Consider the following 57,671-nt stretch of genomic DNA (forward strand, 5'->3'; position numbering starts at 1 on the left):
GGACAGCTTTTTTGCCACTATACCATAGGTATATTTAGGCTTTATTATAGGCTTTCATATATTGAAATGCGATTGATGGCACGTTTTAATGCTAGCTCAGCTCTTTGATAATCTACATTCTCTTTTTTATCTTGTAAGCGTGCTTCAGCACGTTGCTTAGCAGCTTTTGCACGAGCAATATCGATTGTCTTTGCTATTTCAGCAGTTTGAGCTAAAATCGTTACCTTATCAGGACGTACTTCTAAGAATCCACCGCTAATCGCAACATATTCTTTTTTCGATCCTTCATTCAGTCGAACAGCACCGATTTCCAAAGGAGCTACCATTGGAATATGACCAGGTAAAATACCAAGTTCTCCACTCTGAGCTTTTGTACTTACCATAACAACTTCATTATTATATACTGGGCCATCGGGAGTAACAATATTGACTTCTACCGTCTTCATTTCATACCCTCCTTGGTCCCTTTATTAAGCCATTGCTTTTGCTTTTTCAACAACTTCTTCAATTCTACCTACTAGACGGAATGCATCTTCTGGAAGTTCATCATATTTACCTTCTAGAATTTCTTTAAATCCTTTTACTGTTTCTTTAACAGGTACATAAGAACCTGGTTGACCAGTAAATTGTTCCGCTACGTGGAAGTTTTGAGATAAGAAGAATTGAATACGACGAGCACGAGCAACAATTAGCTTATCTTCTTCTGATAACTCATCCATACCTAACATCGCAATGATATCTTGAAGTTCTCTGTATCGTTGTAATGTTTGTTGTACGTTACGAGCTACTTCATAGTGTTCTTCTCCTACAACTTCTGGTGTTAATGCACGAGATGTCGATGCAAGAGGATCCACCGCTGGGTAAATACCCATTTCTGAAAGTTTACGCTCTAAGTTAGTAGTTGCATCTAAGTGAGCGAAAGTAGTTGCTGGAGCCGGATCCGTATAGTCATCGGCTGGAACGTAAATCGCTTGGATAGATGTAACTGATCCAACACTTGTTGAAGTAATACGCTCTTGAAGTTGACCCATTTCAGTTGCTAGAGTTGGTTGGTAACCAACGGCTGATGGCATACGTCCAAGTAACGCAGATACCTCAGAACCCGCTTGAGTAAAGCGGAAGATGTTATCAATGAAGAATAACACGTCTTGCCCTTGCTCATCACGGAAATATTCTGCCATTGTAAGACCACTTAATGCAACACGCATACGTGCTCCAGGTGGCTCATTCATTTGACCGAAAACCATGGCAGTTTTCTTAATTACGCCAGAATCACTCATTTCATGGAATAAGTCATTTCCTTCACGAGTACGTTCTCCAACACCCGCGAATACCGAAATACCACCATGTTCTTGTGCGATATTGTTAATTAATTCTTGAATAAGAACGGTTTTACCAACACCCGCACCACCGAATAGACCGATTTTTCCACCTTTAATATATGGAGCTAATAAGTCTACTACTTTAATACCTGTTTCTAAAATTTCAACTTGTGTAGAAAGTTGCTCAAATGTTGGAGCTTGTCTATGAATTGGATCTCTTCTTACATCTGCAGGAAGTGGATCGAACAAATCAATATTGTCACCTAATACGTTAAACACGCGTCCTAGTGTTACATCTCCTACTGGTACTGAAATAGGAGCACCAGTATCTACAACCTCAGCTCCACGAGTGATACCGTCAGTAGAAGCCATCGCAACAGTACGAACTGTATCATCACCTAAATGAAGGGCAACTTCTAGTGTTAAAGTATCGCCAGTAGCTGCATTTGTTACTACTAATGCGTTGTAAAGTTGAGGAAGTTTTCCACTTTCAAACTTTACATCAATAACCGGACCCGTTACTTGAGAAATGTGTCCTTTATTCATCGTTTTCCCTCCTATCATTACTTTTAAAACACGATCTATATTTTGAAATAAGTCGAAGGCCGAAGTCTCTTCTCTCATTCAATCATTATCTATTCTAATGCTGCTGCGCCACCAACAATTTCAGTAATTTCTTGTGTAATCGCAGCTTGTCTAGCACGGTTGTATACCAATGAAAGGCTTCCGATAATGTCATGTGCATTATCTGTCGCACTTCTCATCGCTGTCATACGTGCTGCATGCTCACTCGCTTTTCCATCTAAAATTGCACCATAGATTAAGCTTTCCGCATATTGAGGAAGTAACACTTCCAAAATCTCTTCAGCTGAAGGTTCGAATTCATAAGATACCAGTTTTGAAGAAGTAGCTATATCCGATAAAGGAAGTAGTTTCTTCTCTGTAACTTCTTGAGTAATCTTATTCACGAAGTGATTATAAGTCATATACAATTCATCGAATGTTCCATCAGCAAACATATTAACTGTTTGCTTCGTAATATTACTTAAATCATCAAAAGTAGGTTGATCAGAAACGCCTGTAATATCAAGAACTACATTCATATTACGAGCTTTAAAGAAATCTCTACCCATACGACCTATTGCAATAATTGCATATTCATCTTCAGATTTGTGGCGTTGCTTAATTGTTTGAAAGACTTGACGGATCACGCTACTGTTGTATGATCCAGCTAATCCACGGTCAGATGTAATAACAATATAACCTGTTTTTTTAACTGGACGTGAAACTAACATAGGGTGTTTTACCCCCGAAGCTCCTACAGCGATATTAGCGACTACCTCTTGAATCTTTTCCATATAAGGTACAAATGCTTTTGCATTTAACTCGGCGCGATTCAATTTAGAGACAGACACCATTTCCATAGCTTTAGTGATTTGACTCATCTTTTTGGTAGATGTAATACGAGACTGAATATCACGTAAAGATGCCATTCTTTCTCACCACCCTTTTCAAATTGTTAGATATTATGCAGAAACAACGAATGTTTTCTTGAATTCAGTAATGGCTGCTACCATTGCATCGTCTTTTGGCAAGTTACCAGTCGTACGAATTTCATCTAACAATTCAGTGTGGTTTGTATCTAACCAGCTTAAGAATTCTGCTTCGAAGCGACGAACGTCTGTTACTGGAATATCATCTAAATGACCTTTTGTTAAAGCATAAAGAATCATAACTTGCTTCTCAACTTTAAGCGGTTTATTTAAATCTTGTTTTAGTACTTCTACTGTACGAGCACCACGGTCAAGCTTAGCTTTAGTTGCTTTATCAAGATCTGAACCGAACTGAGCAAATGCTTCTAATTCACGGAAAGAAGCTAGATCAAGACGTAATGTACCTGCAACTTTTTTCATTGCTTTAATTTGTGCTGATCCACCTACACGTGATACAGAAAGACCTGCGTTAATCGCTGGACGTACACCTGAGAAGAACAAATCAGATTGTAAGAAAATTTGTCCGTCCGTAATTGAGATTACGTTTGTTGGAATGTAAGCTGAGATATCCCCTGCTTGCGTTTCAACGAATGGAAGTGCTGTAATAGAACCTCCACCTAGAGAATCATTCAATTTAGCTGCACGCTCTAAAAGACGTGAGTGCAAGTAGAATACATCCCCTGGGAATGCTTCACGGCCTGGAGGACGACGTAATAATAATGAAAGTTCACGATAAGCTGCTGCTTGTTTTGATAAATCATCGTATACGATTAACACGTGCTTACCATTAAACATAAATTCTTCACCCATAGCCACCCCAGCATATGGAGCTAAGAATAATAATGGAGCTGGTTGAGATGCAGAAGCTGTTACAACGATTGTGTAATCTAATGCACCATTTTTACGAAGTGTTTCAACAGTTGAACGAACTGTAGATTCTTTTTGACCGATTGCTACATAAATACAAATCATATCTTGGTCAGCTTGGTTCAAAATTGTATCGATTGCTACAGATGTTTTACCTGTTTGACGGTCACCGATGATTAACTCACGTTGACCACGTCCAATAGGTACTAGGGCATCAATCGCTTTAATACCTGTTTGTAACGGTTGATCAACTGATTTACGATCCATTACTCCTGTTGCTGGACTTTCAATAGGACGAGTTTTAGTAGTGTTAATAGGACCTAATCCATCAACTGGTTGACCTAATGGATTTACTACACGTCCGATTAATTCTTCACCTACAGGAACTTCCATGATGCGACCTGTACGTTTAACGTCACTACCTTCACGAATTTCTTTGAAAGGTCCAAGAATAACGATACCAACGTTATTTGACTCTAGGTTTTGTGCCATACCCATGACACCGTTAGAGAACTCAACAAGTTCTCCAGCCATTACATTATCAAGACCATGAACACGTGCGATACCGTCACCGACTGAGATAACTGTACCTACATCGCTTACTTCGATCTCTGACTGATAGTTTTCAATTTGCTTTTTTATCAGCGCACTGATTTCTTCAGCTTTAATGCCCATGAAATTCACCCCTATCTACGAATGTTGAGTTAATAGTTGTCGTTCTAGACGATTAAGCTTACCGCTAATACTACCATCAAAAATACGGTTTCCGATGCGTAGCTTCATTCCGCCAATTAAATCACGATCAACGATATTTTCTATTTTTAACGACTTTTTACCTACTTTTGCAGCAAAAACGGAGGATACTCCTGCACGTTCTTCCTCTGTAAGTGGTCTAATTGTATATACTTTTGCTTCAGCAACTGATTGCTCATCATTTACTAATTCAACAAAATCTGCAGCCATTTGAGTAATTTCATCGATTCGATGACGTTCTACCATAATCAACAAAGTGTTTTTCACATCTTGTGAAACTGTAGAAAAAGCCTCAAGTAAAAGCTGTTTCTTTTGTTCAGATGATACTTTCGGATGCTTCAAGAATGTAATAATGTCCGTATTTGATGTGAAAACATCATGGACTGTACGTACTTCTTCTGCCATTTGATCAAGAGTATTTTTTTCTTTAGCAATTTCTAAAAGAGCAATCGCATAACGCTTCGCTACAATTGTATTACTCATAGCTGATCTCCTGCCTCTTTAATATACTCATTGATTAATTTTTCTTGATCGGCTTCTGATAACTCTTTTTCAATAACTTTAGAAGCAATTAAAACAGATAGAGAAGCGACCTGCTCACGAAGAGCCGCAACAGCTTTTTCTTTTTCTGTTTCAATTTCACGTTTAGCACTTTCTTTCACACGCTCAGCTTCAGTACGAGCCGCAACAACGATTTCTTCGCGTTGTGCTTCGCCTTGTTTCTTAGCGTTTTCAATTAAAGCTTTTGCTTCTTCACGTGATTGTTTTAAAAGCTCACGTTGTTCTTCTACATATCTTTTTGCTTCAGCACGAGTTTTTTCAGCTTCTTCAATTTCATTTGCAACGTGTTCTTCACGTTGTTTCATGATATTGACAAGCGGACCCCATGCGAACTTTTTAAGCAATGCAAGCAACACAAGGAAACAAAGCATCTGGAATATAATATCACCAGCATTAAAATGAAGAGCACTTGCTCCAAGAACAAAACTATTTGTTAACACGTTTGGTTCACTCCTTTCAAAGAGTTATTCGAGTATGATATCGTCACATTCATTATTTTAAAATCATATTTCCTTACTTCATAACTTTATCTAAATACTAGTATGAACTGACACAATAAAGGAAAGGCGAAGGTCAATGGTAATGATCTTCGCCATTTATACCTTTAAAACAATTATCTACCGATAACCATGAACGCGATAACTGTTGCGATGATTGGAAGTACCTCAACCAAACCAACACCGATGAACATTACAGTTTGTAATGTACCACGTAGTTCAGGTTGACGAGCGATCCCTTCGATTGTACGTGAGATAAGTAAACCATTACCAATACCTGCACCTACTGCTCCTAATCCGATTGCGATTGCAGCTGCTATAAGACCCATGTTAAATATCCTCCTAAAAATTATTTATTGTTTTAATTTTTTCATAAATTTTATATTAATGGTCATCGCTCACTTTATGAGACAAGTAAACCATTGTTAACATTGTAAAGATAAACGCTTGGACTCCACCAACGAAAATGGAGAAACCTTGCCATGCAATCATTGGTATAACTGCAGCTACAGTACCAACACCTACCGGCACTGCTAAACCAACTAGTAAACCAAGTAAAACTTCACCAGCGTAAATGTTACCGTAAAGTCGTAGACCTAACGTTAACGTATTGGCAAATTCCTCAATAAGTTTGAGCGGTAGAAATAAACTAAAAGGTTGTAAATAACTTTTAGAATAGTTACCCATCCCTCTCATCTTAATTCCGTAGTAATGCGTTAAAGCTAATATCATTAATGATAGTGATAATGTAACAGCTGGATCTGCAGTTGGTGATTTCCACCAAAGTTCATGACCGACAACAACACTAAATGGAAGACCTAACATATTCGAAATAAATATGTACATAATTAAAGTCATACCAAGCATTAAGAAGCGACCGCCTGTTTTCCAATCCATTGCGCTATTAATAATTCCTTTAACAAAATCCAAGACCCATTCGATAAAATTTTGTTTACCTGTTGGTTTAATGGATAAATTTCTTGTTGCAATGAATGCAATTAAGAACGTAATAGCTGATGCAATTAGTATCATTAAACAATTGGCTAGATTAAAATATAAACCAGCAAATTCCATCATAGGAGCTTCGTGATTCAAGAGTATTCACCTCTCTTCCTCAAATAGTAGAGTTAGATTTATGGATAAAAAAAACTATAATCATGACAACATAAGCTGTCACTAATCCCAAAATGGTTCCGACTATACTGAAATACTCTGGGTATTCCACAGAAATAAGTGTAGCTAAGATTGCTGTAGCAAACCTAAACGCACTTCCCATAGTCCTTACTTTTTTCCCTTTGATCGCAGCTTTGCCTACAAGAACTGTTCTTCTTACTAATAACCATTGATTAAAGGTACTTAGACTTGTTCCTAATATAAGACCAGCAAAAATGGCTTGATAATCTGTAAAACCCCATCCTAATACATACAGTGCTATTAGATAAAGTGTGTATTTAAGCTGTCTTTTAAACAAGAACTGCAAATCTGGCATAAATTTTTTAATCTCCTTGAATTTTATCTTTCAGTACACGAATTATTCCGAAAAATCCAAGAACAACCCCTAAAAGAAGTCCTATAATTAAAAAGAGCGGCTCGGTTGATAGCTTGGAATCAATCCATTTACCTCCGAAAACGCCTATTAATAGAGAACCAACTAAATGAGAAACAACGACAGACGTTAGTGCCATTGCTTGGTATGGGATTTTTTTCACAAAATGCACCATCACAATATGGATATTTTTTGAAGAATTATGAAAGTTTTCTAACAAAAAACTAATTGGACGAAATTTTTTGAAAAAGCTTTCAATTTAAACCCTTAGTAATAATACAATAGGCTGTTTAGGTTGTCAATGAGAGTATAGTGGAAAATAACATAGGCTCATACATTTTACCCAGATGTTCACACTTTTATCAAAATTACCAAATTCTATTAATATTTATTCTAATTGGATTATTTTGCGAAACACTTCACTAACTTCTCCTTTCTTTAAATAGAGAACCATATGATATAAACCATTATTTGGAACACCCTTCTTCCTAATCTCTCTTTGAATATATCCACTTGGTGCTGGTTTTAAACGATCTAAACAGTCGATAAAACGAAAAGTTTCTAACTCATACAAAATGATCGATAATTCATCACCACCACCTGGTATGTACATCTCATACTGAAATGTCTCTTTTGTTCTCCCTTTGCTGAAATGAAAGCCCATAATTTTGGGATAGTCCGGTAAACCCTTTATAAATATATACGGAATATGGATTCCTTTGGTTCCTTCCTTTATATGGATAAAACCGTCATAAATTCCCTTTTTTATTTGGTGTGAACGAATAGATAGGTCTAAAGTCACATTTTTCTTTTCTCTAGGTTTTAATAAGAATGATGACGGCATCTTCCACAATAGACCCTTTTGATCTTTCGGAATAGCAAATGAATAATAACGTGTCTTACTACTTTTATTCTCTATTGTTAGTTGTTTGACACGCTTCTCTTCGCCAGCCTTATCTTCAAATACTCCAAAGGTAAGAGAACTTGGATATATAAACGTATCCGCTTTGATCGCTTCATTTATTTGTATTCTGCCTGCTCCTTGCTCAAACGTTTTATAGAAATCTCCTTTTTCATCCATTAATAGTTTGGCTGTCGACATCATCGCAGATTTTATTTCCATTGGTCCCCATTCTGGGTGAGCTTGCTTTATTAAAGCTGCTGAACCAGCCACATGGGGTGCTGCCATACTTGTACCTTGTAATGATAAATAACCTCCTGGTACTGTACTATCAATAAACATGCCAGGCGCAACAATATCTGGTTTTATTTCCCAGCTAACGGTCACTGGCCCCCTCGAGCTAAAGCTAGCTAATAGATCTTTCTTTTCCATATAAACTGTCTTAACAGAGACGTTCGACTTCTGTAAAGACAGTTCCCTTAAATATCGACCAGCTTTACCTGAAATCGTTACTGCTGGTATATCCACTTGTTCCATTAATCCTGTTATAAAATGGCCTTCCTTATTATTAAAAACAATTATCGCCTTCGCTCTCTCTTTCTTAGCTAATTTAATCATTTTTTCTATTGGAATCTTTCCTTTTTCAATTAAAACAACCTTGCCTTGTACATCCATTTTTTTATATTCAGATAGTGTCCTTACATATATTATTGTTTCAAAAGAACGGGATGACCATTTTTCTGCTCCAAAAACTTGTTTCAGCTCTATACTCTTTACTTGCTGTCCATAACCAACTTGAAGATATGGAATTTTAATAGGGGGAGATGATGCACCAACTGATATCGCTTTCGAAGATGTACCGGGTGATCCAACAGTCCATTCCTTTGGCCCTGAATTCCCCGTTGAAACCACCGCAACAACACCATGCTCTACAGCTTTATTTAGCGCAAGAGTAAGTGGCAAATCAGGACCGTTTATACTATTACCTAGCGATAAGTTAATAACATCCATTTGATCTTGAATCGCTTCTTCAATCGCTAACAAAACACTTTCACTATCCCCTCTTCCTCCTGCACCAAGAGCTCGATAGGCGTATATTTCCGCTTCAGGTGCAATACCTTGAATTCTACCATTTGCTGCAATTATCCCAGCGACATGTGTGCCGTGGTACGTGGCTAAATGTTTGTTTCCTCTTGTCTCCATTGGATCATTGTCATTGTCTATTAAATCCTTTCCTCCCCGATAAGATGCCTTTAAATCTGGATGATTATAATCAATCCCTGTATCGATAATCCCAATTTTCACTCCTTTTCCGGTTAATCTTTTATTATTCTTATCAAATAAACCTCTGATTTCTTTTCCACCGATAAAAGGAACACTTTCATCTAGTGTGTTTCTATAATTCGCCACTTCATGTATGTATGTATTACCTATTGCCGCTTGTAAAGCTTGAATATCTTTTCGAGTTCCTTCTATAGAAAAGCCATCTAACACATATTGAAATTTCTTTCTTATTTTTATTTCGGGATATCTTTTCAAATAGATATAAATGTTCCTTTGAGCAGAGTTAAATAATACAATTGCTTTTATTTGCTCTAAATCTTTCTGTTGGCTATCCAATGAAAGATATGATTTCTCTGCTGATACATCTAAGGAATAGCTCCAAACTAGAAGCATGGATAATAGTATGAATCTTTTCGTGCTCATCACCTCCTTTTAAACATATCTTTACTCTTAAAAAGGGATATATGCATTTAATACACAAAAAAGGCAGCGAAAATTGTAATGGATAATTACATTTTCGCTGCCTTGGATATACAATAGATTAGTAAATCTTATTTAGATAGATACCTCACAAGGTTTAAAGTAAACCTTGTTACATCATCTTCCTATCTAGAATAAGTAAAACTATCATTTTTTAATCAATGGATTATATGGTTCTGGTGCATGCTCTATTTCTTTAAAATAGAAACGAATTGCTTCAGCGATTCGTTTAGAAGCATTTCCATCACCGTACGGATTTGCCGCTTTAGCCATCGCTTCATATGCTTGTTCATTTGTTAATAATTCTTTTGCCAAACTATAGATTGTTTCTTCTTCTGTACCAGCCAATTTCAATGTACCAGCTTCGATACCTTCTGGACGTTCAGTTGTATCTCTCAATACTAGTACTGGTACTCCAAGAGAAGGAGCTTCTTCTTGTACGCCGCCTGAATCCGTTAGAATTAAATGAGCTCTTGCTGCAAAATTGTGGAAGTCATGAACATCTAAAGGCTCAATTAATTGGATTCGAGGATCATTACCTAGTACCTCGTCTGCAATTTCACGAACGACAGGATTTAAATGAACAGGATAAATCACTTGTACATCATCGTGCTCTTCCACAATACGTTTAACTGCCTTAAACATATTTCTCATCGGTTGACCTAGGTTTTCACGACGATGTGCTGTTAAAAGAATTAAGCGATCATTGCCTAACTTTTCTAAAACAGGATGCGTATACTCTTTTGAAACAGTCGTTGATAAAGCATCAATGGCTGTATTCCCAGTAATGAAAATCGTTTCTTTATCTTTGTTTTCATTTAAAAGATTTTCAGCTGACTTAGGAGTAGGAGAGAAATGGATATCTGCCATTACCCCTGTTAACTGACGATTCATTTCTTCTGGATATGGTGAGTATTTATTCCATGTTCTTAAACCAGCTTCTACATGTCCTACAACGATTTTGTTATAAAATGCCGCAAGTGCCGCAATAAATGTAGTCGTCGTATCTCCATGTACAAGAACGATATCTGGCTTCACTTCTTTCATTACTTTGTCCAATCCTTCAAGACCACGTGTGGTTACATCAATCAAGGTTTGTCTGTCTTTCATGATATTCAAGTCATGGTCAGGTTGGATTGAAAATATCTCTAGTACTTGATCCAGCATTTGTCGGTGCTGCGCAGTTACGGTTACAATCGACTCAAAATGCTGAGATTGATTTTGAAGCTCTAACACTAACGGAGCCATCTTGATAGCTTCGGGTCTTGTCCCAAAAATTGTCATTACCTTAATACGCTGGGTCATGCTATTCACCTATTCTATTTTGTTCCGAATAAACGGTCTCCTGCATCGCCTAATCCAGGAACAATATAGCCTTTTTCATTTAATTTTTCATCTAGAGCTGCAATATAAATATCTACATCTGGATGTGCTTCTTTAAGAGCTTCTACTCCTTCAGGAGCCGCAATTAAACACATAAATTTAATATTTTTTCCGCCACGCTTCTTCAAAGAGTGGATTGCTTCGATTGCAGAACCACCAGTTGCTAGCATTGGATCTACTACAATGAAATCTCTTTCTTCTACATCACTTGGCAATTTTACATAATATTCAACTGGTAGTAACGTTTTTGGATCTCTGTATAAACCGATATGCCCAACTTTAGCAGCTGGAATAAGCTTAAGAATACCATCTACCATACCGATACCCGCACGTAGAATAGGAACAATACCGATTTTTTTACCAGATAACACTTTAGATTTAGTCGTACATACAGGTGTATTAATTTCAGCTTCTTCTAAAGGCATATCACGTGTAATTTCAAATGCCATAAGAGTTGCAACCTCGTCTACAAGCTCACGAAAATCTTTCGTACCTGTTTTCTCATCACGAATATATGTTAGCTTGTGTTGAATTAATGGGTGATCGAATACATAAACTTTCGCCATGAAGGATCGCTCCTTTTCTATTTTAAAATATTTTTCCTTAAAAAACACACTTCTGTTCATTCTACATAAAAAAGAGACAATGAGCAATAAACTTCACCATACTGTTAGAAAAACTTTAAAATATCGAATTAAACAATCATGAATTTGCAATTAATGCTCATAACTATTATTTACAATTTACTATTCAAATCAAACCATTAGAATCAGAAAAGCTAAAATGCATAAAGAAAGAACAATAGCGGAGAATACCATGTTTTATCATGAAAAGATGCCAATATGGAATAGTCGTATTCAATAAAAAACTACTAAGTAGACCTCCTTTTTTTATAGGGTGTCGTACTTAGTAGTTAAACTTATATTAAAAAGTTGGATAAAGCTCGTACTTACTTGAAAGTGCTTCTACTCGTTTTGAAGCTTCTGTTAAAGAAGTTTGATCTTCTGGATTTTTCAAAGCTAAGCCGATAATACTAGCGATTTCATCCATATCTTCTTCTGTAAACCCTCTAGAAGTTACAGCGGCTGTACCGATACGGATTCCGCTAGTCACAAATGGGCTTTCTGGATCGAATGGAATTGTGTTTTTGTTAACTGTAATACCAACCTCATCAAGAACGTGCTCCGCTACTTTACCTGTAAGATTTACCGTACGAACATCTACTAATAATAAATGATTATCTGTTCCGTCAGATACAAGTTGGAAACCTTCTCTTTTTAGAGCCTCGGCAAGACGACTAGCGTTTTTAATGATGTTTTCAGCATATTGTTTAAATGAATCTTGTAAGACTTCTCCAAAAGCAACAGCCTTAGCAGCAATAACATGCATTAATGGGCCGCCTTGAATTCCAGGAAAAATCGATTTATCAATTTTTTTACCTAGTTCTTCTTTACATAGAATCATTCCACCACGTGGACCACGTAGTGTTTTGTGAGTGGTTGTTGTAACAACATCCGCGTATTCAACAGGATTTTGATGTAATCCAGCAGCCACTAACCCAGCTATATGTGCCATATCAACCATTAAGTATGCTCCAACTTCATCTGCAATTTCTCTAAATTTCTTGAAGTCGATCGCACGAGGATAGGCACTGGCACCTGCCACGATTAACTTTGGTTTATGTTGTTTAGCTTTCTCTAGCACATCTGCATAATCAATTCGATGTGTTACTTTATCTACACCATACTCAACAAAGTTATACAATACTCCACTAAAATTAACTGGACTTCCATGAGTTAGATGTCCACCGTGTGAAAGATTCATACCAAGAACTGTATCGCCAGGCTCTAGTAATGTAAAATATACCGCCATATTAGCTTGAGCACCTGAGTGAGGTTGAACGTTAACATACTCAGCACCAAAAATCTCTTTCGCGCGATCTCTTGCAAAATCCTCTACAACGTCAACATGTTCACAACCACCATAATAGCGACGACCTGGATAGCCTTCAGCGTATTTATTAGTTAATACAGAACCCTGTGCTTCCATTACTGCTTCACTCACAAAGTTTTCTGACGCGATAAGCTCAATTTTAGTTCTTTGACGCTTTAATTCTTTTTGAATTACTTCATACACTTGTGGATCTTGTTTGATTAGATTTTCCATTGCCATCCTCCTATTACTTTGACCATCCATCTAGCATTTTACTTTTACAACCCGATTTTTTTGAAAATTCAACTTTATTTTACCATGTTCGGTAAATTGTTGGTAGTATATAGTTTATTTGTTCAAAAATATATACTTTTTATATTAAATGACGAACAATGTATATATTAACTCCAATATCATTCGTTATAAGGTGTTGCTACAAAAGCATAATTACTCAAATAAAAGTAGGATTCCATTAATTTTAAATAAAACAAATATATATCCTGTAAAAAAAGAGTGTCTCAAAAGTTTGGCTTTTGCACGACACCCTTTTCTTACATACATTACTATATCATTTTTCCTTCAATTCATATACAGCTCTCACGCCACCAATTAGCTTAGGTCGTGAGACAGCCATCGTTACATGAGCTTTTCCAACTATATTGCTTTTCGGTCTAACAGGTACAGCAACATGTTTTATGTGCATACCAATAAAAGTATCACCTATATCAACGCCCGCATCTGCAACGATATGTTCAACAACAACTGGATTATTTAAATGTCGGTATGCATATGAAGCCAATGCTCCTCCAGCTGTTCTTACAGGTGTAACAGAAACTTCCTCGTAACGATATTCATTCATAGTAGTTGCTTCCATAACCAAAGCTCGATTTAAATGTTCACAACACTGAAAGGCAACGAATAACTTATGCTCTTGAATGAAATTCATTACGGTTTGATAAATTACTTCTGCCACTTGCATCGTACCAGAAGTTCCAATATGCTTACCTATTACTTCACTTGTGCTGCATCCAATAACTAATAACTTACATCGATGAAATTCCGAATGTGCTTTCAAATCAGTCAATACAGCGTGTAATTGTTGTCTAATTTCTTCTAAATCAATTGAAGACATTTGCTCTTCCGTCATATTTCCAACCTCCTACAAAGAAGGATCTGAATTCTCAATCGCCTTGATTTTATTAACTCGATTCTCGTGACGACCACCTTCAAAATCAGTCGTTAACCAAATTTTCGCAATATCTCTAGCAAGACCAGGACCGATCACACGCTCTCCTAGTGCTAACATATTAGAATCATTATGTTCTCTTGTAGCTCTAGCACTAAATGTGTCATGAACTAAGGCACAACGGATTCCTTTTACTTTGTTTGCTGCGATGCTCATACCTATTCCTGTACCGCATACAAGAATTCCTTTATCAAATTCTCCGTTTGCCACTTTTTGAGCTACTGGTAAAGCATAATCTGGATAGTCAACAGAACAACCATTTTCACAGCCAAAATCTTCATATTGAATACCCATTTCTTCCATTAATGCGATGATTTCTTTTCTAATATTAACTCCACCATGATCTGAAGCTATTGCAACTTTCATTTTGATCTTCTCCTTATTGTGTATTCATTCCTAAAGTACAATCACTTATTTCTTATTCTAATGTAATTATCTCAATAAAAAAAGATTGAATACATCTTCAAATAACTCTATCGTTCTAAAATAGAATTTTTCTAGACTAAAAAGAGAATGTTAGCAATGTTCATCTAACACCCTCTTTTTATCATTTACCAATGAAAACGAGTAATAGTTTGTTTTAGTTTATCTGCTTGACCTTGTAATTCTATCGTTAATTGTTCAACATGCTCAATTACTTTTGCTTGTTCTTGTGTAGCTGATGCAACTTCAGCTGCGCCAGCAGATGTTTCTTCTGCAATGGCAGCTACCTCTTGTGACTGCATAGAAGTATGCTCTATACTTTCCATTTGGCGATCAACTAAATTAGTAATATCTTTAACTTCTTCCGCCACTTTGTGAACTGTTACAGTCATCTCTTCAATAATGGCATTTGTAGCATTCCCTTTATCCGCTTCTTTATTCGCGATTAGAACCTGATCACTAATCTGTTTCACTACACCTTGAACATCCAATTGGATATTCTGAATCAATGTAGAGATACCTTGTACAGCTTTCCCACTTTCATCCGCGAGTAAACGAACTTCTTCCGCAACAACCGCAAAACCTTTTCCATGCTCCCCAGCTCTCGCAGCCTCTATCGAAGCATTCAATGCTAATAAATTCGTTTGAGCTGCGATATCCCCAACAAGTTGAATTATTTGTTCAACCTTCTTCGCATTTTCTTCTAATCGTTTAACAGCAGATAAAGAATCCTGATTCTCTTGAGCTAACCTTTGGATTCCTGATATAAGTGAATGAACAACATCTTTACTTTTTAAAAGATCTGATACCATCTCATCTGACGTTTCTGCAGAAGTACGTGCTTTATCTTGAACAACCTTCGCTATTGAAATGATTTCTTCCACAGATTCAGCTGTATTTTGGATAGATACAGCTGAATTATCTGCACCTAATGAAATCTCTGTTATAGTTCGACTTATGCTCTCAGCCTGCTCAGCTGCCGTCGTAGATGCCTCCGAAATGGTTAATACCTTTTCATTTGTTTGTTTAAAATTATTATCAATACTTTGAACCATATCTCGGAGATTAACTAACATATTGTTAAACGCGATACCTAGCGAACGAATTTCATCATCTGTTTTAGAAATTTCTAAGTCATCCTTTATATCACCTTGGGACGCTTGTATTGCCAACATTTCTAACTTTTGTAAAGGCTTGATAATAAATCCCGCAGCAATATAAGCAATAATCCCTGACCAAATAATCCCTAATGCTAGCGTGCCGATTGTAAATAATACTTCATTCAAGCTTTTAAAAAACATCGGATATAATATATAAATAAAAAAACCACTAGTAGAGTATGTAATAATAGCTACAATTGTTATAAATAAAGCCAATTTCTTCCTTAATCCAAACTTATACTTCTTCCTTTTCTCCGCCACAATTTCTCCTCCTACGTTCCCCATTAACTAACCTTTCATTTTTTTGGATAAAAGCATAACTAGATTAGCTAATTCTGCAAAGGTTTCTTCATAATGTCTTTTAGTACCTCCGAAAGGATCTAACACATCATGTCCTTCATTCCCCTGAACATATTCTTTTAAAGTAAATACTTTTTCTTTGTGTTGTGGATAAAGATCTTCAATAATCGCTTTATGAGAATTTGTCATCGTTAATATATATGTAGCCCATTCAACATCTTGTTCAGTTAATATACTTGATGAATGCTGATGGTAAATATTGTGGTCATTCAGTACTTCTATTGCATATCGGGAAGCAGACTGGCCATTAGTAGCATATATTCCCGCGGATTTCACCGCGACACCTGGAAGCTTTTGTTGATTAAGTAGCGCTTCAGCCATAGGACTTCTACATGTGTTTCCAGTGCAAACAAATAATACTTGAGTCACAGAATTCCCTCCCTTCGACTTTATTATAAAATATTTTGACAATTTTCTACAATGATAATTCTACAAAAATCTTCACTTATGGCATCTTTTTTAAATATAATCTTAAAGTACCATAAATGTAAAAAAATACAAACATAATTTATTTACGATTCTCTTATATAGGTATTTATATCTATACAGATAAAGAGCCAGCAAAATCGTATTATCTAACTAAGGTTTACCAATGTCGTCATATACATTACTTTTGGTGATCTCGTAGCAAAAAATAAAGAGGCTGCCTAAAAAGTGATTGTACATCACCTCCTAAACACCCTTACGCTTTCTCCTACATTTGGGGTTATTCAATTTTATACGATACTATTTTATTTTTTCTTAAACTTACTTTCTCACGTCTTACTCATCTACTTTTACATGTATCAACAGCAAACAAACTACGTGACTAATAAAGCAGTGAAAAACTTTTAATTCATAATCTATAAAGGAAACAATAGCTTTATTCCAAAAGCAAATAATACACTTCCACCAATAACCTGACTATAAATCCCCAATAGTCCCTGAACTTTTCTTCCAATTAATAAACCAAGTAGTGTTAAGATGGTTGCCATTAAGCCAAATAATGTAATCGCCAATATCGTTCGCGCACCATAAATTCCTAGTGTTAAACCAACTGAAAAACTGTCTAAGCTAACACTTGTCGCAAATATGATTAAACCCATTCCAATTGGAGCTATGAACGAATCTTTTTCTCCTTTTAATCCTGATATAAACATACCAATTCCAAGTAGCACTAACAATAGACCACCAGCATATGTTGCGAATACCCCAAATTGATCGGAAAGGAAACGTCCAGTAATCATACCTAATAGTGGCATTAGGATATGGAAGAAGCCAACTGTCAAGGCAATGAGAGCAATCTGTCTTAGCCTTAGTTTAAACATTCCCATACCTAGTCCTACAGAAAATGAGTCCATACCGAGTGCGAACGCCATTAAAAATAGCGTTAAAAATTCACCAGCCCATGTATTCAAAAACTTCTACCTCCTCGGACGTGCTATCTATACATATGCCCGTCCAAGAAAAAATAGAAGTTTCTTTTACACATTCATGAAATTGTCCGACTCAATTCTTTTCTTCCTTAAGAATGGTATGGCCTGCCGCTTTCACCAATCGATTCATGATTGCGTCACCAATTCCTTCTCGACTAAACGTTTCACCGAAAATCACGTCTACCTCACGTTCATTAAATTCACGTAAAGCATCATAAATTCCAGCCGCTACAGTTGAAAGCTGCTGTCTGCTTCCACAAACGATTACTTCATCAGCAGAATAATCATGTTCACGTTCTTTTGTTGTTAATATTCCCACTCTTGCGCCTGTTGCTTTTTTATCATCAATCATTCTTTGAATGAACTCTTTGCTTCCATCTAATAAAATAAACGTAGCCTCTGGTGCATAATGTGTATACTTCATTCCAGGGGATTTTGGCGCCTCCGTAATATTATGTAACGCCTGATCTTCTTTAACTTCACCTATTACATCCTGGATTTGCTCTTTCGTTACTCCACCTGGACGCAAAATAATTGGAATCTCTTCTGTACAGTCTACAACTGTCGACTCAACACCAACACCCGTTTCTCCCCCATCCACTATACCGCTTATTCGAGAAGATAAGTCTTTTTCGACATGTTGTGCTGTCGTTGGACTTGGTTTACCAGATAAATTCGCACTTGGTGCTGCTATCGGTAATCCAGCTGCTTCTATAATAGCATGAGCTACTGGGTGATCTGGCATCCGAATAGCAACCGTATCCAGACCTGCTGTAGCCACCTGTGATAAGCCACCTTTTTTTCGAAAAATAAGCGTTAAAGGACCTGGCCAAAAAGCATCCATTAATTGCTGTGCAACTGGTGGAATTTGCTCAACTAACTCTTCTATTTGCTTTTGGTTTGCAATATGAATAATCAAAGGATTATCACTCGGACGACCTTTGGCTTCAAAAATCTTTCTAACTGCGTCATCACTTTTCGCATTTGCTCCTAAGCCATATACTGTTTCAGTAGGAAATGCGACTACTTCATTCTCTTTTAACAAAGCTGCAGCTGCTTGTATTTGTGAGAAATCATCAATCACATTATCCACTTTCCATAAGATTGTTTTCAATTTGTACACCTTCTATATATAAATCAAGTTACTTATTATACCATCTGCTGAATTGGAATTCTAACTCTATTCCAATCTCTTTATAGTTTAAAGGTTCAAAAATGTAGCTAAATAGTCACTTATTAATAACCCTTCTCTCTATATACATTTTCTATTCTATTACACCTTAATAGTAGAAACAAACATTAACAATGCGGAATTTTGTGTATAAATTAGATTCTTATCCACATTTTGTGGATAATAACTTTAATATTGTGGATAATTATGTGGATATACTTAATAACTATAGAGTTTTCCACATAAAAGTAACCTCTTTTTTTTGAGCAAATTGAACTAGGTCTGTTGATAACTTTAAAGCTTCTGGTAATAGCTCTGTTTCTATTCGCGAAAAACCAAACGCCTGAAACAACGGAATACTTTTTTCTTTATTTGTTGCTAAATATAAAAATTGGCACTGACTTTCTCTAGCCAACAATAACACTTTTTCTATAAGAATTGGTAGTTTTTCAGCGGGAAAATGCCTAGAAAGCACCAGGGAACGTAACAAGCCAATATCCGAAAAAGTTTGTATCCCCACTACTCCTACAAGCTTCTTCTGCATGTTCTCTACCATTACAAATAGAGACTTTTCAATATAACTGGCTTCCGATTTAGAAATAAACTCTTTAATAACTGGATAATCGATCTCTTCTCCTTTTCTTACAATCAACATAAACAGCACTCCTATTATTTTTTCTACTATTTATATGTTGGCTTGTTTATATTTAGTAGAAAAAACAAAAAAGCTGATAGACATTTTTAAATAAAATTATCCACAAGCTTTTCTTACTCTTGTTTACGATTAAATGATTCCATCTAAAAAAATATTTCCTTATTCATTAAATAGTCTTTTTAACACGTCTACAATAAACAATCTCTTCTCTAAGACTTGCGTTTCCTCATCTTGTTCTGTGTACAACGGCTGATCTGCTTCCTTTTTGACAGAATGATTCTTGACCACTTCTACTTCAGGTTCCTCTTTTTTCTTTTCATTTATAGGTTCAGCTTGCTTTTTTTCGACTTCTTCTTGGTCAAGATTAATAGGTTTCTTATCTACTAAATTCTTTTGTTCCTCCGAATCCTCCATCGGGGTGTTTACAACAGCCGTACCATTTGAAAAATCTAAAAAACATAAAGGTGGAAAGAGTACACACCACCAATTAGCTCCTTTTGCTTCACCAATTTTTATAACAATCGCTTCATATTCACCTGCTGGATATAAATACTGTCCATAAAGCTTCGTTGGAAATTTCGCTTGTCCAAATTCAACTGAAACCGCTTGAGACAAACCATGCTCTTTTACATAGCGATCTGCAATATTTTGTATATCAGGTAAATGATTGTTTATCACTCTTCTCGCTTCGTCAAGAGAAGTTAAATCTTTAACCCATTCAGTTATATTCGCATTCACTTCATCACGGATAGCTCTTTTCACAGCTTGATCTTCGTCACTATCACTATTAGCCAAAATACGAAGACGGATTGCTTCATTAGGAATAACCACAGCTTCTTCAGAAGCTAGTACACTTTCAGATTTAGGTATATATAAACTTACAATCGTTGCTAAGCATAATAACACAATATAAAATAGCGAATAATATTTTTTATTCATTTACTCCACTCCCTTTCATACCATCCATTGTGGTCAAAGAGAGTCTATCTTAAACTAGTAAATTTCTATTTTTTTCGTCTCGTTTTTCCAATAGGCTGTTTTCTAAAAGATTATTGTTTTTAAATACGTTCAGTGAATAAAACGAACAAAAAAGGTCGAACGGAGCGCAAGGTTCGATCCTTCTTATGGGAGCAGGCAAGAGCGGATAGATCATCCAAAAACAAATCGGCGGGAATCAAACTCCCACCGATTTAAGCTTTTTCATTATTTACGGTCAATCACTTTAATTCCTAAACCAATCATTACTACTCCCATTAGAAGCATGATACTTGTTGGAAAAATTAGCGCATCCCAACTATGACCATATACTGTAGCTCCTTTTAATGCTTCCATAGCATAAGTAAGTGGCACAATTTTGGATAAAGTGAGAATTGTATCAGACGTGACAATTTCTAGCGGCCAGTAGGCACCACCAATCATAGCCATACTAACGGCCACAAGAGGAATCATGACATTAAATTGCTGCATAGTTTTTACAAGAGCGGCAATTAACAATGTTAAAGCAATGATACAAAACACATATGGTACTAAAATGAATAACGTTTTTCCGAAAGCTCCATAAAAGCTAATCCCTAAGCCAAATCGAAATATAAAAAAGACAATCGCTATTTGTGCATATCCTATTATGAATGCATACAGTAAATTACTCGTATACATCTTCCATTTTTTAAGTGGCGATAATAACATTCGATTCCAGACACCTTCTTGCTTCTCTATTAAAATCGTAACTACATTAAAAGCAATTGTAAAAATAGAAAAGAATAAAGCAAAACCAAAAATAGATTGTAGTCTAGAATCATAAACTAAAGTATCTGAAGCTTTAAATCCCTTTTTCTCAATTTTAAACACATTATAATCTTCGAGATTATCTAGCTTCTTTTCAAGATTTTTTTGATTGATAGTTGGTACAGAGGCAGCATTTTTTAGTACTATTTCTTTTTTCATCAGATTCATATACGCCTTTGATACTTCATACCCTATTAATTGTTCATTCTTCCCTTTAGAGCTTGCTACAATGACGGCCTCACCATCTTTCAATCCAACTGCAAGCTCACTTTTGTTCTCTTCTACTCTTTGAACTGCTTCAGTTTCCTTATATATTTTATATTGAAACGAATTTGATTTATTCAGTATATCTATCATCTCTACCGACTGATTTTTGGGAAGTTCAGAATAAACCGGAACTTCGACTTTATTAGAAATATTCGCCCCTAACAAATAAGCAAAAGCAATAATAGAAACCGTTGATATAATAAAGGACCATGGATTTCGCATTATTAACCGAAATTTAACTAGTAAGATTCCTAACATGACTACGCCTCCCCCCTTCTTGGAAAAATGAGGACGGCGATCATAAATAACAAACAGCCATACAATAACATGGTAATTAGTTGACTGCTAAATCCAGAAACATCGAAGCCTTGCATCATTTTCATATAAGCCTTTAATGCGGCACCATTTATTGTATAACTTCCCATCGTTTGAAACCAATCAGGAAAAGAACTAATGGGTACAAAACTCCCACCTAGAAAAGCGAAAATCGACACAAAAAAGTTCGAGAAAACATTAGCAACAGTCTCTTTATTAGCCCTATAGCTAATAGCGGTCAATAAGACTGTAAATCCGCCAATTCCAACAGAAAGTATAAACGTGATTAATAAAAACGATGGAATATTAGGAATACTCACATCAAATAAGAGGGTAGATACACCATATAGAATGCAAAGTTGAATGCATCCTACAATGATTCCTGATACAAACGTACTTTCTAAATACATCCAAGAAGGAAGGTTACTTAATACAATTCGATTATACAGATGCAGCTGTTTTTCTTGTAAAGCAAACGAAGCCAACAGAGAAGCGACATACATCACAAACATCGTACTCATACCAATTGTGTAATAGGTAGCAGCATTTATAGATGGAACGTTGTTAACAGTCTCTTTAGAAATGTTAATAGGAGTAATATTCGTTAAATCCTTAACCATTATTTTTTCTTTTTCTAGAATACTAGAAAAAGCATATTGCTCTTGAAAGTCTGTCAATATCTCTTCTAATATTGCCGCTGATACTTCTTTCCCTTCATTTCTCAATACCAAAAGTTTCGGCATTTTCTCTTCATTTAATATGATTTTCCTGAGAAAATTCAACGTAAATTGATCTGGAACCTCAATAATTGCTGAAACGCTGTTATTATTTTTGATTTTATTTAACTCACTCGGTTTAGCTACATGAAACTTAATATTTTTCTTCAATCCATCATTATTCAACACTTTTTCTTTCAGCATTTTTATAGGTAAAATTCGCTTGGCTACTTCCGAAATCGACTTTTTAGCTTCTTCAGGTAGATTAGATGATTGCTGTACTTCTGATATAAATTGATTCAAGTCTTTTTCTTCAGAACCATGTTCAATAAGATAAACTTCTGCCTTAATTGCAGATGTTTCATTATCCATTAGTCCCCCTAAGGCAAAACCAAGAATAGAAATCAAAACGATTGGCATGATTAGTAGTGTAATGAGTACATGCTTATTTCGAATCAGTATTAATAAATCTTTTTTTATAAGCTGAAAAAACATATAATCCCTCCTAGTCTCGAAGCACTCGCCCAGTTAAATGTAAAAACACATCTTCAAGAGTTGGATTTTTTACTTCAAAAGAAAGAAAAGATACTCCAAACTCTTCAGATAATGGAATGAGGACAGAAAGGATATTAACATTTTTAGAGGCGATTATTGTCATAACAGTATCTTGCACCGTCACACTTCTTATATCATTAGAAGCAAGAAGAGCTTCTTCAAAAGCCTTCGAAGGCTTTTGAAGCTTAACTTCCACTGTATTCTCTGACGAAAGCACATGTTTAATTTCATCTTTTGTACCTGAAGCAATGATCTCACCATAGTCCATAATATAAATCCGATTACATAAAAACTCCACTTCTTCCATGTAATGGCTCGTATAAAGAACAGTGATATTTCGTTCGCGATTTAACATTTTAACAGTTTCTAATATATAATTTCGAGACTGTGGATCGATCCCTACTGTCGGTTCATCCATAATAATAAATTTTGGATTATGCAATAAAGCAATACCGATATTGAGTCTTCGCTTCATTCCACCCGAAAAAGTTTTCACAATATCTTTTTGTCGATCTGTTAAACCAATGATTTCTAATACTTCCGCTACACGATCATGTAATTCCTTACCAGATAAATTATGGATTCTCCCGAAAAACATTAAATTTTCCTTAGCTGATAACTCGTGATACAGTGCAATTTCTTGTGGAACAACTCCCAAAATATTACGTAATTTTTGTGGCTGCTTAATCGTGCTCTTACCGTCTAGTTGAACATCACCACTTGTAGGCTCTAACAAAGATGAAATCATTGAGATGGTCGTGCTTTTACCTGCACCATTAGGTCCAAGCAGCCCAACAATTTCTCCCTCTTCCAAATACATATTTATCTTATTAACTACTGTTTGTTGTTTGAACTTCTTTGTAAGATCAATAATTTCTAACAACAGGCACTCCTCCTTTTAGAAAAACCTTTACTGGTTTTTGTCTTGCTTTTATATTGAGTCATGGTCTTTCCCACACGGTTCCTCTGAATATAGCAATTGAAAGGTCAGATGATAAACAAGGTACCTAACAAACTAATAATCCCCCCATACCCTTTTTACTGATTTTCCTAACATCATTATAAATTCATTCCAAAATCCTCCATACTATCTATAGTCATTAAAACAAGATAAAGATATGACCTCAGACACATATCTTTACGTAACAAAAGGCTGTCGCCATAAACTTTGTTGCCCCATTAACTTTCCATTCTAAAATCTCCCGTATGAGCCCCACACCCTCGTCAACCTTTTTAGCAACTGCTTTATTCCTAGAATTTAATAAAATACAACTTACAATAACAGCCAAATAAAAAAACAGCTTTTTGAGGCTGCTTTTTTAAGAAATATTATGCTTTACTACATAAATGGCTAATTGAGTACGATCACGTAATTCAAGCTTATGTAATATCACAGAAATATGATTTTTCACTGTACCAATAGTTAAGTATAACTCCTGAGCAATTTCTTTATTCGTTTTACCTTCTCCAACACATTTAGCAATTTCTAGTTCTCGTGAAGTTAATGGTATCTCTTGTTCTTTATGTAATGTGTTTGACAGCAACCTTGGAATAACCCTTGCTGTTACCTCTTCCTGAATAGGCAAACCACCTTTTAGACAGCTTTCAACTGCCGTAAGAAATCTATGGCTATCGGCTGTTTTTAGTAAGTAACCATTAGCTCCTTCTTTTAGTGCCTCCAATGCATATTCATCATCGTTGAAGGTCGTCAAGATTAAAATTTTCACAAGTGGCCAACGTTTCCTAATAACCCTAGTTGCTTCTATCCCATTCATTTCTGGCATCCTGATATCCATAACAACGAGATCAATATGCATTTTCTCTAATAATCGAATTGCTTCTTTACCATCAGCCGCTTCACCTACGACAACCAAATCCTTATGCTGCTGTAACATCATAATAATTCCTTGCCTAACAATGCTTTGATCTTCAACTACCAATAGTCTTGGCATGCGGTTTTCTCCTTTTCTCAGGGAATGAACCTCTCACTACAAACTGATCATCCTCATAATAGACATGAAGCTGACCACCTAATTCCATCATTCTTTTTTTCATGTTTTCTAATCCAAAACCATAGAAAATTGGATTTTTCTTTTCAACCTTGTTTTTTACAGTAAATTCAAGATCTTCTGTAGCCGTTTTGCTTAGAATCACCTTCACTTCACGAGAATAAGCATGTTTCATTGCATTTGTTAGAGCTTCCTGGAGCATTCGATATAGCATAACATTCTGCTCGTTAGAAAGTGTCAAAGATAACACTCCTTTTTTTGTAGTAAAAGCTATATAAATATGACTTTCAGATTCTAGCTTTCTTATTAACTGTACAACCGAGCCTATTCCCTCATGCTCTTCAGTTTGCAATGCTTTCACTGCTAGTCTAGTTTCCTGCAAACTGTCTTCTGCTAGCTGAAATAAATCTTTATAATTGTCATCGTTATTCATTGCTTTCATTTTTATAAGCATAAGCAATGAGGTTAATTTATGACCAACTGAATCATGAATATCACGAGCAATTCTTGTTCTTTCTTCTAAACGTGCTACTTTTTCATTTTTATAGGCGAGCCGCTTTAATTGTCGATATTCTTGTAGAAGTCCGTTATATAAATCAGTCTTCTCTTCATTTTGTAATTGCTGTTGTTTATATAATAATGAAAAACTCATTATGCCTAACAAGAACAATCCCCATTCGATTATCATATTTTGATGGTAGATTAACTGAATAATAATAGATATGGTCAATATGCATGTTTGCACAACATACTTTTTAAAGGGGACGTCCATTAATGAATCAAAGTGGATGTAAAGCATAATAAAAAGCATAATACTATTCGAACTGCCTATATATAAAATATGCAAAATTATAAATTGAATATACTGAAAATAATACCGATGTTTAAGGGGAGCTGCTAAATAATATAATGCTGTAGAACAAGCCATGCCAAGTAAAAAATAGGATAAATACTCATTTGTCCACTCATAAGTAAAAAACACACCGTAAAGCAGCAAAAAAATAACCAATCGGATATACCCCATCTTTCATAACCACCTTTGTATCGCTACTTAAAAAATAACAATAAATTGTGCAAATAACAAGGCTGTGGAAGCAAGAAGGGTTTTATATTATTTACGTAAAATAAAAGGCTGTTTTCACTAACTTTATCGTCCATGAATATATAGTGAAATTGGCTGAGTTAAACTCCACTCCAGGATGTTCGCTTTCTCAGAGGCGGGCGGTGAGCATCCTCGGTACATAGTGCCTGTGGGATTTCACTCCCGCTGCTCCCACAGAAATCTCACGAACCTTGCCTTCAATCAAACTTTTTATAATAAGTTTATTTACCGTACTTATTTCAATACAACATTTTTTAGAAAACACCCAATAAAAAAGGCCGCCCTATAAGTCATTGTAGAAAACTTATAAAACCGCCTATTTAACGGATGATTATTTCTTTCTTTCCGCAAAAACCATCCTGTCTTTCCCATTAATATCATATTCAATTGAAACACTCGCTTCTGGTAAAGCCCGTTTCAACAAGTCAGCTACTTGTGTTCCTTGTCCAGCACCAATTTCAAATCCAATCAGATATGTGTCATTTACAACAAGAGGAAGTTCCTCCATAAATCGTCGATATAAGTCTAACCCATCTTCTCCAGCGAATAAAGCAGTATGTGGCTCATAGTCCGTCACTACATTCGACATCGTTTCAATATCTTGATTAGGTATATAAGGAGGATTAGAAAGAACAATCTCGAACTTCTGATTAGCTTTAATAAATGGTTGAAGTAAATCGCCCTGTACAAAAGTCAGATTTGCTTTTAGCTCTTGTGCATTGTCCTTAGCTACATCTAAAGCATTCTCCATCAAATCACTAGCTGTCACTTGAAGAGCGGGCTTTTCAAGCTTTAGTGTAATAGCAATTGCACCACTTCCTGTTCCAACATCAATCAATCGCAAATTTGATTGATCTGGAAAAATGGATGGTATCTTATTCAATGTATGATATACAAGCTCTTCTGTTTCAGGACGCGGTATTAAGACTTGTTCATTGACTTTAAATGTGCGCCCATAAAATTCTTCGTAGCCAATTAAGTATTGAACAGGTACTCCTTTCACATGCTCCGAAACAAATGATTCAAATTGACTCCACACAGTATCACTTAATTCATCTTGAAGATTTGCAAATAATTGAGAACGAGAACATTGTAATAAATGTCTTAATATTAACTCACCAGCATTTTCATCACGTTTATGTTCTTTTAAAAAAGAAGAAGCCCAATGGAGGGCTTCATATATTCTTTTACTCAAGGCTTATTCACCTTCACTTTGTAGCTTACTAGCTTGATCTTCAATAATTAATGCATCGATTACTTCGTCTAGCTTACCTTCCATAATTTGATCCAGCTTTTGGATTGTTAAACCAATACGGTGGTCCGTTACACGATTTTGTGGGTAGTTATACGTACGAATACGCTCAGAGCGATCCCCTGTACCAACAGCTAGCTTACGATTCTGATCGTATTCAGCTTGTGCTTCGCTTTGGAACTTATCATAAACACGAGCACGCAATACTTTCATCGCTTTATCTCTATTTTTATGCTGAGACTTCTCATCCTGACACGTAACAACAATACCTGTCGGAATGTGTGTTAACCTTACCGCTGACATTGTTGTATTAACACTTTGACCACCAGCACCTGAAGATGCATACGTATCAAAACGGATATCTTTGTCATGAATTTCAACTTCTACATCTTCCGTTTCAGGTAAAACAACTACTGTAGCTGTTGATGTATGAATTCTTCCACCAGATTCCGTTTCAGGAACACGTTGCACTCGATGTGCACCATTTTCAAACTTCAGCTTAGAATAAGCACCATTACCATTAATCATAAAAATAATTTCTTTAAAGCCACCTAAACCAGTTGCATTCGCTTCTATAACTTCTGTTTTCCAGCCTTGCATCTCAGCATAACGGCTGTACATGCGATATAGATTTCCTGCAAATAGAGCTGCCTCGTCTCCACCTGCTGCACCGCGAATCTCCATAATAACGTTTTTATCATCATTAGGGTCCTTTGGAATAAGAAGGATTTTCAATTTCTCTTCTAAGCTTGTCATCGTTGCACTAAGCTCACTTACTTCTTCTTTTACCATTTCACGCATATCGTCATCTAGCTTTTCCTCAAGCATTGATTTAGCATCATTATATTGCTCACGAATATCTTTATACTCACGATAAGCTTCAACAGTTGCTTGAATGCCAGATTGTTCTTTTGAATATTCTCTTAACCTTTTAGGATCATTTACAACATCTGGATCACTTAAAAGTTCATTTAATTGATCATAACGATCTTCTACTGCCTGTAATCGATCTATCACAGTTTTTCACCTCGAATTTTTTCCATACCATATCTATTATATTATGACGCTGAATGAAGGTCAAAAGTCCTTCGATTTTATTTTTAAAGGATTTCTAACGCTTCTTAGCTTGTTCTACTATAAAAAATAGTAGTGCAAACCAATGATTTGATCCACACTACTATTGTGCTTTATCTAACTTTGCTAATTAGTTATTGATTGGACCTTCTTTTAGCTCTCGATTTTTCGCAAATACTATACCTAATAATCCAAACATATAAACTGTAACTGTTTTATCTTCCCAAACGTTATATACTATGCAACTAGCAACTACGGCTAGGAATAATAACAGGGTGAACATCGTTTCAGATTGCTTTCTATATTTAACTAAGAAAACGAAAATAGAGATTAAAAACACCGCGAAAGCTAGTACACCTAAAACACCTGTTTGAGCAATAACTTGGATGTACTGATTATCTGTATAGATTCCCTCACGCATCTCATATTTTTCATATATAGGCGATCCATATCCAAGGGAAGCTGAATCTCCAAAAGTGGCAAAGCCTGATCCAATGATTGGATAATCTTTAAACACTTCAAAGCCTTTTTTTACAATCCATAAGCGTCCACCAGTGGCACTTTTACTTAATGTATCTTTTTCAAAAGTCTCTTTTAAGCGATCGGTCTGTGAATTTCCTTCGTCTTCACCAGAATCAACACCTGGTTCTTCCGGCACTTCTGTAGCAGTTGAGTGAAAATCTAAAGCTTTTGTTACTGGCTCCACTACATACAATGCTAGAATAGCTGATAGGACAAAGACTCCTGCAATTTGGAAAACATTCTTCCAACTTCTTTTCCAAACCACATATACAAGTAAAGATACCCCTAAAGCTAATGCAGTTCCACGTGAATATGTTAAAACACTCGTAACTCCCATTAAAATGATACCAACCCAAACTAGCTTATTCTTCCATCCAGTTAGTTGGGACTTAAGGTAGAATGAAAGGAATAACGCGATGACAAGGAATGATGCTAGTACATTAGGGTTCTTCGCAAGCCCATACACGCGTCCTCCATTTGTTGGACTGATGGCAAAGCCTTCCCACGCTGATGGAAATAGCATCGTTTTGTCAGAAATCTTTTCAATAATACCAAAAACAGATAAAACGATAGCTACAATGAAGGTTGTCCATAAATACCATTGAAAATCTTCTTTTTTAAATACTAAGCGCTTCATGATGTAAAACACAAGATATGCAAGTAAAAATGCTCGCAATTGCGTAATAATAGCTGAAATTGAAACATCATTTAAAAAGGCTGAAACAGCTCCGATTGCACAAAAAGCTAGAAAGGCTATTTCAAACCAGTGAAAGCGAAATAAGCTAGTAAGTTGCTTTCTTGATGCTACCAGAATGTGCAGTAAACCACCAAAAATAATGATTTCCCCCACTGCTTTAAGGTCTCCGTTCATTTCAATAAAGAACGAACGCGCTGGAAAATATATTAACAAGAAAGCTAAACCTTTTGTTGGAAATAAAAAAGTATAGACTAATAATCCAGCATACAATACTAAACTAATAATAGTAGATGGGACCACAAGCGACAGTGCAAATACGAGTAGCAAGGCTATAAAACCAATTATTTGCACAGATGTTGAATTCAAATTCCCTTTTTTCATCATATGAAATCTCCTCTATTTATAATCCTTTATTTGCTTTAAAAGGAACGATTAAAAATCGATAAAAACCATTAAGATTGTATCATATTATTCAAGCTTTTGTGTAAAAATATTTACCTTGGATAAGCATTATTCCTTTACTTATCCAATCTCCCCTTTTTCAACATAAAGAAAAAGCAGTGTGTGTATAGACTTCTCCACAATGCTTTTTCAGAATAAATTTATATGTTCCTATATGACATTATTTACTTCCTTAGGAGAACATGGAGCTTCCGCATCTCTACCAGGTACTTCATGATGATGGCGACATCTTGGCTCATATGCTTCTGATGCTCCAACTAAAATAATTGGATCATGATAATTAGCAGGTCTATCATTAATCAAACGTTGTGTTCTACTAGCTGCTCTACCACAAACTGCACATACTGCTTGAAGTTTGGTAACTGACTCTGCAAGCGATAACAGCTTAGGTACTGGTCCGAATGGCTCACCACGGAAATCTTGATCTAGTCCTGCTAAAATCACTCGATATCCACTATCCGCAAGCTGCTGAGCTACCTCAACAATTTCTTCATCAAAAAACTGCACTTCATCAATAGCAATTACATCAAATTGCTCATCTACGTGATCAAAGATATCTGTTGATTTGACGATGGATTTAGCCCAAACAGATGTCCCATTATGAGAAACAACTGCTTCTTCCGCGTATCTATTATCGATTGCTGGCTTAAACACGACTGTCTTTTGTCGTGCAAATTGTGTACGACGAACTCGTCTAATTAGTTCTTCTGATTTTCCCGAAAACATACTACCACAAATTAGTTCCATCCACCCTGCTGGTTTTTTTTCGTACACGAAATCATCTCTCCTTCCTATGTAAAGCCACTAACATAGGTAGTGCTTCATCTTAATCGATTCTTCTATTGTAACCTAAAATAGGCTTAACTTTCGCTGATTTATTTAAAAATAGATGTGTTAAACTTCTTCTTGTTACTAATGAATCCAACTCGTTCGTTTCATGCTGACCGAGTGCACCAAACCTCTTCTCTGTGATTTCTTGTCTGTATCCCTTCTCCCACAAGAGTCTCACGGCTTTGCATCACACGCTCAAGCATATAACTATTTTGTTGAAAATAAGTTATAAATATATATAAATTCCTAGTCAAAGAAAAAACAGGCAAGAAAATGTGCTTGCCTGTCTTTATACAATAATAATTATTGTTGAGTTTTGATACCATATTTTTTGTTGAAGCGATCAACACGGCCACCAGCTTCAGCAAATTTTTGACGTCCAGTGTAGAATGGATGGCACTCAGAACAAGTCTCAACTCTAATATCTTCTTTTACTGAACCAGTTTCAAATTCGTTACCACAAGCACACTTAACAGTGATTTTGTTGTAATTTGGATGAATTCCTGCTTTCATTCTTTTCAGCTCCTTCCGCCCTGAATCATTTCCTGAATCAGAGTTATATGTTGAAAGGTAAAAGAACCTCTCAGCTTCATAATCAAACATGCTTTTTATTATATCAAGCGATAAATGGATTTGCAACTTAATGTTATGTCATACGACAATTATTTACAAATATTATTTTGGTATTACGTCTCTGTTCTTTTACGACGAGAACTCGGGCTTTTCATTTCAACATCTAGTATATTAAAAAATTCTTCATTACTCTTAGTTTGTCTAAGTTTACGCAAAAATTTCTCTGCAAAATCTGGAGTATCAGACATCGTTTTTCGTATAGCCCAAAGCTTATCTAGCTGATCTTTCGGGATAAGCAGTTCCTCTTTACGAGTACCTGAGCGTCGAATATCAATGGCTGGGAAAATTCTTCTTTCTGCCAATGAACGATCTAAATGAAGTTCCATATTACCAGTACCTTTGAATTCTTCATAAATAACATCATCCATACGTGAACCAGTGTCAATTAATGCTGTCGCTAAAATAGTTAAGCTACCGCCCTCTTCAATATTTCGCGCTGCTCCAAAGAATCGTTTTGGACGGTGAAAAGCAGCTGGATCAATCCCACCTGAAAGAGTCCTTCCACTTGGTGGAATATATAAATTATAAGCACGTGCTAAACGAGTGATACTATCCATTAAAATGATTACATCTCTCTTATGCTCAACAAGTCTCATCGCTCTTTCTAAAACAAGCTCTGCCACCTTAATATGATTCTCAGGTAGCTCATCAAATGTAGAACTTACTACATCACCTGCAACAGAACGTTCAATATCCGTTACTTCTTCAGGACGTTCATCAATGAGAAGAACAATTAATTCTGCTTCTGGATGATTTGTTGTAATGGCATTTGCTACTTCTTTAATCAGCATCGTCTTACCTGCTTTAGGTGGAGCGACAATGAGACCACGTTGCCCAAAACCGACAGGAGCAAGTACATCCATAATTCTTGTTGATAAATTTCGTTGTGAAGTTTCTAATTTTATTTGACGGTTAGGATATAAAGGAGTTAAACCAGGGAAATGCACTCTTTCTTTTGCTGTTTCAGGATCATCTCCATTAACAGCTTCTACATGAAGTAGACCGTAATATCTCTCATTCTCTTTTGGCGGTCTAACCTTCCCTGATACTTTATCTCCATTTCTTAAATCAAAACGACGAATTTGTGAAGCAGAAATGTAAATATCTTCCGAACTTGGAGAGTAGTTAATCGGACGAAGGAAGCCAAAACCTTCAGACGGAATAATTTCCAGTACGCCCTCCATGAATAATAATCCATCTTGCTCTGCCTGCGCTTTTAAAATGGCAAAAATCAGTTCCTTTTTGGTCAATTTGCTGTAATAGGAAATTCTGTACTCTTTAGCTAATTCGTATAGCTCTTTTAATTTCATGTCCTCTAAATGAGAAATGGTTAAATTCATATGTACACCACACTTTATAGTAATAACAATAATAATTGGCATTTCATCATACTATTCAGCTATAAATATTTATAAATTAAATAAGGGTTCTTAATTAATAGCTATTGAAGATTGATATTGAAGGAAAGTGCCAAATAACATTTGAAAATCAGGGGTAATTTGCAGAATTACAATTTTACAATTGATTAATACATTTATTGTACTTCTATAAATAAAATTGTTCAACAAATAACACGATAACAATACGAAAAACAGATGTTAGGCTTTGTCGACCTTATATTATGTAAATTTTACTAGTTCTTAATACTCTATATGAAATCCATTTTGGATAATTTATTTCTTCATTTCATATCTTCTGTTGAATGATAAAATAAAAAGCTCAACTGAATTGTTAGGCTTTAAACAAACATATAAACTATTTATTTTTTCGCATTCATCTTTAAGAATGTTGTTTCTACTACATATTATCCATTTTATATCCAACATCGTCTATTTTACTCAAAAATATTCAAAAAATAAATATTTTTTCGAATTTAATTGCATAATTTTGAGAATAAAAGTTTAAAAAGAACATTTTTTTCTTTTTTCCCTATTCCTTTTCTATTTTTATTCCTGGTTAATAAGCACATCAACATATAAAAGAATGGTACATTTTAGACAAAAAGAGGGTTTATGGTAAAAAACGTCTTCACCTAACCCTCTTTTCTTATTAAAAATTAGAAGAATATCTAAACATCTATTACTTCATGACAAATGTCGGTTTTTTCTTCAAGCTATGACGTCCATCTACGAAACGTACAGTACCTGATTTAGCACGCATAACAATCGATTGTGTTTCTCCATAGTTTGCTTTAAATTGAACCCCTCTTAAAAGCTCTCCATCCGTCACACCTGTTGCTGCAAAAATCGCGTCGTCACCTTTAACTAAATCTTCCATACGTAAAATTTTCGAACAGTCTAGTCCCATTTTGATACATCTTTGTAACTGTGCATCATCCTCTGGAAGTAATTTACCTTGAATTTCTCCACCCAGACATTTAAGAGCAACTGCAGAAAGAACACCTTCTGGAGCTCCGCCGGACCCAAATAATATATCTACACCTGTTTGATCAAATGCAGTATTAATAGCTCCTGCTACATCGCCATCATTAATAAGCTTAATTCGCACACCTAATTCTCTTAATTGATGAATGATTTCATCATGTCGAGGACGATTTAAAATTGTTGCTACAACATCTTCAATATCTTTATTTTTCGCTTTTGCAACCGCGCGTATATTATCTTCAATTGATGCATTAATATCTATTTGCCCGACAGCTTCTGGTCCTACCGCAATCTTATCCATATACATATCAGGTGCATGTAGTAAATTTCCTCGATCTGCTACTGCAATAACCGCTAATGCATTCCAGCCACCAGCTGCAACAATATTCGTTCCTTCTAATGGATCAACTGCTACATCAACACCAGGTCCTTCACCCGTTCCAAGCTCTTCTCCAATATATAACATAGGAGCTTCGTCCATTTCTCCTTCACCAATTACAACAGTTCCTTGCATTGGCACTGTATCAAAAACGCGACGCATTGCAGATGTTGCTGCACCGTCTGCTTCATCTTTTTTTCCTCTTCCCATCCATCGTGCAGAAGCTAATGCTGCCGCCTCCGTTACACGTACAAGTTCCATCGATAAGCTTCTTTCCACTACTATTTCCCTCCAATAAATTGGTTAGTATAACACATTTATATATTTATAATAGCACATTTATTTTAAAATTACTTATTGTTACCTCTTTTTTTTATGAATAAGCTATGTAAATGACATTTTTTAATTCTTCCATATGGCATGTCACTTTGTAGAAGGCAAAAAAAAGAGCAATAATTTCATCTTTTCACATCTATCCTCTCGTTGAAAAAATGATATTATTGCTCTACGCATCATGTTCCTATATCCATCATCTTATTCGATTTTATCTATCACAAAACATTGTGTTAATTCTTTAACTGCTCGACTTCTTCAGCAGTCATCTTCTCTCTCCAAATTGTTGCTCCTAAACCACTTAGCTTGTCTACTAAATGACTATAGCCCCGATCTATATGTTCAACTCCAGTAATTTCTGTAATTCCCTCAGCCATTAAACCAGCAACTACTAAAGCCGCTCCCGCTCTCAAGTCACTCGCCTTTACTTTAGCTCCTTGTAATTGGATAGGGCCATTTATAATAGCTGATCGACCTTCCACTTTTATATTTGCATTCATTCGACGTAATTCATCAATATGTTTAAAACGAGCTCCATAAATTGTATCCGTCACAACACTAGAACCTTCTACTTTTGATAAAAATGTTGTAAACGGTTGCTGGAGGTCTGTCGCAAATCCTGGGTATACCAACGTTTTCACATCAACCGCTTTTAGTTTTTGTCCAGGAGTGACAAAAATTTGGTCATCTCTCGTATCAACATGAACCCCGGCCTCTCGTAGCTTTGCTATTAAGGATTCTAAATGTTGCGGGATAATATTATCGATTAATATCCCTTCACCAACAGCAGCAGCTAAAATCATATACGTTCCCGCTTCAATTCGATCAGGAATAATGGTATGTCGGCAACCACTTAATTTTTCCACACCATCTATTCGAATTACATCTGTACCTGCACCTTTGATTTTGGCTCCCATATTGGTTAACAACGTAGCAACATCAATGATTTCTGGCTCTTTTGCCGCATTCTCAATAATAGTGCGTCCTTTTGCAAGCACTGCAGCTAGCATGATATTGATTGTAGCTCCTACACTTACTACATCTAAATAAATTCTGGCACCACGAAGTTCATCTGCTCTTAAGTAAATAGCTCCTTGTTCATTCGTCACTTGCGCCCCTAGCGCTTCAAATCCTTTTATATGTTGATCTATTGGTCTTGGACCTAAATAACATCCTCCAGGAAGACCAATAACCGCTTTTTTAAACCGTCCAAGCATTGCACCCATTAAATAATAAGATGCACGTAATTTTTTTACCTTCCCATTCGGAAGAGGCATTGGAATCATTGAACTTGGGTTAACAGTCATTTCACCATCCTCAAACTCAACTGTTCCTCCAATTTCCTCTAATAAATCCTTTAGAATATTTACATCAGATATATCAGGTAAACCTTCAATCGTTACAGCTGATTCAGCTAAAATAGTAGCAGGGATAAGAGCAACCGCACTATTTTTAGCACCGCTCACTCTAATGGTTCCTTTTAGCGGATATCCACCAGCAATTTTAAGCTTTTCCATAATTAACTCCCTTCTAATTATTAGCAATTACAAAATAGGCTATTATTAATTATACAAAATTTTCCAAGAGAGAATTATACAATATTTCATTCTAATTTATAGTTTACACAAAAATTAAAAACTCATGTACCATTTCGCTAAAAAAATTAAAATAAGTCATAGGTCTTATATTAGGCCTATGACTTTTTATGAATGACTCTATATTTACTTATTATTAATTCTTTTTTGCTTCCCAATCAGAAAGAAAAGCTTCAATCCCTTTGTCAGTAAGAGGATGGTTGAAAAGTGACATAATTACTTTATACGGTACTGTAGCAATATGCGCACCATTTAATGCGGCTTTTGTAATATGCATTGGATTACGAATAGAAGCAGCAATGATTTCTGTTTCGATATCATGAATGGCAAATATATCTGCAATATCTGAAACTAGCTGAACGCCATCTTGTCCAATATCATCTAGTCTACCTAGGAATGGAGAAACATAAGATGCTCCCGCTCTAGCAGCTAACAACGCTTGATTCGCGCTAAATATTAATGTTACATTCGTTTTAATACCTTCTTTAGCAAATGTATGTACAGCTTTTAAGCCATCAGGAGTCATCGGGACTTTTACTGTCACATTTGGACTTATAGCCGCTAACTCACGTCCTTCCTTAATCATACCTTCGTAATCTGTAGCAATAACCTCAGCACTAACTGATCCTTCTACTAAGGAAGTAATTTCTTTAATTCTATCATGAAAGGACACATTTTCTTTTGCTACTAATGAGGGATTTGTTGTAACACCTGAAATAATCCCTAGCGCATGTGCCTCTTTAATCTCTTCAAAATTAGCTGTATCAATAAAAAATTTCATATTTCTAAATCTCCTTTTTATATATTATTTTCTGAATAATAAAACGAAAAAAAGATCTTCTACTATTGTAACTATAAGGCTACATCAAATTACACCTATTGTAAAAGAAAAAATGCTACTATTCTCTAACAAAGTTATACAGTCATATTTTTTTATTACATATGTATGAACCAAATAGAGAAAACAAATTTATAAATAGGTACTTTTAGCGTAACCCTACAATTTTATTAAAAGTCAGAAAAGCCAAGGAAATTCTAAAAAATAAAACCGCCTTTTAAAAAAGGCGGTTTTATTCTTTTTGTTAAAATTAAGCTTTGTTGCTTGAACCGAATTCACGGATTTTACCAACAACTGTAGCCTTGATTGCTTCGCGGCCTGGTACCATGTATTTACGTGGATCGTAAACTTCAGCATCAGCAGCTAACACTTCACGAACTTTCTTAGTGAAAGCAATTTGGTTTTCAGTGTTAACATTGATTTTTGAAGTACCTAAAGAGATAGATTTTTTGATATCTGCTTCAGGAATACCAGTTCCACCATGTAATACTAATGGCATGTTTGTTAAGTTTTTGATTTCTTCCATTTCTTTGAAACCAAGGTTTGGTTCACCTTTGTAAGGACCGTGAACTGAACCTAATGCTGGAGCAAGGCAGTCAATACCTGTTTTTTCAACAAGTTCTTTACATTCTTGTGCATCAGCATAGATAACGCCTTCAGCTACTACGTCATCTTCTTGTCCACCAACAGTTCCTAACTCAGCTTCAACAGAAACACCTTTAGAGTGAGCGTACTCAACAACTGCTTTAGTTGTTTCAACGTTCTCTTCAAATGGGTGGTGAGAAGCATCGATCATTACAGATGTGAAACCTGCATCGATTGCTTCTTTACATTTATCAAATGAAGAACCATGATCCAGGTGAATAGCAACTGGAACTGTAATCTTCATGTCTTCTAATAAACCTTTAACCATCATCACAGTAGTATAGAATCCGCCCATGTGACGAGCAGCACCTTCTGATACACCAAGGATAACAGGTGATTTTTCTTCTTCAGCAGCAGCTAAGATTCCTTGAGTCCACTCAAGGTTGTTAATGTTGAATTGACCTACTGCATACTTACCTTCTAAAGCTTTGTTTAACATTTCAGTCATTGAAACTAAAGGCATTCTATATTTCCTCCTTATGTTGTATCGTTCGCTCCATTTCTAACAGAGCTCCCTCAATAGAATTTTCCCTTAAAAATATGTAAACTATACGAAAAAACTTTGCGGGAACAACATTTTTTCCACTTCAAGCATACCAATACTCTTTCAATTTCTCAAGAAGATACACGGTACAGGTTTAATTTTCCACTGTTTTTTTTCTAATATATGTCCGTTTCTAGAATATTTTAAAATTTCTTTTGAAAATTCAAAGAAATAAATCGCTTACCTTGGATTATTTGGTTTGTATTGGTAAATGTTTTTTCACAGCTCCACGAATATCATCAATATCAAATGGCTTAGCAAAATGTGTAATGGCGCCCAAATCCTTTGCTTGCTGTATCATATCTAGTTCTCCATAAGCAGTCATAATGATTACAGCTATATCTCGGTCATGTTCTTTCATTCTTTTGAGAATCTCAATTCCATCCATTCCAGGAATTTTCATGTCTAACAATACCAAATCTGGAGCATGATTTTTGGCAATATCTAAAGCTTGAACTCCGTTTGCAGCTTGAAATGTAGTATAGCCTTCTTTTTGTAAAACTTCATTTAACAATATTCGTATTCCATATTGATCATCAACAATCAGTATTTTTTCCGCCACTTTCCTCACCCCTTGCAAATTTTATGTATATACATGCTTTTACCCATAATATCTACCTTAACAATGTTCTTTTTTTTTCGCGAAATTCCTTCAAAATTAAAAAAGTTCATTTCATATTTCCTCAATTATTCGCTTCTTCGACAACAATCTATTATAATGCTCATAGAAATTATTCAAAGGAGCTTCTTTATGCTTAAAATATTCTCTACCCAATTAAGCGGTATTTTTAAAACCATTTCAGAAGATGAATTTTCTATAGAAGATGCTGCCAGACTTCTTGCCCAAGCAATTATTGGTGATGGATCCATCTATATTCATGGATTCGATGAAATGAAAGGCATTTATTCACAAGCTTCAGAAGGAATTGAGCAAATACCAAACTGTAAACCTTTACTGAATAATGGTGAAATAGCACCTATTACTGATGTCGATCGCGCTCTCATTATCAGTCGTTTTAGCCATGATGTGAGAGCTATAGAGTTAGCAGGAGAGCTTCAAAAAAGCAATGTTTCATTTGTTGCACTATCTACTATTCAAGATGAGCAGTTACCTGGGCTTCATCAATTAGCTGATGTTCATATCCATTTACCTCTTAAACGAGGATTAGTTCCAACTGAAACAGGAGAGAGAGCTGGATTTCCTACTCTTCTCATCGCATTATATGCCTTTCATGGTATTTCTTTAACACTACAGGAATTACTTGATGAGTTACAGTAAGGACTGATTCATTTTTACTGAAAAAAGGTCTTAAAAATGTCTAATACACAAAGAGGGTGTGAGCCAAAAGCAAATCTTTTGGTTCACACCCTCTTTACGTATATTATTCTAAATCGACACTCAATGAATGAAATTGTAAAGAGATATACAACTTCTTGAGATAACAGCCATTCAATCTTTTCTTATTGAACACTATTTTTTATTTTTTAATGATGCTTCCACAAAATCACGGAATAATGGTTGTGGTCTTGTTGGTCTTGAAATAAATTCTGGGTGGAATTGAGATGCTACAAACCAAGGATGGTCTTTAAGCTCGATAATTTCCACTAAACGACCATCTAAGCTTGTACCAGAGAACATGAAACCATGTGCTTCCATGCTTTGACGGTAATGATTATTAAACTCATAACGATGACGATGACGTTCGTAAACAATTTCATCATTATAAGCTTGCATAGCTTTCGTACCTTCAACCAACTTACATGGATATAGGCCTAAACGTAATGTTCCTCCAAGATCTTCTACATCTTTTTGTTCTGGAAGTAAATCAATAATTGGATATGGTGTGTTAGGATCTAGTTCAGCTGAATGAGCTCCATCTAAACCTAATACATTACGTGCAAATTCAACAGTTGCTAATTGCATACCTAGGCAAATACCAAGGAACGGTTTTTTGTTTTCACGAGCATATTGAATTGCAACGATTTTCCCTTCAACACCTCGATCACCAAAACCGCCTGGAACCAATATTCCATCAGCATCTTTAAGTAATTCCGCAACATTTTCTTGCGTAACATCTTCTGCATTAATCCAATCAATTTCGATATCTGCATCGAATGCATAACCCGCATGCTTTAATGCTTCTGCGACTGATAAATACGCATCTTGAAGTTCAACATATTTACCAACTAAAGCAATTTTAGTTGTTTTTGAAAGATTTAATACTTTATCTACAAGTGCTTTCCATTCAGTCATATCTGCTTCAGGAGCAATCAGTTTCAAATGATCACATACAATTTGATCTAGATGCTGCTCTTGAAGAGCTAAAGGTACAGAATATAAAGTATCTGCATCTTGACACTCGATTACTGCTTTTGCATCGATATCACAGAAAAGTGCAATCTTATCTTTCATATCTTGAGAAATTGGTTGTTCTGTACGAACAACAATTACATTTGGTTGAATACCAAGACTTCTTAACTCTTTAACACTATGTTGAGTTGGCTTAGTTTTCATTTCACCAGCCGCTTTAATATATGGAACCAAAGTACAATGTAAATATAATACGTTATCTTGACCGATATCACTCTTAATTTGGCGAATGGCTTCTAAGAACGGTAAAGATTCAATATCTCCAACTGTTCCTCCGATTTCTGTAATAACCACATCAGCGTTAGTCTCTTTTCCGGCACGTAATACGCGATCTTTAATCTCATTTGTAATATGAGGTATTACTTGAACTGTTCCTCCTAAATAATCTCCTCGACGCTCCTTACGAAGAACTGTTGAGTAAACTCTACCAGAAGTTACATTGCTGTATTGACTTAAATTAATATCAATAAAACGCTCATAGTGACCTAAATCTAGATCTGTTTCCGCACCGTCATCTGTAACGAATACTTCACCGTGCTGATATGGACTCATAGTTCCTGGATCCACATTAATATAAGGGTCAAACTTTTGAATTGTAACACTTAAACCTCGGTTTTTTAATAATCTTCCTAATGATGCAGCTGTAATACCTTTACCTAGAGAGGATACTACTCCTCCTGTTACAAAAATATACTTAGTCAATTTTCGTTTCCCCCTTAAATATTGTATTAAGTAAACTTTTTACTTTTCATTATAAAAATGGATGGCTTTGCGCCATTAATCATTAAAATGTATTAGCCGCTAATACATTACTAAACATGAGGAGCTTATAAACCGCATAATCGTATTTAGTAAAACTTTAATCGGTGGAGGGATATAGCCCCCACCGATTAAAGTTAAACGAATCAAATTCATACTAGCTTTTACCATGATATCGTATCGAATAGTTGGTTTTATGCTAGGACGAACGTGATAAACGTTAAATTGAGCTGCTTGCTATGCAGCCCAATTTTATAAATTACGATAGACCTTTATTACATCGCCAAAGCGGATATCATTAGATTAGCGAAACGATCTTTCCAACCTTAAGATTTCCGAAAGAAACGCTTCAAACTTCTATGCCTTTATTTTTCCCATTTCACATAAAAATACTATGCAAAAATATGAAAAAACAAAAACGCTCCACTTACAAAAGTAAGGGAGCGATATAATTTTATAATCGTGTCCTTTTTAAAGGAGCCCAAAAAGAATTCTACAAATTTAAAGATAAAAAGTCAAGTAGTTTACAACTCATCCTCATCTTCATCATCTTCTAGGTCATCATCGATATCAAAATCATCTTCGATAATTTCATCATCTTCTAGGTCATCATCTGAATCTAAAAGATCATCATCTAAATCATCTTCTGCGTCAGCTTCGTCTAGATCATCATCAAAATCTTCTAAATCGTCTTCTAACTCTTCATCATAGTCATCAAATTCATCTTCGACAACTTTTTTCGCTTTCTTTCTCTTCGGCTTAACAGATTTCATCATTTCATCTTCTACTTGGTCAATTGGATACCAATCCTTAATTCCCCAAGTATTTTCTCCAGCTACGCTAAAGCGACCATCAACATTTAAATCTGTGTAAAATTGCGAAAGCTGTTGAAGTAAATCTTCTTTCTTAACTCCTTTTACAGTAGCAATTTCATTTATTATTTCTTGAAAAGATAAAGCCTGTTTTTTTTCAGATAAAATTTCATAAGCTAATTCTATCATTGACATTTCTTGGATAACTTCTGCTGAATATTGATTTAAACTCAATACTTGCACTTCCTTTCTCTATCAAAAAGCATAAAAATATGCTTATCATTACTAACTATTACTAATTGACATATACATCATTATAAACAATTCATTTAGGTTTATGCTAGTTCAAACTTACTCTATATTTTGTTTTTTCTTTTCACGATATGCTAAATAAAAGGATGAAAAGGATATCAGAAAAAAACTAATAGCGCCTAATTGTCTTTGATATAAATATTGGAAAGAAAAAACTGATAAAAATATAACAATAACAACTATAACCACTCTTAAGCTCATTGTTCCAACTCCATTAGGAATATCGTACATTTTCTTTAACTGTGAATACCATTTTAACCCTTTTCATTACTATTTATAAAGAGTTTTTCTAAAAATTTATGACATCTTCAATAATTCTTTACAAAAAACAAAGGGGCAATCTCAAAAGTGATGAAAAATCACTTTGAGAGGCCCCGACACTTAATCTAACTTTTTTTGAAAATACGAGATGTTTTTTGGTGTATCTCCACTTCCTAAAAAAGCTAATCTTACGTGCTTTATTAAGATGGTTTACAATATTCATGCACATATATTATAAAATAAACGATAGAAAGGGAGGATATCCGACTAAATTATACCTATTGGAACACCCTCTCACTAATATTTTCTTAAAGGGCTGATTATTTTTTACATATTTCTTCGATATTGTCCGCCAACTTCATATAGAGCTCTTGTTATTTGACCAAGGCTAGCTACTTTCACGCAATTCATTAACACTTCAAAAATATTTTCTCCACTAACTGCCGCTTTTTTCAGTTGTAGTAATGCTTCCTTAGTCTGATCTTCATTTCTTCTTTGGAATTCACGCAAGTTATAAATTTGTTTTTCTTTTTCTTCTTTAGTTGCTCTAGCTAGTTCGATATTATTTAAGTCTTCTTCTGATGGAGGATTTGGGTTGAGATACGTATTTACACCAATAATCGGAAGCTCTCCTGTATGTTTTTTCATTTCATAGTACATCGATTCATCCTGAATTTTGCCACGTTGATATTGTGTCTCCATAGCTCCCAATACCCCACCTCGATCATCAAGGCGCTCAAATTCTTGTAAGACAGCTTCTTCAACTAAATCTGTTAATTCCTCAATAATAAACGATCCCTGCAACGGATTTTCATTTTTTGATAAACCATGTTCTTTTGTTATGATCATTTGGATGGCCATTGCTCTTCTGACGGATTCTTCTGTAGGGGTTGTGATGGCTTCATCGTAAGCATTTGTGTGAAGTGAATTGCAATTGTCTTGTAGTGCCATTAATGCTTGAAGTGTGGTACGGATATCATTGAAGTCGATTTCTTGAGCATGTAATGATCTTCCAGATGTTTGAATATGGTATTTCAGTTTTTGACTTCTTTCACTAGCTCCATATCTATTTCTCATAACAGTTGCCCAAATACGACGAGCTACTCTTCCTATAACTGTATATTCAGGATCTAATCCATTCGAAAAGAAAAACGATAGATTTGGTGCAAAATCATCAATGCTCATTCCTCTGCTTAAATAGTATTCTACATATGTGAAACCATTTGCTAAAGTAAAGGCTAATTGCGAAATAGGATTGGCTCCAGCTTCTGCTATATGATAACCAGAGATTGAAACAGAATAATAATTTTTCACTTTATTTTTTATAAAATACTCTTGAATATCTCCCATTAATCTTAAAGAAAACTCTGTTGAGAATATACATGTATTTTGACCTTGATCTTCTTTTAAAATATCTGCTTGCACGGTTCCGCGAACTGTTTGTAGCGTATAATTTGTAACAGTTTCTCTTTCTTCAGCCGTTAATTCTCTTCCTAGTTCAGTAGATTTTTTCTCTAATTGCTGAATGATAGCAGTGTTCAAATACATCGCTAAAATAATAGCTGCAGGACCATTTATCGTCATAGAAACAGATGTAGTAGGCGCACATAAATCAAAACCTGCATATAACTTTTGCATATCGTCTAATGTGCAAATATTAACTCCACTTTCTCCTACCTTTCCGTAAATATCAGGCCGGTAATCAGGATCTTCTCCATAGAGAGTTACAGAGTCAAATGCTGTGCTTAAGCGTTTGGCTGAATCATCTTTAGATAAATAATGGAATCGTTTATTTGTCCTTGTAGGTGAGCCTTCACCAGCAAATTGTCTTTTTGGATCTTCACCTTCACGTTTAAATGGGAATACTCCAGCAGTAAACGGAAATGCACCTGGTACATTTTCTTTGTACATCCAATGTAAGATGTCACCTTTATCCTTATATTTAGGAAGCGATACCTTTGGAATCATCAATCCTGATAAGCTTTTAGTTTTCAAACTTGTTACAATTTGTTTGTTTCGAACGTAGGTAACTAATTCATTTTTCTTGTATTGTTCGCTTACCTCATTCCATGATTGGAGTAATTTCATCGATTCATTTGATAATTGTTTTAATAGATGATCTCTTATGGATTGCAAGGATTTTAAAACTTCTTCATTTGAATCGTTTTGTTTTGTTAATTCTATTACACTATCTAACTGATATAATCGACTTGCTAATTCAGCTTGCTCATTGGCATTGACTTTATATTTTCTTACTGTTTCTGAAATCTCTCGCAAGTAATATCTACGATCATTTGGTATGATTACATTTTGCTTTTGGATATCCCCATGTTTTGAAAAAGAAGTAGACAATTGTAAAGATGTTTTTTGGTTCAACAACTCAATCAAAGCAGCAAATAAACAATTTGTCCCTTCATCATTAAATTGACTCGCAATGGTTCCATACACCGGCATTTCCGTATAATCTTGATCGAATAGTTCTCTGCTTCTTTGATACTGTTTTTGTACTTGACGTAACGCATCTTCTGAGCCTTTTCTTTCAAATTTATTGATAACAACTAAGTCTGCATAATCAATCATATCAATTTTTTCTAGTTGTGTTGGTGCACCAAACTCACTCGTCATGACATACATAGACAAGTCACAAACTTCCGTTATCCCTGCATCTCCTTGACCAATACCCGATGTTTCAACAATAACAACATCAAAATCTGCTGCCTTCACAACGGATAGTGCATCATGCAATGCAAGCGATAATTCACTTCTTGAAGTCCTAGTAGCCAAACTGCGCATATAAACCCGATCAGAAAAAATTGCATTCATTCTGATTCGATCTCCTAATAAAGCTCCCCCGGTTTTTTGCTTAGTAGGATCTATTGATAAAACTGCGATTTTTTTATTGGGAATTTCATTCATAAAACGACGAATCAGTTCATCTGTCAAAGAACTTTTTCCAGCTCCACCTGTTCCAGTAATCCCTAGGACCGGAATTTCTTTCGTTTTTCCTCTAATTCTTTGCATGTAATCTTCAAGGTTTGTATCCGCTTTCAAATCTAAGTGGTTTTCAACAGCAGTAATGCATTTCGCAACCGCTTGAAAATCCCCCTTAAAAAGCTTATCCAAAGTCTCTTCTTCCAAATCATTCGAGTTTCCTTCTTTACATTCCTCGAGCATAATGTTAATCATCCCTTGTAAACCATGCTCTCTTCCATCATCAGGAGAAAAGATCCGCGCAATCCCATAATCATGTAGTTCTTTCATTTCGCGTGGAATGATAACTCCACCACCACCACCATAAATCCGGATATGTTCGGCTCCTTTTTCCTTTAATAGATCATACATATACTTAAAATATTCAACATGACCACCTTGGTAAGAAGAAATAGCAATTCCCTGCACATCCTCTTGAATGGCAGCATTTACTACCTCTTCAACTGATCGATTATGTCCAAGATGAATAACTTCAGCGCCTGAACTTTGGAGAATTCTGCGCATAATGTTAATAGAAGCATCATGACCATCGAATAAACTAGATGCTGTGATAAAACGCAGATGTTTTTTCGGTCTATATAATTCTATTGTACTCATTTTATCCCTCCATTATTTGCTCGTTTCATTTCTTTTCCTTATCAATACCGATATTCAATAAGCTAATTTGAAGTTCAATATATTCATCGATTGTATATAGTTTTTTAAATGCCCATCGTCTAAATCCCCACATTTGTCCTTGAACAAAAATATTATGAGCAATAATTTTTATTTGATCATCATTTAAGTCAATTTCTTGGTTTTCACGGCAATTCTTTAGTAATTGCTCGAATAAATCAACCATACCAATTTCTTTATTTAATACATACGGCAGTGCATCTTTAGAGAGCGATTTTGCCTCCTGATACATAACAACTACTTCATCTTGCATTTCATCGATTACTCTAAAATAATGAGCGATGCCTTTCTTTAAGCTTTCAATCGTTCCTTCTGCATTAGCCAAATCATTTTCCAAACGCTCTTTTACACCGTCATATATACTGTCAACCACCAAATAAAGTACATCTTCTTTCGTTCGAATATATTCATAAAGGGTTCCTATACTAAACCCTGAGGCTTTGGCAATTTCTCTAGTAGTTGTACGATGAAAGCCTTTTTCTTTAAAAAGCGTTACAGCTCCTTTAATCATTTGGTTTCGTCTTTTTTTAATCAGCTGCTCATCTTTCACTGATGCATGAACTTCTCTTCTTTTCATAATGCCACCGCCTTTAAACAGAACACGCTCCTATAAAGTTACAAAATATTAAAACAAGGAGAGCAAAAGAAATACCACTTGGTTTGTAGTTGCACTCTTTTACTCTCCGTTTTAAAACTTCACTTTATTTCCAAGCATTAATCCTTTGTAATCATTCTTGAAATAACTAGTTTTTGAATTTCTTGTGTTCCCTCATAAATTTGAGTTATTTTTGCATCCCTCATATAGCGCTCAACTGGGTAGTCTTTTGTATAACCATAACCACCAAAAACTTGTACGGCTTCTGTAGTAACTTTCATAGCTGTGTCACCAGCAAAAAGTTTTGACATAGCAGACTCCTTACCATACGGTAATCCTTCAGATTCTAACCAAGCTGCTTGATATGTTAATAAGCGAGCTGCTTCAACACCTGTAGCCATCTCTGCTAGTTTAAAGCCAATACCTTGTTGTGCAGAAATTGGTTTACCAAATTGAACACGCTGCTTAGAATAATCTACTGCAGCGTCTAATGCTCCTTGAGCAATTCCAACTGCTTGTGCTGCGATACCATTACGACCGCCATCTAAAGTCATCATCGCAATTTTAAAACCTTCTCCTTCTTTTCCTAGAAGATTTTCTTTTGGCACAATACAATCTTCAAAAATTAATTCTGTTGTAGGAGATGAACGAATGCCCATTTTCTCTTCTTTTTTCCCTACGCTAAACCCAGGGAATGAACTTTCAACAATGAATGCACTTGTTCCTTTTTTAGACTCTGGATCTGTAACAGCAAATACGATATAAATATCAGCTATTCCACCATTTGTAATAAATATCTTCGAACCATTTAATACATAATGATCGCCATTTAATTTAGCTGTTGTTCTCATTCCACCTGCATCAGAGCCAGAACCTGGTTCCGTTAAACCATATGCACCAATTTTTTCACCTTGCGCCATTGGACGAAGATATTTTTGCTTTTGTTCTTCTGTACCGAACTTATATACAGGCCATCCAGCAAGAGATGTATGCGCTGACAATGTTACTCCTGTCGATGCACATACACGTGATAGCTCCTCAATCGCAATACAATACGCTAAATAATCACTACCAATTCCACCATACTCTTCTGGCCATGGAATACCCGTTAAACCTAACTCAGCCATCTTCTTGAATATATCCCTATCAAATCTTTCTTCTTCATCACGCTCAGCTGCTGTTGGTGCTACTTCGTTTTCAGCAAAATCTCGAACCATTTTACGAATCATTTCATGCTCTTCAGTTAATTTAAAGTTCATTTTTTCCCCCACCTTAATTCGGTTAGTATTATAGCTTTATCTATAAATATTTCTGAATTACCATTTTCTGAATTTCACTAGTTCCTTCATAAATTTCCGTTACTTTTGCATCTCTAAAGTACCTTTCTACAGGATACTCTTTTGTATATCCGTAACTGCCAAATACTTGTATAGCTTCAATCGCAACATCAACTGCTGTTTTAGAAGCAAATAACTTCGCAATTGAGGCTTCTTTTCCACATGGAATTTGTGCAGCTCTCATGCTAGCAGCTTGATAAACTAGTAGCTTTGCAGCCTCTATATTTGTAGCCATGTCTGCTAATTTAAAGCCAATACCTTGTTGCAAAGATATCGGTTTTCCAAACTGTTTTCTTTCTTTACTATAAGAGACGGCATGTTCAAAAGCTCCTTGTGCGATTCCTAATGACTGTGCAGCTATCCCAATTCTGCCAGCATCCAGATTAGACATAGCGATTTTAAAGCCATCTCCTTCTTCTCCCAATAAGTTCTCTTTCGGAACTTTCATATCTTCAAACATAATTTGAACCGTACGTGAACCGCTTAATCCCATTTTATGTTCATCTTTTCCGACAATAAATCCTGGTGTATCTTTATCGACGATAAAAGCAGAGATTCCCTTTGCCCCTTTTTCTAAATCAGTAGATGCAAAAACGATATTAACGTCTGCTTCTCCTCCATTTGTTATAAATACTTTTGAGCCATTTATAATATAGTGATCCCCTTGTAAAACCGCTCGTGATTTTAAACTTGCTGCATCTGAACCAGCGTGTGGCTCAGTTAAACAAAATGCTCCTAAATATTGACCTGAGGCGAGCTTAGAAACATATTTTTCTTTTTGCTTTTCTGTGCCAAAGTAAACAATCGGATTCGTTCCAACTGATGTATGAACAGATAAAATAACTCCTAAAGTTGGGCTAATTTTAGAGATTTCGTGTATAGCAATAATATAAGAAACAAAATCCATACCAGCTCCACCATACTGTTCGGGAATTGGAATGCCCATTAATCCTAATTCACCCATTTTGGAAATTAGCTCTTTTGAAAACTCCCCTTTTTCCATACGCTCCACATACTTTTGAACTTCATTTTGAGCAAAATCTTGAACCATTTTCCTCATCATTTGTTGTTCTTCAGTAAAACGTAACTCCATGGCAATCCTCCTAGCTGATCATTACTTTTGCTCGTACGTAAAGAAACCTTTTCCTGATTTCTTTCCTAGCCAACCTGCTTTTACATATTTTCGCAATAATGGACATGGACGATATTTATCATCTCCAAATCCTTGATGAAGCGTTTCCATAATATACAAACATGTATCTAAACCGATAAAATCGGCTAATGTTAGTGGACCCATAGGGTGGTTCATTCCTAATTTCATAACATCATCGATTGCTTCCTTAGAAGCGACACCTTCATAAAGTGTATAAATCGCCTCATTGATCATAGGCATTAAGATGCGGTTAGATACAAACCCTGGAAAATCATTAACTTCCACAGGTATTTTTCCTAATGATTTCGATAAATCTTCAATTGTTTGGTATACCTCATCACTCGTTGCTAATCCTCTAATTACCTCGACTAGTTTCATAACAGGAACAGGATTCATAAAGTGCATCCCAATTACTTGTTCCGGCCTGCTTGTCACTGCTGCGATTTCAGTGATAGGTAAAGCAGACGTGTTTGTTGCTAGAATGGTATGTTTTTCTGCTATACGATCTAAATCAGAAAAAAGCTTAGATTTTATCTCCATATTCTCAATCGCTGCTTCTATAACAAGATCCACGTTAGAGGCATTTTGTAAATCAATAGAAGGCGTAATTGCCGTTAAAGCAGCTTCTTTCTGTTCTTCTAATAATTTTCCTTTTGCTACCTGACGGGATAAATTCTTTTCAATACCGGAAATACCTCTAGCCACCAATTCTTCTTTTAAATCATGTAGGTATACTTGGTAACCAGACATAGCAAATACTTGAGCAATTCCAGACCCCATCTGTCCGGCTCCTATTACCATTACTTTTTGAATAAGCATTTCTGTTCCTCCTTATGACTGCTACTCTTTTGGTACCTCGATCATAACGGCATCTCCTTGGCCACCACCGCTACAAATGGCTGCGATACCAATTCCACCGCCACGTCGTTTTAATTCATACATTAACGTCATAATAATTCTTGCTCCACTTGCTCCAATTGGATGACCCAACGCTACAGCCCCTCCATTAACATTTACTTTTTCAGGATCAATGTTAGCAATTTTATTACTTGCTAATGCGACAGCTGCGAAAGCTTCATTTATTTCAAACAAATCGATATCTTCAACTGATTTTCCTGTTTTCGTTAAGATTTCATTGATCACCAATCCTGGTGTTTGAGGAAAATCTTTCGCTTCAATAGCAATCTCTGCATGACCAATAACATAAGCCATTGGTTTAATTCCTTCATTTAAAGCACGCTCTTCACTCATTAAAACGAGGGCACCAGCACCATCATTAACTCCTGGAGCATTTCCAGCTGTTATCGTTCCTTCTTTACCAAAGGCTGGTCGTAATGCGCTCAACTTTTCTATTGTTGTGTCGACTCGAGGAGATTCATCATTTTCTATTAAAATAGGGCTACCTTTTCTCTGTGGTACTTCAACAGCTACAATTTCTTCCGCTAACTTTCCAGACTCAATCGCTTGTGTAGCTAGTTGATGGCTTCTATAAGACCATTGATCTTGTTCTTCTCTGCTAATATTAAATTCTTCAGCGGTACTATTCCCAAATGTACCCATATGAACACCTGTAAAACTACAGCTTAATCCATCATGAATCATTAAATCTTTTGTAGGTGCTTCACCCATTCGCATTCCCCATCTTGCATTTGGAAGAATGTAAGGAGCATTACTCATAGATTCCATACCACCAGCTACAATGACTTCCTCTTCACCAGCTCGAATTAAAAGGTCTCCTAAAGTAACAGCTCTTAAACCTGATGCACATACTTTATTAATGGTTTCTGTTTTTACATTCCAAGGTAATCCTGCTTTTCTAGACGCTTGGCGTGATGGGATTTGCCCTTGTCCTCCTTGTAAAACAGTTCCCATAATGACTTCTCCTACAGCAGAACCATCTACATTTGCTCTTTTTAATGCTTCTTGAATTACAATTCCTCCAAGATCCGAAGCTGAAAAACTACTTAATCCCCCGCCAAATTTACCAAATGGTGTTCTTGCACCACTAACGATAACCGTCTTTTCCACCCTTCTCCATCCCCTTCTTGAATTATAAAATTTTAATAATATTTAAATTTAGCAAAACTTCGACTGAACGCTCGCTCAAAACTTCTTTGTAAAGAAAAGGGTCGCATTTCCATGCAACCCTATTAAATTGGCTTTAAGAACATTCAATTCAAATTTATAGAAGAATTGTAAATTTATTATATTCATATTTTATACAAAATGCATATTTTTTCCAATAATTAATTATTATAGTTTATGCCACAACTGAAGTTTGAGTACCAACAACGGATCTTTCTAATATCTCAGCAACATCCAATGTGTTTACTGATTCTTCGACTTCTTTTGCTTTCGTTCCATCTGTTAGCATTGTTAAACAATACGGACAACCTGAACTAATAACAGATGGACTGACTACTAATGCTTGCTCCGTTCTAGCAACATTAATACGATGTCCTGTTTCTTCTTCCATCCACATTAATCCACCACCAGCACCGCAACACATGCCTGTTTCACGATTTCTTTCCATTTCTACTAGTTTCACACCTGGAATGGCTTTAAGAATTTCTCTCGGTGGATCATATACCTCATTGTAACGACCTAAGTAACATGAATCATGGAAGGTAATTGTTTCATTTACTTCGTACGCTGGTTTCAGCTTACCTTCCTTAACAAGTTGAGCTAGTACCTCTGTATGATGGTACACTTCTGCTTGTAAACCGAAATCAGGATACTCATTCTTAAAGATATTATATGCGTGAGGATCGATTGTAACGATCTTCTTCACATCATTTTTCTCAAATTCATCAATATTACTTGTAGCTAGCTCTTGGAATACGAATTCATTTCCAAGACGTCTTGCAGTATCCCCTGAGTTCTTTTCTTTGTTACCTAAAATAGCAAACTTAACACCCGCTTCATTCATAAGCTTCGCAAATGATAGAGCGATTTTTTGACTACGATTATCGTATGAACCCATAGATCCTACCCAGAATAAATACTCAAAATCCTCTCCTGCTTTTTTCATTTCTTTTACAGTTGGGATTGTTACATCTTCTCTGATTTCACGCCATTTTTCTCTATCTTTTCTATTTAATCCCCAAGGATTTCCTTGACGTTCAATATTTTGCATTGCACGTTGAGCATCAGGATTCATTTTTCCTTCTGTTAATACTAAATAACGACGAAGATCAATGATTTTATCAACATGCTCATTCATAACTGGACATTGATCTTCACAGTTACGACATGTGGTACAACCCCAAATCTCTTCTTCTGTGATAATATCACCAATTAAGCTTGGGCTGTAAATAGAAGCAGCCGCTTGTTCTTGCGCTCCTTGACCTGCTGCTGCAAGAGCTAATTGATTTCCTTTTGTATGAGAAAAAATAAACCCCGGTACCCATGGTTGGCTTCTTGTTACAACCGCACCTTGATGCGTTAAATGATCTCTAAGTTTTAAAATTAAATCCATCGGAGACAGCATTTTTCCTGTTCCTGTTGCAGGACACATGTTTGTACAACGTCCGCATTCAACACATGCATATAAATCAATCAATTGGTTTTGCTTGAAATCTTCAATCTTTCCTACACCAAAGGATTCCTGTGTTTCATCCTCAAAATCAATTTTTGTTAATTTTCCTGGATTTGATAAACGATGGAAAAATACATTAGCTGGACCAGCAATCAAGTGAGCATGCTTTGATTGAGGAACGTACACTAAGAACGCCAGTAATAATAACGCATGAATCCACCAAGCAATATAAAATCCAACAACGGCAGCTGTTTTTCCAATAGCAGAAAAAAGAATAGCAACCCCTGAAGCTATTGGCTCTGCAACATTTGGATCATGCCCGTGCCAGATGATAGACATTCCATTTCCAAATAATACAGATAACATTAATCCACCAATAAAAATTAATACGAGTCCTGATTTAAATCCTCTTTTTAGGCGGACAAGCTTTTCAATATATCGTCGATAAAATGCCCAAACCACCGCTACTAAAATGATAAACGTTACAATTTCTTGAAAAAATGTAAAAGCCGGATACAAAGGTCCTAATGGTAAATGAGCACCAGGCTTAATTCCTTTAATAATAAAGTCAATAGCACCAAATTGAACTAATATAAATCCATAGAAGAACATCACATGCATGATACCGCTTTTCTTATCTTTTAAAAGCTTTTTCTGACCAAACACGTTCGTCCAAATAAGTTTCATTCTTTCCTTAACTTTGTTGTCGAACTCCATTTTCTTCCCTAGCTTAATGTACTTAATTCTTGTTTTAATCAAATACACAAACAAGCTAATTGCATAAGCTACAACAAGTAGAAACGCTATTAGATTGATCCATAATAATGGTCCCATTTTTTCTCCTCCCCATAAAGTGAAGCTTCCATCAGTAGAGGTTTTCAATCATCCCCCACTATGGTTAGTTGTCTAGTTTCATCGGCAAGCCGTTGAAGCCCTTCATTTAAACCAATCGGGTTCTTACTGACATCATGATTTTCTACGTCAACGCTTTTATTTCTACTGCGTTTAGGAGACTTAGCGTCAGTTTGAATGGGATAAAGAGAATTGAAAACCCTCTCAATGTAGATTATTTATAATTATCTGAAATTACTTGATTATATATTACATAATGAATGAGCATTCAGTCAACAAATTTCTTGTTTTGATTTACAATTTTTATCATAATATACCAATTCATTACTCGCTAGAAAAATTTTCTAATTTCAATAATGAACATTTTTCTAAAAACATATTTGGTTTTAATCCGTCATAATTGAGAACAATAGATGTACGTCTAATTATTAAGGAGAGTATATCTTGTGAAAACTTTATTCATTCTTTTTCTATGTATCCTTTTAATCGGTATATGGTTCACAATTGACTTCCATCTTGGTCGCAAGAAACATCTCTCTCTTGTCAAATCCATCAGCTTCCCTAAAAGAAAAAGTACAATAACTCTATACACGGCTGGTGAAGAACTCTTTGACAAAATGTTCGACGATATAAGAAATGCTTGTCACCATATACATATAGAGTTTTACATTGTTAAAAATGATAAAATAAGCAAACGATTTATTTCGCTATTAAAGAAGAAAGCTACTGAAGGTGTAGAGGTACGTCTACTACTTGATTGGATGGGAAGTTTGAGTTTTAAGGGAAAAACCATCAAAGAGTTAAGAAATTCTGGAGTAAAATTTGCATACAGTCATGCTCCTAAATTCCCTTTTTTCTTTTATTCTTCTCAAGAAAGAAATCATCGCAAAATAACCATTATTGATGGTCATATCGGATATTTAGGTGGCTTTAATATTGGCAAGGAATATATAGGAGCTGATCCTAAATTAAGTCCATGGAGAGATTATCATTTAAGAATTAAAGGAGAAGGTGTTCAAGATCTTGAAATGGTTTATTTAACAGATTGGCAAGAAGCTACGGGTGCAACATTAAATACTAAACAAATATATATTCAACGTGATGGAACAGGAGTTCATTCGCATCAAATCATACCTACTGAAGGTGCATTTTTAGAAGAACAGTTTATTTCACTAATTCAAAAAGCTACAACTTCTATTATCATCGGAACACCTTATTTCATTCCTTCAAACCGCATTATGAATGAATTATTGAAAGTCCTAAAGGCTGGTATTACCTTATCTATAATCGTTCCTTATGAATCCGATCACCTTCTTGTAAAAGAAGCTTCTTATACTTATTTTCGAAAATTATTAGAAGTAGGTGCAACCGTTTATCAATATCAAAAAGGTTTTTTTCATGCTAAATATATTTTAATAGACGAGCAAATACTGGACATTGGAACAGCTAACTTTGACAAGAGAAGTCTTTTTTTAAATCATGAAGTAAACTGTTTTATTTATGATAAAAACTGTATTCAGAACTTTAAAAAAGCAATTGATCAAGATATACAGAATAGTACAATCCTTTCCTTTCGTGACTTATCCAATGTTTCGACCTGGATAAAACTGAAAGAGAAAATGGCTCATCTTTTATCTAGTTTTCTATAGTCACTTTGAAATGCTTCTTATCGAGTGTTATCTTACAATAAAAGATTACACAATAGAAAAATAAACACGATATCCTACTTCAGCACAGCAATTCTTTGTTGAGTTGTTGTAAAATAAAAGGAAACAACTTTGGAATCTACTGAACATCCAACGGCTTTCGAAACACAGTAAAAGAAAAAAGAGGATTAAACAATGATTATTCGTTTCGGTTATGTTTCAACGGCTATTTCCTTATATGATGCTTCACCATCAAAAACAATAACATTCAAAAGATATTCTCAGTTAAGTGATTCAGATCGGTTGGATAAATTAAAAGAAATAACACGTACCAATATCAATCAGACATTGAGAATGCTATATTATAATGCTGCACATCAAATTGAATTGTATAGAATGTCTAGCTCCATTGTTCCACTTGCAACCCATCCAGAAGTACGATGGGATTTTGTATCCCCTTTTCGCGAGGAATGGCAGGCTATTGGAGATTTTGTTAAAAAAGAAAAGATGAGGGTAAGCTTCCACCCTAATCAATTTACATTATTCACAAGTCCTCGAGGTGAAGTCACAGCAAATGCCGTTATTGATATGGAATTCCACTATAAAATGCTTGAAGCAATGGGCATTGAAGATACATCATATATCAATATCCATGTTGGAGGAGCCTATGGAGATAAAGACCTTTCCTTAAAAAGGTTCCATACGAATTTAAAACAGTTACCTCATCATATAAAAGCACAAATGACACTTGAAAATGATGATAAAACCTATAATACGGCTGAAACCTTAGCAGTCTGTGAGCAAGAACAAGTCCCATTTGTTTTTGATTACCATCATCATATGGCAAATCTTTGTGAAGAATCGCTATCAGTGCTTTTGCCAAGAATTTTTTCAACTTGGAGGCATACGAGTTTATGCCCAAAAGTTCATATTTCATCACCAAAGTCCACTAATGCTTTCCGGGCACATTCTGATTATGTAGACGTAGATTTTATTTTACCTTTTATAAAGGAATTAAAAAACTATCAGATAGATGTAGATGTTATGATTGAAGCAAAGAAGAAAGATCAAGCTTTACTACAATTAGTAGATGATTTATCTAAACAAAGAGGAATAAAACGTTTGAGTGGAGCTTCTATTCAAATATAAGTAGCCTTTTAAAGTCTTTTTCATTTTTCCAATATAGCATTATTCGTTAAATATTTTTGCTATAAACTCCATACAATAAGCTTACTTGTATGTATAGTTAAGGAGTGCATGATAAATGAAAAAAAAATGGATATTGCTAGTTCTAATATTAGCTACTATGCTTGCTTATCAAAAAAACGCATTTGCTCAAACAAGAAGCCGGGAGGTTTACGAGAAAAAAGGACATGTCATTTGGGATGTACGTACTACTGAAAAAGTAGTGGCTATTACGTTTGATGATGGACCACACCCTATTTTTACTCCTCAAATACTAGATATATTAGCTAAATACGATGCAAAAGCTACGTTTTTTGTAGCTGGAAACAAAGTAAAGCGGTTCCCAGATGTGTTAAAAAGACAAGTCAGAGAAGGTCATGAAATAGCGAACCATACATATAACCATATTTATAGTTCTCGTATTACGGCTGCTAAATTAACGGAAGAATTAACACAAACAGATCAATTAATTCAACAGTTAAGTGGCTATAAAACGACTCTCTATCGCCCTGTTGGAGGCCTTTATAATGATACGATCATTGATACAGCTGTAAAGAACGGAAAGACTGTCGTCTTATGGTCTTGGCATCAAGATCCCAGAGATTGGAAAAGTCCTCCCGCAAGCCAAATTACTCGTCATATTACAAAAGGTATACAGCCTGGGAATATTATTCTTCTTCATGATTGGAATGGCCATGAGGATTCCCCAGTTTCACAATCCGTGAAGGCTTTCGACCAAATTATGAAATTCTTATACGATAATGATTACCGTTGTGTCACTGTATCTGAGCTCCTTC

52 protein-coding genes and 1 pseudogene (1 of these 53 running past the window's edge) are annotated in these 57,671 nt (G+C 35.5%); 4 read left to right on the forward strand and 49 right to left on the reverse strand.

The window, feature by feature from the left end:
• Positions 1–44: 44 nt before the first annotated feature.
• The 40 genes and pseudogenes from BN349_RS15250 to BN349_RS15435 all read right to left on the reverse strand — a co-directional run bounded on the left by BN349_RS15250 (position 45) and on the right by BN349_RS15435 (position 38,949).
• Complete coding sequence (locus BN349_RS15250; protein WP_019243196.1) at positions 45–446, reverse strand: F0F1 ATP synthase subunit epsilon; 402 nt, start codon at positions 444–446, stop codon at positions 45–47.
• Between the two features lie 24 nt (positions 447–470).
• A complete protein-coding gene (atpD, locus tag BN349_RS15255) occupies positions 471–1,868 on the reverse strand; it encodes a F0F1 ATP synthase subunit beta (RefSeq protein ID WP_019243197.1) in 1,398 nt (465 codons plus the stop codon).
• An 89-nt stretch (positions 1,869–1,957) separates the two neighbouring features.
• Positions 1,958–2,815, reverse strand: coding sequence for a F0F1 ATP synthase subunit gamma (locus tag BN349_RS15260; RefSeq protein WP_019243198.1), 858 nt, complete (start codon positions 2,813–2,815; stop codon positions 1,958–1,960).
• 33 nt (positions 2,816–2,848) lie between these two features.
• On the reverse strand, positions 2,849–4,357 hold the full coding sequence (gene atpA / locus BN349_RS15265; protein WP_019243199.1) for a F0F1 ATP synthase subunit alpha: 1,509 nt from the start codon (positions 4,355–4,357) through the stop codon (positions 2,849–2,851).
• Between the two features lie 15 nt (positions 4,358–4,372).
• The gene (locus tag BN349_RS15270) at positions 4,373–4,918 is read right to left on the reverse strand and encodes a F0F1 ATP synthase subunit delta (protein ID WP_019243200.1); all 546 of its coding nucleotides are present in this window, start codon (positions 4,916–4,918) and stop codon (positions 4,373–4,375) included.
• Positions 4,915–5,436, reverse strand: a complete 522-nt coding sequence (locus tag BN349_RS15275; RefSeq protein WP_019243201.1) for a F0F1 ATP synthase subunit B — start codon at positions 5,434–5,436, stop codon at positions 4,915–4,917. Before BN349_RS15275 ends, BN349_RS15270 begins: the two co-directional genes overlap by 4 nt.
• A gap of 173 nt (positions 5,437–5,609) precedes the next feature.
• Positions 5,610–5,822 (reverse strand): F0F1 ATP synthase subunit C, encoded by a 213-nt coding sequence (gene atpE, locus BN349_RS15280; protein ID WP_019243202.1) that lies wholly within the window; start codon positions 5,820–5,822, stop codon positions 5,610–5,612.
• A 55-nt stretch (positions 5,823–5,877) separates the two neighbouring features.
• On the reverse strand, positions 5,878–6,588 hold the full coding sequence (atpB, locus tag BN349_RS15285) for a F0F1 ATP synthase subunit A (RefSeq protein WP_019243203.1): 711 nt from the start codon (positions 6,586–6,588) through the stop codon (positions 5,878–5,880).
• Between the two features lie 19 nt (positions 6,589–6,607).
• Positions 6,608–6,982, reverse strand: coding sequence for an ATP synthase subunit I (locus tag BN349_RS15290; RefSeq protein ID WP_019243204.1), 375 nt, complete (start codon positions 6,980–6,982; stop codon positions 6,608–6,610).
• A 7-nt stretch (positions 6,983–6,989) separates the two neighbouring features.
• Positions 6,990–7,202 carry an AtpZ/AtpI family protein gene (locus tag BN349_RS15295; RefSeq protein WP_019243205.1) on the reverse strand — a complete coding sequence of 71 codons (213 nt, stop codon included), beginning with the start codon at positions 7,200–7,202 and terminating at the stop codon, positions 6,990–6,992.
• A 225-nt stretch (positions 7,203–7,427) separates the two neighbouring features.
• A complete protein-coding gene (locus BN349_RS15300) occupies positions 7,428–9,647 on the reverse strand; it encodes a S8 family serine peptidase (protein WP_034294511.1) in 2,220 nt (739 codons plus the stop codon).
• A gap of 204 nt (positions 9,648–9,851) precedes the next feature.
• The gene (gene wecB, locus BN349_RS15305; RefSeq protein ID WP_019243207.1) at positions 9,852–11,009 is read right to left on the reverse strand and encodes a non-hydrolyzing UDP-N-acetylglucosamine 2-epimerase; all 1,158 of its coding nucleotides are present in this window, start codon (positions 11,007–11,009) and stop codon (positions 9,852–9,854) included.
• A gap of 14 nt (positions 11,010–11,023) precedes the next feature.
• Entirely contained in the window at positions 11,024–11,653 is a 630-nt protein-coding gene (gene upp / locus BN349_RS15310) for a uracil phosphoribosyltransferase (protein ID WP_019243208.1), read from the reverse strand.
• Between the two features lie 358 nt (positions 11,654–12,011).
• A complete protein-coding gene (gene glyA / locus BN349_RS15315) occupies positions 12,012–13,253 on the reverse strand; it encodes a serine hydroxymethyltransferase (protein ID WP_019243209.1) in 1,242 nt (413 codons plus the stop codon).
• A 334-nt stretch (positions 13,254–13,587) separates the two neighbouring features.
• A complete protein-coding gene (locus BN349_RS15320) occupies positions 13,588–14,166 on the reverse strand; it encodes a TIGR01440 family protein (RefSeq protein ID WP_019243210.1) in 579 nt (192 codons plus the stop codon).
• A gap of 12 nt (positions 14,167–14,178) precedes the next feature.
• Positions 14,179–14,631 (reverse strand): ribose 5-phosphate isomerase B, encoded by a 453-nt coding sequence (gene rpiB, locus BN349_RS15325; RefSeq protein ID WP_019243211.1) that lies wholly within the window; start codon positions 14,629–14,631, stop codon positions 14,179–14,181.
• A gap of 185 nt (positions 14,632–14,816) precedes the next feature.
• Positions 14,817–15,764, reverse strand: a complete 948-nt coding sequence (locus tag BN349_RS15330) for a methyl-accepting chemotaxis protein (RefSeq protein WP_425457692.1) — start codon at positions 15,762–15,764, stop codon at positions 14,817–14,819.
• Positions 15,756–16,133, reverse strand: a pseudogene (locus BN349_RS26920) (HAMP domain-containing protein); the annotation flags it as partial. The gene BN349_RS15330 and the pseudogene BN349_RS26920, both read right to left, overlap by 9 nt.
• A 3-nt stretch (positions 16,134–16,136) precedes the next feature.
• Positions 16,137–16,577: a low molecular weight protein arginine phosphatase gene (locus tag BN349_RS15335; protein ID WP_019243213.1), complete on the reverse strand. Its 441-nt coding sequence runs from the start codon at positions 16,575–16,577 to the stop codon at positions 16,137–16,139.
• Positions 16,578–17,050: 473 nt separating this feature from the next.
• Entirely contained in the window at positions 17,051–17,605 is a 555-nt protein-coding gene (locus tag BN349_RS15340; protein ID WP_019243214.1) for a manganese efflux pump MntP, read from the reverse strand.
• Positions 17,606–17,696: 91 nt separating this feature from the next.
• Positions 17,697–18,737 carry an L-threonylcarbamoyladenylate synthase gene (locus tag BN349_RS15345; RefSeq protein WP_019243215.1) on the reverse strand — a complete coding sequence of 347 codons (1,041 nt, stop codon included), beginning with the start codon at positions 18,735–18,737 and terminating at the stop codon, positions 17,697–17,699.
• 283 nt (positions 18,738–19,020) lie between these two features.
• Positions 19,021–19,449: a GNAT family N-acetyltransferase gene (locus tag BN349_RS15350; RefSeq protein WP_019243216.1), complete on the reverse strand. Its 429-nt coding sequence runs from the start codon at positions 19,447–19,449 to the stop codon at positions 19,021–19,023.
• A gap of 159 nt (positions 19,450–19,608) precedes the next feature.
• The gene (gene spoIIR / locus BN349_RS15355) at positions 19,609–20,388 is read right to left on the reverse strand and encodes a stage II sporulation protein R (protein WP_019243217.1); all 780 of its coding nucleotides are present in this window, start codon (positions 20,386–20,388) and stop codon (positions 19,609–19,611) included.
• A 264-nt stretch (positions 20,389–20,652) separates the two neighbouring features.
• Entirely contained in the window at positions 20,653–21,759 is a 1,107-nt protein-coding gene (locus tag BN349_RS15360) for an ABC transporter permease (protein ID WP_019243218.1), read from the reverse strand.
• Positions 21,760–21,761: 2 nt separating this feature from the next.
• Positions 21,762–23,027, reverse strand: a complete 1,266-nt coding sequence (locus tag BN349_RS15365; protein WP_019243219.1) for an ABC transporter permease — start codon at positions 23,025–23,027, stop codon at positions 21,762–21,764.
• A gap of 10 nt (positions 23,028–23,037) precedes the next feature.
• Positions 23,038–23,970: an ABC transporter ATP-binding protein gene (locus tag BN349_RS15370; protein ID WP_019243220.1), complete on the reverse strand. Its 933-nt coding sequence runs from the start codon at positions 23,968–23,970 to the stop codon at positions 23,038–23,040.
• A 436-nt stretch (positions 23,971–24,406) separates the two neighbouring features.
• Positions 24,407–25,039: a response regulator transcription factor gene (locus BN349_RS15375; protein WP_019243221.1), complete on the reverse strand. Its 633-nt coding sequence runs from the start codon at positions 25,037–25,039 to the stop codon at positions 24,407–24,409.
• Positions 25,017–26,120 carry a sensor histidine kinase gene (locus BN349_RS24075; RefSeq protein ID WP_019243222.1) on the reverse strand — a complete coding sequence of 368 codons (1,104 nt, stop codon included), beginning with the start codon at positions 26,118–26,120 and terminating at the stop codon, positions 25,017–25,019. The genes BN349_RS15375 and BN349_RS24075 overlap by 23 nt, the downstream gene beginning before the upstream one ends.
• Positions 26,121–26,529: 409 nt before the next feature.
• Positions 26,530–27,393 (reverse strand): peptide chain release factor N(5)-glutamine methyltransferase, encoded by an 864-nt coding sequence (gene prmC, locus BN349_RS15385; RefSeq protein WP_019243223.1) that lies wholly within the window; start codon positions 27,391–27,393, stop codon positions 26,530–26,532.
• 3 nt (positions 27,394–27,396) lie between these two features.
• Positions 27,397–28,467, reverse strand: coding sequence for a peptide chain release factor 1 (gene prfA, locus BN349_RS15390; protein ID WP_019243224.1), 1,071 nt, complete (start codon positions 28,465–28,467; stop codon positions 27,397–27,399).
• 187 nt (positions 28,468–28,654) lie between these two features.
• Positions 28,655–30,127, reverse strand: coding sequence for an O-antigen ligase family protein (locus BN349_RS24080; protein ID WP_019243225.1), 1,473 nt, complete (start codon positions 30,125–30,127; stop codon positions 28,655–28,657).
• A 228-nt stretch (positions 30,128–30,355) separates the two neighbouring features.
• Complete coding sequence (locus tag BN349_RS15400; RefSeq protein WP_019243226.1) at positions 30,356–30,979, reverse strand: thymidine kinase; 624 nt, start codon at positions 30,977–30,979, stop codon at positions 30,356–30,358.
• 52 nt (positions 30,980–31,031) lie between these two features.
• Complete coding sequence (locus tag BN349_RS25935; RefSeq protein WP_148335146.1) at positions 31,032–31,214, reverse strand: hypothetical protein; 183 nt, start codon at positions 31,212–31,214, stop codon at positions 31,032–31,034.
• A gap of 125 nt (positions 31,215–31,339) precedes the next feature.
• Positions 31,340–31,549: a 50S ribosomal protein L31 gene (gene rpmE, locus BN349_RS15405; RefSeq protein ID WP_019243227.1), complete on the reverse strand. Its 210-nt coding sequence runs from the start codon at positions 31,547–31,549 to the stop codon at positions 31,340–31,342.
• A 173-nt stretch (positions 31,550–31,722) separates the two neighbouring features.
• Positions 31,723–33,009 carry a transcription termination factor Rho gene (gene rho / locus BN349_RS15410; RefSeq protein ID WP_019243228.1) on the reverse strand — a complete coding sequence of 429 codons (1,287 nt, stop codon included), beginning with the start codon at positions 33,007–33,009 and terminating at the stop codon, positions 31,723–31,725.
• Between the two features lie 739 nt (positions 33,010–33,748).
• Positions 33,749–34,711, reverse strand: a complete 963-nt coding sequence (glpX, locus tag BN349_RS15415) for a class II fructose-bisphosphatase (RefSeq protein WP_019243229.1) — start codon at positions 34,709–34,711, stop codon at positions 33,749–33,751.
• Between the two features lie 287 nt (positions 34,712–34,998).
• Entirely contained in the window at positions 34,999–36,282 is a 1,284-nt protein-coding gene (locus BN349_RS15420) for a UDP-N-acetylglucosamine 1-carboxyvinyltransferase (RefSeq protein WP_019243230.1), read from the reverse strand.
• 214 nt (positions 36,283–36,496) lie between these two features.
• Positions 36,497–37,141, reverse strand: a complete 645-nt coding sequence (gene fsa, locus BN349_RS15425; protein WP_019243231.1) for a fructose-6-phosphate aldolase — start codon at positions 37,139–37,141, stop codon at positions 36,497–36,499.
• Positions 37,142–37,448: 307 nt separating this feature from the next.
• Entirely contained in the window at positions 37,449–38,306 is an 858-nt protein-coding gene (locus BN349_RS15430) for a class II fructose-bisphosphate aldolase (protein ID WP_019243232.1), read from the reverse strand.
• Between the two features lie 271 nt (positions 38,307–38,577).
• Positions 38,578–38,949, reverse strand: a complete 372-nt coding sequence (locus tag BN349_RS15435; protein WP_019243233.1) for a response regulator — start codon at positions 38,947–38,949, stop codon at positions 38,578–38,580.
• A gap of 189 nt (positions 38,950–39,138) precedes the next feature.
• On the opposite strand from BN349_RS15435, the gene BN349_RS15440 reads away from it, so the two are divergent.
• Positions 39,139–39,666, forward strand: a complete 528-nt coding sequence (locus BN349_RS15440; RefSeq protein ID WP_019243234.1) for a DUF2529 family protein — start codon at positions 39,139–39,141, stop codon at positions 39,664–39,666.
• A gap of 192 nt (positions 39,667–39,858) precedes the next feature.
• Here the strand turns inward: BN349_RS15440 and BN349_RS15445 are convergent, their stop codons facing one another.
• The 9 genes from BN349_RS15445 to BN349_RS15490 form a co-directional block, all read right to left on the reverse strand.
• Positions 39,859–41,460: a CTP synthase gene (locus BN349_RS15445; RefSeq protein WP_019243235.1), complete on the reverse strand. Its 1,602-nt coding sequence runs from the start codon at positions 41,458–41,460 to the stop codon at positions 39,859–39,861.
• Positions 41,461–42,041: 581 nt separating this feature from the next.
• On the reverse strand, positions 42,042–42,572 hold the full coding sequence (gene rpoE / locus BN349_RS15450) for a DNA-directed RNA polymerase subunit delta (protein ID WP_425457688.1): 531 nt from the start codon (positions 42,570–42,572) through the stop codon (positions 42,042–42,044).
• Between the two features lie 657 nt (positions 42,573–43,229).
• Complete coding sequence (gene icmF / locus BN349_RS15460) at positions 43,230–46,490, reverse strand: fused isobutyryl-CoA mutase/GTPase IcmF (protein WP_019243238.1); 3,261 nt, start codon at positions 46,488–46,490, stop codon at positions 43,230–43,232.
• Positions 46,491–46,515: 25 nt separating this feature from the next.
• Positions 46,516–47,145: a TetR/AcrR family transcriptional regulator gene (locus BN349_RS15465; protein ID WP_019243239.1), complete on the reverse strand. Its 630-nt coding sequence runs from the start codon at positions 47,143–47,145 to the stop codon at positions 46,516–46,518.
• A gap of 137 nt (positions 47,146–47,282) precedes the next feature.
• Positions 47,283–48,422 carry an acyl-CoA dehydrogenase gene (locus BN349_RS15470; RefSeq protein ID WP_019243240.1) on the reverse strand — a complete coding sequence of 380 codons (1,140 nt, stop codon included), beginning with the start codon at positions 48,420–48,422 and terminating at the stop codon, positions 47,283–47,285.
• A gap of 40 nt (positions 48,423–48,462) precedes the next feature.
• Positions 48,463–49,593, reverse strand: a complete 1,131-nt coding sequence (locus BN349_RS15475; protein WP_019243241.1) for an acyl-CoA dehydrogenase — start codon at positions 49,591–49,593, stop codon at positions 48,463–48,465.
• Between the two features lie 21 nt (positions 49,594–49,614).
• Positions 49,615–50,472: a 3-hydroxybutyryl-CoA dehydrogenase gene (locus BN349_RS15480; protein ID WP_019243242.1), complete on the reverse strand. Its 858-nt coding sequence runs from the start codon at positions 50,470–50,472 to the stop codon at positions 49,615–49,617.
• A gap of 21 nt (positions 50,473–50,493) precedes the next feature.
• On the reverse strand, positions 50,494–51,681 hold the full coding sequence (locus BN349_RS15485) for an acetyl-CoA C-acetyltransferase (protein WP_019243243.1): 1,188 nt from the start codon (positions 51,679–51,681) through the stop codon (positions 50,494–50,496).
• A 232-nt stretch (positions 51,682–51,913) separates the two neighbouring features.
• A complete protein-coding gene (locus BN349_RS15490; protein WP_019243244.1) occupies positions 51,914–54,025 on the reverse strand; it encodes a (Fe-S)-binding protein in 2,112 nt (703 codons plus the stop codon).
• Between the two features lie 464 nt (positions 54,026–54,489).
• On the opposite strand from BN349_RS15490, the gene cls reads away from it, so the two are divergent.
• The 3 genes from cls to BN349_RS15505 form a co-directional block, all read left to right on the forward strand.
• A complete protein-coding gene (cls, locus tag BN349_RS15495; protein WP_019243245.1) occupies positions 54,490–55,692 on the forward strand; it encodes a cardiolipin synthase in 1,203 nt (400 codons plus the stop codon).
• Between the two features lie 192 nt (positions 55,693–55,884).
• Positions 55,885–56,838, forward strand: coding sequence for a UV DNA damage repair endonuclease UvsE (gene uvsE / locus BN349_RS15500; protein WP_019243246.1), 954 nt, complete (start codon positions 55,885–55,887; stop codon positions 56,836–56,838).
• A 115-nt stretch (positions 56,839–56,953) separates the two neighbouring features.
• Positions 56,954–57,671 carry the 5' portion of a polysaccharide deacetylase family protein gene (locus BN349_RS15505; RefSeq protein ID WP_019243247.1) on the forward strand. 53 nt of this gene lie beyond the right edge of the window, so only the first 718 of its 771 coding nucleotides appear in the window; it begins with the start codon at positions 56,954–56,956; the stop codon falls past the right edge of the window.

The organism is Bacillus sp. AP8, assembly GCF_000321185.1.
Taxonomy (GTDB): domain Bacteria; phylum Bacillota; class Bacilli; order Bacillales; family DSM-1321; genus Bacillus_AD; species Bacillus_AD massilioanorexius.

Excerpts from the sequence above, each read along its gene's own strand:
- BN349_RS15250 (WP_019243196.1), bottom strand. The coding sequence starts at position 446 with ATGAAGACGGTAGAAGTCAATATTGTTACTCCCGATGGCCCAGTATAT.
- atpD (WP_019243197.1), bottom strand. The coding sequence starts at position 1,868 with ATGAATAAAGGACACATTTCTCAAGTAACGGGTCCGGTTATTGATGTA.
- BN349_RS15260 (WP_019243198.1), bottom strand. The coding sequence starts at position 2,815 with ATGGCATCTTTACGTGATATTCAGTCTCGTATTACATCTACCAAAAAG.
- atpA (WP_019243199.1), bottom strand. The coding sequence starts at position 4,357 with ATGGGCATTAAAGCTGAAGAAATCAGTGCGCTGATAAAAAAGCAAATT.
- BN349_RS15270 (WP_019243200.1), bottom strand. The coding sequence starts at position 4,918 with ATGAGTAATACAATTGTAGCGAAGCGTTATGCGATTGCTCTTTTAGAA.
- atpE (WP_019243202.1), bottom strand. The coding sequence starts at position 5,822 with ATGGGTCTTATAGCAGCTGCAATCGCAATCGGATTAGGAGCAGTAGGT.
- BN349_RS15290 (WP_019243204.1), bottom strand. The coding sequence starts at position 6,982 with ATGCCAGATTTGCAGTTCTTGTTTAAAAGACAGCTTAAATACACACTT.
- BN349_RS15300 (WP_034294511.1), bottom strand. The coding sequence starts at position 9,647 with ATGAGCACGAAAAGATTCATACTATTATCCATGCTTCTAGTTTGGAGC.
- wecB (WP_019243207.1), bottom strand. The coding sequence starts at position 11,009 with ATGACCCAGCGTATTAAGGTAATGACAATTTTTGGGACAAGACCCGAA.
- upp (WP_019243208.1), bottom strand. The coding sequence starts at position 11,653 with ATGGCGAAAGTTTATGTATTCGATCACCCATTAATTCAACACAAGCTA.
- glyA (WP_019243209.1), bottom strand. The coding sequence starts at position 13,253 with ATGGAAAATCTAATCAAACAAGATCCACAAGTGTATGAAGTAATTCAA.
- BN349_RS15320 (WP_019243210.1), bottom strand. The coding sequence starts at position 14,166 with ATGACGGAAGAGCAAATGTCTTCAATTGATTTAGAAGAAATTAGACAA.
- rpiB (WP_019243211.1), bottom strand. The coding sequence starts at position 14,631 with ATGAAAGTTGCAATAGCTTCAGATCATGGTGGAGTTAATATTAGAAAA.
- BN349_RS15330 (WP_425457692.1), bottom strand. The coding sequence starts at position 15,764 with ATGTTAGTTAATCTCCGAGATATGGTTCAAAGTATTGATAATAATTTT.
- BN349_RS15350 (WP_019243216.1), bottom strand. The coding sequence starts at position 19,449 with ATGTTGATTGTAAGAAAAGGAGAAGAGATCGATTATCCAGTTATTAAA.
- spoIIR (WP_019243217.1), bottom strand. The coding sequence starts at position 20,388 with ATGAATAAAAAATATTATTCGCTATTTTATATTGTGTTATTATGCTTA.
- BN349_RS15360 (WP_019243218.1), bottom strand. The coding sequence starts at position 21,759 with ATGTTAGGAATCTTACTAGTTAAATTTCGGTTAATAATGCGAAATCCA.
- BN349_RS15365 (WP_019243219.1), bottom strand. The coding sequence starts at position 23,027 with ATGTTTTTTCAGCTTATAAAAAAAGATTTATTAATACTGATTCGAAAT.
- BN349_RS15375 (WP_019243221.1), bottom strand. The coding sequence starts at position 25,039 with ATGCCAAGACTATTGGTAGTTGAAGATCAAAGCATTGTTAGGCAAGGA.
- BN349_RS24075 (WP_019243222.1), bottom strand. The coding sequence starts at position 26,120 with ATGGGGTATATCCGATTGGTTATTTTTTTGCTGCTTTACGGTGTGTTT.
- BN349_RS24080 (WP_019243225.1), bottom strand. The coding sequence starts at position 30,127 with ATGATGAAAAAAGGGAATTTGAATTCAACATCTGTGCAAATAATTGGT.
- rpmE (WP_019243227.1), bottom strand. The coding sequence starts at position 31,549 with ATGAAAGCAGGAATTCATCCAAATTACAACAAAATCACTGTTAAGTGT.
- rho (WP_019243228.1), bottom strand. The coding sequence starts at position 33,009 with ATGAATTTAACCATTTCTCATTTAGAGGACATGAAATTAAAAGAGCTA.
- BN349_RS15420 (WP_019243230.1), bottom strand. The coding sequence starts at position 36,282 with ATGGAAAAGCTTAAAATTGCTGGTGGATATCCGCTAAAAGGAACCATT.
- fsa (WP_019243231.1), bottom strand. The coding sequence starts at position 37,141 with ATGAAATTTTTTATTGATACAGCTAATTTTGAAGAGATTAAAGAGGCA.
- BN349_RS15430 (WP_019243232.1), bottom strand. The coding sequence starts at position 38,306 with ATGCCTTTAGTTTCAATGACTGAAATGTTAAACAAAGCTTTAGAAGGT.
- BN349_RS15440 (WP_019243234.1), top strand. The coding sequence starts at position 39,139 with ATGCTTAAAATATTCTCTACCCAATTAAGCGGTATTTTTAAAACCATT.
- icmF (WP_019243238.1), bottom strand. The coding sequence starts at position 46,490 with ATGAGTACAATAGAATTATATAGACCGAAAAAACATCTGCGTTTTATC.
- BN349_RS15465 (WP_019243239.1), bottom strand. The coding sequence starts at position 47,145 with ATGAAAAGAAGAGAAGTTCATGCATCAGTGAAAGATGAGCAGCTGATT.
- BN349_RS15470 (WP_019243240.1), bottom strand. The coding sequence starts at position 48,422 with ATGAACTTTAAATTAACTGAAGAGCATGAAATGATTCGTAAAATGGTT.
- BN349_RS15475 (WP_019243241.1), bottom strand. The coding sequence starts at position 49,593 with ATGGAGTTACGTTTTACTGAAGAACAACAAATGATGAGGAAAATGGTT.
- BN349_RS15480 (WP_019243242.1), bottom strand. The coding sequence starts at position 50,472 with ATGCTTATTCAAAAAGTAATGGTAATAGGAGCCGGACAGATGGGGTCT.
- BN349_RS15490 (WP_019243244.1), bottom strand. The coding sequence starts at position 54,025 with ATGGGACCATTATTATGGATCAATCTAATAGCGTTTCTACTTGTTGTA.
- uvsE (WP_019243246.1), top strand. The coding sequence starts at position 55,885 with ATGATTATTCGTTTCGGTTATGTTTCAACGGCTATTTCCTTATATGAT.